The 57,671-nt window shown below is 63.5% G+C and carries 45 protein-coding genes, 1 tRNA gene and 1 pseudogene (2 of these 47 only partly in view); 19 read left to right on the forward strand and 28 right to left on the reverse strand.

The annotated features are described in order from the left end of the window. A protein-coding gene (locus RTW82_RS15695) for a hypothetical protein (protein ID WP_316925654.1) crosses the window boundary here: on the reverse strand, positions 1 to 38 show its beginning. Its footprint begins 259 nt before the window's first position; only the first 38 of its 297 coding nucleotides appear in the window; the start codon lies at positions 36 to 38; the stop codon falls past the left edge of the window. A 94-nt stretch (positions 39 to 132) separates the two neighbouring features. Between RTW82_RS15695 and RTW82_RS15700 the strand changes: the two are divergent. Further along, positions 133 to 312, forward strand: a pseudogene (locus RTW82_RS15700) (transposase); the annotation flags it as partial. Here RTW82_RS15700 and RTW82_RS15705 read toward each other — a convergent pair. From RTW82_RS15705 to RTW82_RS15725, 5 genes are all read right to left on the reverse strand, one after another. Next, positions 284 to 880: an imm11 family protein gene (locus RTW82_RS15705; protein ID WP_316925655.1), complete on the reverse strand. Its 597-nt coding sequence runs from the start codon at positions 878 to 880 to the stop codon at positions 284 to 286. The pseudogene RTW82_RS15700 and the gene RTW82_RS15705 overlap by 29 nt on opposite strands. A 668-nt stretch (positions 881 to 1,548) precedes the next feature. After that, positions 1,549 to 1,704 (reverse strand): hypothetical protein, encoded by a 156-nt coding sequence (locus RTW82_RS15710; protein ID WP_316925656.1) that lies wholly within the window; start codon positions 1,702 to 1,704, stop codon positions 1,549 to 1,551. A gap of 54 nt (positions 1,705 to 1,758) precedes the next feature. Next, positions 1,759 to 1,959, reverse strand: a complete 201-nt coding sequence (locus RTW82_RS15715) for a hypothetical protein (RefSeq protein WP_316925657.1) — start codon at positions 1,957 to 1,959, stop codon at positions 1,759 to 1,761. Positions 1,960 to 2,267: 308 nt separating this feature from the next. Next, complete coding sequence (locus RTW82_RS15720) at positions 2,268 to 2,630, reverse strand: hypothetical protein (protein ID WP_316925658.1); 363 nt, start codon at positions 2,628 to 2,630, stop codon at positions 2,268 to 2,270. After that, positions 2,630 to 2,962 (reverse strand): hypothetical protein, encoded by a 333-nt coding sequence (locus RTW82_RS15725; protein WP_316925659.1) that lies wholly within the window; start codon positions 2,960 to 2,962, stop codon positions 2,630 to 2,632. Before RTW82_RS15725 ends, RTW82_RS15720 begins: the two co-directional genes overlap by 1 nt. Positions 2,963 to 3,362: 400 nt before the next feature. Here RTW82_RS15725 and RTW82_RS32215 point away from each other — a divergent pair, with 400 nt between their 5' ends. Beyond that, positions 3,363 to 3,440, forward strand: a complete 78-nt coding sequence (locus RTW82_RS32215) for a hypothetical protein (RefSeq protein WP_410478810.1) — start codon at positions 3,363 to 3,365, stop codon at positions 3,438 to 3,440. 550 nt (positions 3,441 to 3,990) lie between these two features. Here RTW82_RS32215 and RTW82_RS15730 read toward each other — a convergent pair. The 5 genes from RTW82_RS15730 to thiI form a co-directional block, all read right to left on the reverse strand. Then, complete coding sequence (locus tag RTW82_RS15730; RefSeq protein ID WP_316925660.1) at positions 3,991 to 4,446, reverse strand: hypothetical protein; 456 nt, start codon at positions 4,444 to 4,446, stop codon at positions 3,991 to 3,993. Continuing rightward, positions 4,447 to 19,179, reverse strand: coding sequence for a hemagglutinin repeat-containing protein (locus RTW82_RS15735; protein ID WP_316925661.1), 14,733 nt, complete (start codon positions 19,177 to 19,179; stop codon positions 4,447 to 4,449). A gap of 26 nt (positions 19,180 to 19,205) precedes the next feature. Then, entirely contained in the window at positions 19,206 to 20,855 is a 1,650-nt protein-coding gene (locus tag RTW82_RS15740; RefSeq protein WP_316925700.1) for a ShlB/FhaC/HecB family hemolysin secretion/activation protein, read from the reverse strand. 269 nt (positions 20,856 to 21,124) lie between these two features. Continuing rightward, entirely contained in the window at positions 21,125 to 22,942 is a 1,818-nt protein-coding gene (typA, locus tag RTW82_RS15745) for a translational GTPase TypA (protein WP_021222131.1), read from the reverse strand. A gap of 129 nt (positions 22,943 to 23,071) precedes the next feature. Beyond that, entirely contained in the window at positions 23,072 to 24,526 is a 1,455-nt protein-coding gene (gene thiI / locus RTW82_RS15750) for a tRNA uracil 4-sulfurtransferase ThiI (protein ID WP_184489731.1), read from the reverse strand. 332 nt (positions 24,527 to 24,858) lie between these two features. On the opposite strand from thiI, the gene glnA reads away from it, so the two are divergent. The 5 genes from glnA to ntrC all read left to right on the forward strand — a co-directional run bounded on the left by glnA (position 24,859) and on the right by ntrC (position 30,370). Then, positions 24,859 to 26,265: a glutamate--ammonia ligase gene (gene glnA / locus RTW82_RS15755; RefSeq protein WP_316925662.1), complete on the forward strand. Its 1,407-nt coding sequence runs from the start codon at positions 24,859 to 24,861 to the stop codon at positions 26,263 to 26,265. A 212-nt stretch (positions 26,266 to 26,477) separates the two neighbouring features. Next, on the forward strand, positions 26,478 to 27,038 hold the full coding sequence (locus RTW82_RS15760; RefSeq protein ID WP_316925663.1) for a DUF4124 domain-containing protein: 561 nt from the start codon (positions 26,478 to 26,480) through the stop codon (positions 27,036 to 27,038). 3 nt (positions 27,039 to 27,041) lie between these two features. Beyond that, entirely contained in the window at positions 27,042 to 27,662 is a 621-nt protein-coding gene (locus tag RTW82_RS15765) for a DUF4124 domain-containing protein (protein ID WP_316925664.1), read from the forward strand. Between the two features lie 189 nt (positions 27,663 to 27,851). Beyond that, complete coding sequence (gene glnL / locus RTW82_RS15770) at positions 27,852 to 28,937, forward strand: nitrogen regulation protein NR(II) (protein WP_021222136.1); 1,086 nt, start codon at positions 27,852 to 27,854, stop codon at positions 28,935 to 28,937. Next, the gene (gene ntrC / locus RTW82_RS15775) at positions 28,934 to 30,370 is read left to right on the forward strand and encodes a nitrogen regulation protein NR(I) (protein ID WP_263400953.1); all 1,437 of its coding nucleotides are present in this window, start codon (positions 28,934 to 28,936) and stop codon (positions 30,368 to 30,370) included. The genes glnL and ntrC overlap by 4 nt, the downstream gene beginning before the upstream one ends. Positions 30,371 to 31,217: 847 nt before the next feature. Here the strand turns inward: ntrC and RTW82_RS15780 are convergent. Continuing rightward, positions 31,218 to 31,658, reverse strand: a complete 441-nt coding sequence (locus RTW82_RS15780) for a hypothetical protein (RefSeq protein ID WP_031287447.1) — start codon at positions 31,656 to 31,658, stop codon at positions 31,218 to 31,220. On the opposite strand from RTW82_RS15780, the gene RTW82_RS15785 reads away from it, so the two are divergent. Beyond that, the gene (locus RTW82_RS15785; protein WP_263400955.1) at positions 31,657 to 32,118 is read left to right on the forward strand and encodes a tRNA (cytidine(34)-2'-O)-methyltransferase; all 462 of its coding nucleotides are present in this window, start codon (positions 31,657 to 31,659) and stop codon (positions 32,116 to 32,118) included. The genes RTW82_RS15780 and RTW82_RS15785 overlap by 2 nt on opposite strands. Positions 32,119 to 32,177: 59 nt before the next feature. Here the strand turns inward: RTW82_RS15785 and secB are convergent, their stop codons facing one another. Genes secB through RTW82_RS15800 form a run of 3 tightly spaced genes read right to left on the reverse strand, consistent with a single transcriptional unit; the run spans position 32,178 to position 33,369 of the window. Continuing rightward, the gene (gene secB / locus RTW82_RS15790) at positions 32,178 to 32,663 is read right to left on the reverse strand and encodes a protein-export chaperone SecB (protein ID WP_021218677.1); all 486 of its coding nucleotides are present in this window, start codon (positions 32,661 to 32,663) and stop codon (positions 32,178 to 32,180) included. Between the two features lie 35 nt (positions 32,664 to 32,698). Further along, positions 32,699 to 32,953 carry a glutaredoxin 3 gene (grxC, locus tag RTW82_RS15795; RefSeq protein ID WP_316925665.1) on the reverse strand — a complete coding sequence of 85 codons (255 nt, stop codon included), beginning with the start codon at positions 32,951 to 32,953 and terminating at the stop codon, positions 32,699 to 32,701. Between the two features lie 2 nt (positions 32,954 to 32,955). Continuing rightward, a complete protein-coding gene (locus RTW82_RS15800; RefSeq protein WP_021218675.1) occupies positions 32,956 to 33,369 on the reverse strand; it encodes a rhodanese-like domain-containing protein in 414 nt (137 codons plus the stop codon). A gap of 144 nt (positions 33,370 to 33,513) precedes the next feature. On the opposite strand from RTW82_RS15800, the gene gpmI reads away from it, so the two are divergent. The 5 genes from gpmI (at position 33,514) to RTW82_RS15825 (ending at position 40,376) form a co-directional block, all read left to right on the forward strand. Then, positions 33,514 to 35,049 carry a 2,3-bisphosphoglycerate-independent phosphoglycerate mutase gene (gene gpmI / locus RTW82_RS15805; protein WP_316925666.1) on the forward strand — a complete coding sequence of 512 codons (1,536 nt, stop codon included), beginning with the start codon at positions 33,514 to 33,516 and terminating at the stop codon, positions 35,047 to 35,049. Between the two features lie 128 nt (positions 35,050 to 35,177). After that, on the forward strand, positions 35,178 to 36,437 hold the full coding sequence (locus RTW82_RS15810; RefSeq protein ID WP_316925667.1) for a murein hydrolase activator EnvC: 1,260 nt from the start codon (positions 35,178 to 35,180) through the stop codon (positions 36,435 to 36,437). A 31-nt stretch (positions 36,438 to 36,468) separates the two neighbouring features. Continuing rightward, positions 36,469 to 37,797 carry a S41 family peptidase gene (locus tag RTW82_RS15815; RefSeq protein WP_021218672.1) on the forward strand — a complete coding sequence of 443 codons (1,329 nt, stop codon included), beginning with the start codon at positions 36,469 to 36,471 and terminating at the stop codon, positions 37,795 to 37,797. A 304-nt stretch (positions 37,798 to 38,101) separates the two neighbouring features. Then, positions 38,102 to 38,788 (forward strand): divergent polysaccharide deacetylase family protein, encoded by a 687-nt coding sequence (locus tag RTW82_RS15820; protein WP_316925701.1) that lies wholly within the window; start codon positions 38,102 to 38,104, stop codon positions 38,786 to 38,788. A gap of 97 nt (positions 38,789 to 38,885) precedes the next feature. Further along, the gene (locus RTW82_RS15825; protein WP_316925668.1) at positions 38,886 to 40,376 is read left to right on the forward strand and encodes a hypothetical protein; all 1,491 of its coding nucleotides are present in this window, start codon (positions 38,886 to 38,888) and stop codon (positions 40,374 to 40,376) included. A gap of 633 nt (positions 40,377 to 41,009) precedes the next feature. Here RTW82_RS15825 and RTW82_RS15830 read toward each other — a convergent pair. The 8 genes from RTW82_RS15830 to RTW82_RS15865 all read right to left on the reverse strand — a co-directional run bounded on the left by RTW82_RS15830 (position 41,010) and on the right by RTW82_RS15865 (position 47,792). Next, complete coding sequence (locus tag RTW82_RS15830; RefSeq protein WP_031287441.1) at positions 41,010 to 41,765, reverse strand: substrate-binding periplasmic protein; 756 nt, start codon at positions 41,763 to 41,765, stop codon at positions 41,010 to 41,012. Positions 41,766 to 41,898: 133 nt separating this feature from the next. Beyond that, the gene (locus RTW82_RS15835) at positions 41,899 to 42,654 is read right to left on the reverse strand and encodes a substrate-binding periplasmic protein (protein WP_021218668.1); all 756 of its coding nucleotides are present in this window, start codon (positions 42,652 to 42,654) and stop codon (positions 41,899 to 41,901) included. A 137-nt stretch (positions 42,655 to 42,791) separates the two neighbouring features. Further along, on the reverse strand, positions 42,792 to 43,562 hold the full coding sequence (hisF, locus tag RTW82_RS15840) for an imidazole glycerol phosphate synthase subunit HisF (protein WP_316925669.1): 771 nt from the start codon (positions 43,560 to 43,562) through the stop codon (positions 42,792 to 42,794). 83 nt (positions 43,563 to 43,645) lie between these two features. Continuing rightward, positions 43,646 to 44,392 (reverse strand): 1-(5-phosphoribosyl)-5-[(5-phosphoribosylamino)methylideneamino]imidazole-4-carboxamide isomerase, encoded by a 747-nt coding sequence (gene hisA / locus RTW82_RS15845; protein WP_021218666.1) that lies wholly within the window; start codon positions 44,390 to 44,392, stop codon positions 43,646 to 43,648. Between the two features lie 96 nt (positions 44,393 to 44,488). Beyond that, the gene (locus tag RTW82_RS15850; RefSeq protein WP_316925670.1) at positions 44,489 to 44,749 is read right to left on the reverse strand and encodes a DUF2164 domain-containing protein; all 261 of its coding nucleotides are present in this window, start codon (positions 44,747 to 44,749) and stop codon (positions 44,489 to 44,491) included. A gap of 3 nt (positions 44,750 to 44,752) precedes the next feature. Further along, positions 44,753 to 45,391 (reverse strand): imidazole glycerol phosphate synthase subunit HisH, encoded by a 639-nt coding sequence (hisH, locus tag RTW82_RS15855; protein ID WP_316925671.1) that lies wholly within the window; start codon positions 45,389 to 45,391, stop codon positions 44,753 to 44,755. Beyond that, positions 45,391 to 45,984, reverse strand: coding sequence for an imidazoleglycerol-phosphate dehydratase HisB (gene hisB, locus RTW82_RS15860; RefSeq protein WP_021218663.1), 594 nt, complete (start codon positions 45,982 to 45,984; stop codon positions 45,391 to 45,393). The genes hisH and hisB overlap by 1 nt, the downstream gene beginning before the upstream one ends. Positions 45,985 to 46,133: 149 nt before the next feature. After that, entirely contained in the window at positions 46,134 to 47,792 is a 1,659-nt protein-coding gene (locus RTW82_RS15865) for an OFA family MFS transporter (protein WP_021218662.1), read from the reverse strand. A gap of 160 nt (positions 47,793 to 47,952) precedes the next feature. Here RTW82_RS15865 and RTW82_RS15870 point away from each other — a divergent pair, with 160 nt between their 5' ends. Beyond that, entirely contained in the window at positions 47,953 to 48,351 is a 399-nt protein-coding gene (locus tag RTW82_RS15870) for an acetyl-CoA sensor PanZ family protein (RefSeq protein ID WP_316925672.1), read from the forward strand. 3 nt (positions 48,352 to 48,354) lie between these two features. Here the strand turns inward: RTW82_RS15870 and RTW82_RS15875 are convergent, their stop codons facing one another. Beyond that, on the reverse strand, positions 48,355 to 49,572 hold the full coding sequence (locus RTW82_RS15875) for a sterol desaturase family protein (RefSeq protein WP_316925673.1): 1,218 nt from the start codon (positions 49,570 to 49,572) through the stop codon (positions 48,355 to 48,357). Positions 49,573 to 49,792: 220 nt separating this feature from the next. On the opposite strand from RTW82_RS15875, the gene RTW82_RS15880 reads away from it, so the two are divergent. The 5 genes from RTW82_RS15880 to RTW82_RS15900 all read left to right on the forward strand — a co-directional run bounded on the left by RTW82_RS15880 (position 49,793) and on the right by RTW82_RS15900 (position 53,803). Continuing rightward, entirely contained in the window at positions 49,793 to 52,018 is a 2,226-nt protein-coding gene (locus RTW82_RS15880) for an AsmA family protein (protein ID WP_316925674.1), read from the forward strand. Further along, a complete protein-coding gene (mutY, locus tag RTW82_RS15885; protein WP_316925675.1) occupies positions 52,015 to 53,082 on the forward strand; it encodes an A/G-specific adenine glycosylase in 1,068 nt (355 codons plus the stop codon). Before RTW82_RS15880 ends, mutY begins: the two co-directional genes overlap by 4 nt. Beyond that, positions 53,079 to 53,351, forward strand: coding sequence for an oxidative damage protection protein (locus RTW82_RS15890; protein ID WP_021218657.1), 273 nt, complete (start codon positions 53,079 to 53,081; stop codon positions 53,349 to 53,351). Before mutY ends, RTW82_RS15890 begins: the two co-directional genes overlap by 4 nt. Before the next feature lie 77 nt (positions 53,352 to 53,428). After that, positions 53,429 to 53,504: transfer RNA gene (locus RTW82_RS15895), tRNA-Phe, on the forward strand. A gap of 170 nt (positions 53,505 to 53,674) precedes the next feature. Next, complete coding sequence (locus RTW82_RS15900) at positions 53,675 to 53,803, forward strand: hypothetical protein (RefSeq protein WP_271659306.1); 129 nt, start codon at positions 53,675 to 53,677, stop codon at positions 53,801 to 53,803. Positions 53,804 to 53,809: 6 nt separating this feature from the next. On the opposite strand, the gene RTW82_RS15905 is transcribed toward RTW82_RS15900, so the two are convergent. The 4 genes in view from RTW82_RS15905 to RTW82_RS15920 are tightly spaced (at most 1 nt apart) and all read right to left on the reverse strand, a layout consistent with a single transcriptional unit that may run on beyond the window. Beyond that, entirely contained in the window at positions 53,810 to 54,994 is a 1,185-nt protein-coding gene (locus RTW82_RS15905; RefSeq protein WP_316925676.1) for a hybrid sensor histidine kinase/response regulator, read from the reverse strand. Then, the gene (locus tag RTW82_RS15910) at positions 54,984 to 55,568 is read right to left on the reverse strand and encodes a chemotaxis protein CheB (RefSeq protein WP_316925677.1); all 585 of its coding nucleotides are present in this window, start codon (positions 55,566 to 55,568) and stop codon (positions 54,984 to 54,986) included. The genes RTW82_RS15905 and RTW82_RS15910 overlap by 11 nt, the downstream gene beginning before the upstream one ends. Continuing rightward, the gene (locus RTW82_RS15915) at positions 55,565 to 56,383 is read right to left on the reverse strand and encodes a CheR family methyltransferase (protein ID WP_021218653.1); all 819 of its coding nucleotides are present in this window, start codon (positions 56,381 to 56,383) and stop codon (positions 55,565 to 55,567) included. The genes RTW82_RS15910 and RTW82_RS15915 overlap by 4 nt, the downstream gene beginning before the upstream one ends. Position 56,384: 1 nt before the next feature. Next, positions 56,385 to 57,671, reverse strand: partial view of a response regulator gene (locus RTW82_RS15920; protein WP_316925678.1) — the 3' end only. 2,202 nt of this gene lie beyond the right edge of the window; only the last 1,287 of its 3,489 coding nucleotides appear in the window; its start codon lies beyond the right edge, outside the window — the gene reads right to left on this strand; its stop codon occupies positions 56,385 to 56,387.

Below are 57,671 nucleotides of genomic sequence, written 5' to 3' on the forward strand. Positions count from 1 at the left end.
TTTTTTCCATTCGGCAAGGTTGGGGGATTTTGTTGCACCTAGTAGCCGCTGTTGGCAAGCGTCGTCGCACTCTCATTCTCACGGGTCAGCGAGCGTATTGTTGCCGCATCGTCAGCCAGATTTATTGGCTGTCGGCAGCGCAACATCATCGAGCGGATGTTCGGCTGGCTAAAGGAGAACCGAAGAGTCGGCACCCGTTACGACAAGCTTGCCAAGAGTTTTACCGCAATAGTCACCCTGATTTGTACGCAGCGATGCTTACGCCAGCATTTTCGTACAGAACCTAGGCAACAGTTACTCGATCACCGCTGACCGATTCAAAAGCGGCCCCAGTCACACCTGCGCCTTCAAAGCGGAGCTTTATCTCCTCGCTGACTATTAGCGCACCCAAGTATTTTTTCAACCTAAAAACATGATGCGATCCAATTCTTGCTGGATCAACAACCAGATTAAAGAAAGAGCGATAATCGCCTGCCATATCCGGCCTCACAGGGTCATTAAAATCGTATTTACTGAAATCAGATCGCTCTTCATCAACGCAATCAATTTGCGTTTCAACAATCATCAGGAAGTAATCCTGAACAACATGCTTCCCTTCTATCTCAACTGGCTCAAAAACGACATTTCGGTATGGCTCATCGATCTCTGGCATTCCAGACAACGCACCGCAAGCCTTCGCGCTCAACACGGGAACACTAGCGTAGCCAGCAAGAGTGTAGTCAACCTCATCACCATCAAATCGAACATCAAGGGTATATCTGCCAGGCTCCATAAAATTCACTGGCGGGTTACTAAAATGCCAATTATTCACATGCCTAACATCACCAAAAAACCATTTATCAAGAATTTCATTATCCTGCCTGAGCAAATAATATTTCACGCCATTACCCCACAACTCATTAATTAACCAGACTTCCTAATTGAGGGCCGCACCAACAGGTGGGCACATTCAAAACATAATTTCCAAACTTTCTGAACCACCAACCTAAATAACCGCGCCACCCCAAGGAGTCGATCATCAAACGCTCTTAAGCAGCTAAATTATACTCTGACCAGGCGGAACACTTATTGGATACATATCATCCCAATCAATTAAAAAACACCAGTCGAGCCATAAAACAATGTTTTCCCTTTCAAGTAACGCGAGAGCAGTTTCTCAGCAACTGGAAGAGAAAATTAAAACAGAACACCTGACGACTAACGAAGAAAATTTAGCGCAAATCCGGTGTTATCGCCATACAAATAGCCTCACCAAACCTCATGCATCTCCGCTCTGTAATTTTTCAATTCGCTCAACAAGCAGCGGGGCACTGATGATTCCTTCTGTTGGATACATTAACTCCTCAGGGAGCAGACATCTCTCCAATCGAACCGCATCACCTCTACTCCACAACCAGATAGAACCTCCTAGGCCTCCATTTCTAGAGCGGAGTGTGGGGAATACCTGCAAGCTCTCGGGAACTGGAGTGTTTACAACCACGGATAGCAGACCTTGATTAACAGCACTCTGAACCACAAAAAACGCCGAAAACTGAACTGGGCCACTAACTACAGCTGAAAAATCTTCTGGCGGCGCGTCGTAAAACCCGGAAACACTCGAATCAAATAACCAAATTCGGGATGTTTGTGCGTCACTTGCACATATGCAACCCCTTGCGATGTCAGAACCTGCAATACATCACCCAACTTTACTTTCTTTGCCATTTAAAATCCTTCATACCCTGCTTTCTTCAAAAGCTCAGCACCTCGAATAAGAGCCTACTCATACTTGGTCGGGTCCTTAATCTTGGAGATAGAGTTAATTTTATTAATGAGCATTTCACCATCTTTTCCGAGACCATGAAAGTCAATCAGCGTTTGCTCAACCGCACGAGCATCCGTACTTGACAGCCCTTCAAGCCCCATAATTTTCGTAATCACAATCCCTTTCTCGCGCAGGTGCGCCTGACCTCGCTTCACTATGTCGTCGGTAATACCTACAATAGCGGGTCACTCCATCAACTACGCAGCTGTAGACGCAAGTCTTGCCGCCAATCGAAACGGCTTTGCCTGTTTATTTTGCCCCAACAGCCCCCCATCAAGGCATCACAACAACACCAAGCCAGCGCAAACGTAGGGCGGGTTATCCGAAGATGTAGCCCGCCGAGCGATGGTTAAACTCACACAAAAGCCACGTTCCGCCACATCGATCACACCCGGCGCATGTCGAAAGCAAAGTCCGCGCGGGTCAAATTACCCACCCTACAGGGCTTTCACAATCGATTGAGTCATGAAGCAGGGCTATATATATCCAGCTCATTATCAACCTCATGCGCAACAACAACTCCAAGATTATCCGCCAGCAACCTCGCAACGACTTTCACGACAGGCAAAACAATATCATCGCACACAACAAGTTTCGTTAGCTTATCTTTGTAAATCGAGATCATATATTCGTAATTATCTTCATAGCCATAAGTATTTGACTCTAGCTTCACGCTTAAACCAAACACAGACAATGAACTGTACTCACCGTTTAACGAATTAGCACTACTACCCTCTAAATTGAATGGCATTCCAAGTGCATGAAAAACTAGATCTGCCACCTCACTGTCTTCGCTATTCGCATTAAAAAATAATACTTCTATCATCAAAATCTCACCATATCTGCATCTGTAAATGTCCCTAGCTTAAATCCACCAGGCGTAATTTCACGACCAAGAATTTTCGACCACTTATCCGACCACGCTTTCAATGCCGGATACCTTTTAAATAGTTTATTCGGATGAATAAAGCCCGAAATATTTTCACTACTACTAATCGCAATATCTTTAGAAAGATCTATAAAAACATCTATATCACTAGGCTTCATGCCATCTTGTGCATCAAACCTGAACGACCCGCACTTACTTGATGGGTTGGTTATTGAGCTTCCCCTGACACCAATACTTTGGCACTCCAATCCAGACTCTTTAAGAGCCAATGCAAGCTCATTTCCAACCTACGCAAACTGTTTATTATCAGTAAACCCACGAGGCCATTAGGCAAATCAAACTTATTTGGAACAACTTTCGTTCCCCCCGTCGTAGCGGTACCTGCTACCTCTTTTGTGCCATCGCCCACCGCACCAGAGGCTACGTTGGAAGCATTCAGCTTCCCATCCACTACCTTAGCGACACGCTCCAGAGCCTTGCCACCCACACGCTCCAGCACGAGATCAGTTGCTGCTGACACTACAAACTCACCAATGCTGCCAGCCAGACTCTCATCACCAGAGTGCGTTCCCGGCCTGAATGAATCGATGACCTTCTGGCCCTCAATGGAGGTGTAGCCGTTGCTTAAGCGATCTAGACCATCCCTAGCTCCGATTATGAAGGCGCTGGTTGCAACAGGCGGGATTTGCGGTCAGTCAGAAGATTAAAATCAAGGCCAGAAAGTATAGGCTAGTGATTACTGCATAGTAATTATTATTTGCCTCTCTAAGAGACACATAATCTTAACAAACAAGACGATTTAATATATTCTTAGCTTTCCCCTAAACACGACTCAAATAAAAATCTGAATTTCCTGCCAGCAAATCCTCATCCTCCGTATATGCATTAACATCTCCAAAAACTCATCAAAAATCAAAAACAGAACAATCATCCGGCAGTCGCTCTTCGTTTTTAAATTTTTTAATATATAAAATCTGAAACTCAAGCGCCCCCACCGCTTAAGTAGCTCTGTATTAGAACCTTGTATTCAACACATGGATCAATCACTAACCACCCACTAATTTTCCACTTTAATAACATGCAGGAGCTATTGGAAATTCAGCCTCCATACAGACAAAAATTGTCAGACGGATCAAGAACAACACTCAAACCCATTTCAGAATCAACAAAATACGCTACTGGACTCATATAGACTGAAGACATTCCGAACATTTAACATCAATACAATTATCACGAAAGCGGAATTCACGCCAAGATTTACAGCGAAACCAATCACTGCACCATTAACTCACGTCAATTACAAAATAAAGCGCTTTAGTCCGTCGCAAAACTCATGAACCGCGACCACTTCAACAACAGTCTCAAATCCGAAATATGTATTCGAGGAAGACCTATTAGCCTTTCCACAATTAAATAATATATTTATAGAAAAATATCCATCAAAAAAATCAGTCACCTCACCATCCAACCCCTTTATTTGTATATCACCTTCCAAAGGCAAAAAAGATAACGACTCAATAAACTTCCCAGCCACTAGACTTCGCAAATGAACGTCAAAATAGGAAATCAACCCCTCTATATCTTTACGATACAGCCTGCATGCAAAGCTACCAGGCAATAAACCAGAAAACCTTTCAGCTAAGGCACAGGTTATATTGTAGTCAAATACTCCTTCACTCTTATACACCCCGACAGGTGAGAAAATTAAATCCCCAGCCTCTGTCTTAAGTGAAACATCTGAAAAAATATTCATTTAAAAAGGCAACTCCTCCCAGCCTTGGTTATGCGCCATATTTTTTACTTCTTGCTTTGTAAAGTTACGCATACCAGTGACAACCCCTTTCTCACCTTCCACAACGAGATTATATCTTGCCTTACTACCAACGCCAGTTTTCTGTACAAACACGATCGCGCCGTCTCGCTGCGTGATCGCATGTGTTGCGTTATCAATTATATTGTCAACTTGCCGGAGGTCTTTAAAACCATGACGACTTAAGCTTTCAAAGGCGTGAATAGTCAAAGGCCTACCGCCAGGAGTAGCCGAGCTATTAAAGGCAGAACTAAGATCTCTAGAAACCTCACCACTGTAATGCTGCCAGTCTGGATGATAAGGATTAGCCTTCATTTCATCCGAAATTTTAGTTATTAAACCTCCCCCTGTTGGGCTAGCCCCCAGCATAGGCTCTGCCGGTTTCGCCGAACTCTTCGCCAAAATAGTTTCAACGGCTGCTGCGGAGAACTTATGGCCAGTCTGCCTTTCGACCTCCATCAACGCGCGTATTTCAGCAGCTTGTTCGAAGGTCAGCTTGGCGCCTGCGCCCACCACGAGCCCTGTCGGTAGCGCATCCCCAACAGCCAACTCTCCAAGCCAGATGCTGGCTTCCGTTACGCAGAGCGCAGGGTTGCTGGCACAGACTGCGGCTCCCGCCCGGGCGGCAGTTAACACCGCCGCGGTAGCCGCACCACCAACAGCCGCAGCAGTCAGCGCCCCCGATACTTTCAAGCCTCCTTCAGCGGTTTGTTGAGCAATCCCGGCTTTGCAGTCCGTATCACAGTCGTCGGGCTTGCTTAACCAGAAACCGATATCACCAGGGCTCATGAGGTTGTTCTCAACCGCATTACGCCCGCTCTGCGCACCCGCCACCGCATTGGCGACATCTCCGCCTACAGCCGCCACCGTTAGCCCCGCTGCCAGCGTCGAAAGCGCGGAAACCGTCTGCTTCTGTTCTTCGCTCAGGTCTTTTACAGGTGTACCGCTGTACAGCTTCTTGGCAATCAGCTCTGCCATCAGCTCACCACTGACTGCACCGGCGGCTCCGGCAGCGGCTGAGTTGCCCTGGGCCTTGGCCACCACGGCCGCCAACACGGCATGGGCCATGAGTCGGGCGTTGTCGTTATTGCCTGTGGCCTGCTTGATGGTCTGCGCGACGTAAGGTGCGGCGGCTCCCGCAACGGCGGCGCTGATGTTGCCTCCGGCCAGCCCTTGCAAGGCTGCCGTTACGGCCTGGGCGGCGCGCTGATAGTCGCCGCCCGTCCCGTAAAGGGCCATGACGTCCTTGTAGGCCTGGCTGTTGACCAGGGCCGTCTGGTACGCATCACGCTCGTCTGCGCTGGCACCTGCGCCCGGCTGGCGGATGCCCTGGCGCTCCAGGGCCTCCTTGCCTTCACGCGTGGCCTTGATCTGCCCTTCGGTACGAACGATGTCCATGACCTGGCTGCCAATCTCGGCGATGGCCTGGACTTCCCGCAGGCGGCGCTGCTCCTTCTCTTTGTCGAAGATCGGGCTCAGGGCCTGGTGGGCGTGTTCGACATCACGGTTGAGGCTAGCGACATCCTGCTGCTGGTTCTCTGCGTCACGGATGTCGATCTGGCCTTCCGAGACGGCTGCGCGGGTGCTGCTGCTGTCCTCGCCGCTGCGGCTCAGCCCGCTGACAAGACCGCTGGCCATGTTGCCAAGGAACTGCTGCCCGGCCGTGCCGCTGCTGCTGATCCCGGCACTTTGCTGCTGACTGCTGAACTCCGCTTTGTTGCGAATATCACTCCAACCCAGGGTGCCCGTGCTCAAGCGGTTCTTGTCGGCATCGGCGGTGCTGCCGATGACGGCACCGTCCAGTTGGATGTGCTGACCAACGTCGATCTGGTAACCACCCTCGCCCGCGAACAGGCCTGTCTGCTCCTGGACGCTGTCATAGCGTGACTTCAGCTTGCTCTGGCTGACGCTGACATAGCCGCTCCCCGTCATGCTCCCGAAGGTGAAGCTGCCGCCTGCACTGACGTTCTGCTGCTTGGCGTCGAAGCGGTCACTGTCCTGTTGGCTTTGCAAGATCAGATCGCGACCGATGTCGGCCACTATTCGCTCACCACTGACCTGGGCGCCCTGCAGGGTGGCGTCACGCCCGCTGCTGAGCTTGACCTGGTTTCCCGCGTCCAGCTTGACGTCTTCCCAAGTGGTGCCGCTGCCCTTCTCCATACCGAGGCCCGTGTTGGCGTTGGCGAAGATGCTCAGGCCAATGCCGCTATCGCTGACCCCGAGGCTGATGCCGACGTTGCCACCACCGCTCTTGTTCGAGCCGGTGAGCTTCTGGGTATTCGCGGCGGCATCGAGGTGGATGTCCTGAGCAGCATCGAGCGTCAGGTCTCGCCCTGCCTTGAGGCCGCTGCCGACCACGGTCAGGTCACCGCCCTGGCCCTCCGCGCCCCGGGCCTGGATGCTCAGATCCCGCCCGGCGTTGACATTGCTGCCCTGGCTGACCTGTTGTTCCAGCACTTGCTTGGAACTGGACTTCTGAGTGCCCAGCGACACGCTGATACCAACGAACTCGCCGGCGTTGTCGGCAGTCATGCCGCCTTGCTCAGCCGCCTGCCACGCCTGGTAACCGCTCAAGCCGGCCTTGACGCCCTGCAAGGCAGCCATGCGGCTATCGCCAGACTGCTCGGAATCACGTGCAGCCTGAGCGGTTTCATAGGCGGTATTGACGGCGGCCCCCACAGCACCTGAAAGGGCCAGGGTCAATCCGCTTTTCTTGCTCTCCTGACGCTGCTCGCTACGGTTGTTGTTCTCGGCAGCACTGATCGTCACTTCCTGCCCGCTCAGGCGGATGTCACGACCCGCGACGACGTCCGAGCCCGTTACATCCAAGGCCCTGCCCGCCTGGACACTGACGTCACCCTGAATGCTACCAACGGTGCTGGCCCGGGTGGTTTCGACGCCACTTTGCTGGCTGCCCTTGAGGCTTGAGGAGCCCAGCGTGATGCCGATACCACCGCTGCTCATCAGGCCGGATTTTTTCTTTTGCTCGTAGCGTTCCTGATAGTGGCTTTCGGTCACGCCACGGACATCGATATCGCGGCCGGCCTGCAGGGATGTGTGCTCCGTCGACACCACATCACTGCCGTGAACACGCATGTCGTTCTGGGCACGCAGGTCCACGGTGTTGGCACTGATCAGGCTGCCCTGGGCCTCGCTGGTTGCATCGACGCTGTAGCGCGTCTTGGTGGAGCTGGAGAAAGCGCCACTCTTTTTCTTTCGTGAATAGTGAGATGCATAGTCGCTGTCTTCAGCCGCCAGCAAGCTCAGGTCATTACCCGCATAGAGATAGGCTTCGTTGCTCGCCTCAAGGCGGCTGGCTGTCAGGCTCAGGTCGTTGCCAGCAGTCAGCTTGAGGTCACCTCCCGAAACGATCTCGCTCCCCTGCTGCCGGACGCTGTCGCGCTCGATATCCAGTTGCTTGCGCTTGCGTTTGGAGTGGTACTCGTAGTGGCTCTCATTGGCCGCCGAAGTGATGTCGAGGTCGCGCCCTGCCGCCAGTGCAATATCGCCACCGGCTTCGACACGGCTGGCGATCACTGCCAGGTCTCGGCCCGCCTCGACCTTGAGTTTGCCCCCCACGTGCAGGTCGCTGCCGTGCTGGGTAACCGTGGTCTCGCTCCAGCGGGATTTCTTGCCTTGGCCTTGGGCACTGTCGATTTCAGTGGCTGAGCCTATGAGCAGGTCACGGCCCGCCGTCAGACCGGCACTCCCTCCAGCACTGATGACACTGCCGATATTGGCCAGGTCGCGCCCGGCGGTGAGACTCAGGTCGTTGGCTGCCTCGATGCGAGCCGCGCTGTCCATCACGGTGTCTTGCCGTGCGGATGTGCCATGGGTCGTCAGGGTGCCCTGGCTCCGCTCGTTGATGATGTCGCCCGCGACGGCGATGACGCTGATATCGCGCCCCGCGATGATGCCGCCCTGGGCATTGCGGATGCTGTCGGTCGCCAGCAGGTCGAGGCGGCTCCCGGCTTCAACCAGACCACTGTTGACGATATTGCCGGCGCTGGCGCTGAGGTTGTTGCCGGCGCGCAGGGTGCCCTGGTTGACGAGTTCGCCACCGGAGATGAGCGCCACGTCCTGTCCGTAGATCAGCGCACCATTTGGCGCAAGGCGCCCCTTGGCCTGGGCCAGGTAAAGCACCGGCACCAGCACCCTCTCGCCGTTCACTTCATGCTCTTCGAGCCAGACGATGTCGTGTGTCAGCGCCGCAACCTGGGCGGCGCTCAGGCTGACACCCAGACTGAGGTTGAGGGACTGCTTGCTGGCGATGGCGTTGTCCATCAGGTAGCGGAACATCGCTTCATCACTGCCCAGGCCAGCGAGGTAGCGCTGGCCGGTGCGGGCAGTGATGGCTTCACGAACCAGACGCTGTTCGTAGAGGCCGTCTCCCAGTCGCTTCTGAGTTCGGTCGGGTTCATAGCCAAGCAGGCCGAGCAGGTAGTCGGAGCTGAGGAACTGCCGGAGCTGGGTCAGTTCCGGATTGGTTTCGATCAGGTACCGATAGGGTTGGGGTGCGATGCCCGTAGCCGGCAGTTCCTGGACACGCGCGACGCTTTGGGTTCCAACGGGCGTCTGGGGCTGCACCTGAGTCGGCTGGGCTGCCGGGAGCTCGCCCATGACAGGGGGGCGCTGCGCCGGCAGCAGGCCTTCGCCAAGGTCGACACCGGGCGGGTCAATCCGGTCCGGCTGCACGTGTGGGACCATCGCGGGGACGCGGGCTAGCGCATCGCTTTGAGTCCGGCCTGGCCGTGTCTGGTCGATCGCGAGACCGTCACTGCCGACCTGGGCGGCATTTTCGCCAGCGGCCCCGGAAGACAGGTGCTGCCTCAGGTTCAGCTCACGGCTACCTGTCTCCGAGGAGCCGTCAAGCTGCACATCGAACCTACCGCCACTGACCTGGAGGTGTTGCTGGCGCTGGGCGACGCTGATGCTGGCGCTTCCCACGGTCCAGCTTTGCTGTCCTTGCTGCGCGACGACCTTAGCATCGGTTGAAGCAGTGGAACTCAGCCGGAACAGGCCATTCTGCCCATTAGGGATGCTGAAGCCGGGCAGCGCGAGCGGATTGACCTGCTTTTGCGCGAGATCAGGCGGGAGTTGCGCATTGATCAGCACGACGTTACCGGCCGCGCTAGCGGCTACGGAGGTATCGGAAACCTTGCTGGCACCACCGGCGTAGGCGACGTTACTGCGGCTGACGCCATTGCCCAGGCTGGTGGACGCCTTGATGGTGACATTGCCGCCGGCCTGAATGATGGCGCTGGCGGCCACACCGGTATTGAGGCTGGTTTCGGACGAGCTTGCCAGGATGTAGCTGTAGAAGCGGTCGGGTATCTTGTGATCGAAACTGGGGTTGAAGTGCGGGTTCGGAGTACTGGTTACCTGCTCATGCGTACGAAGAATGTATGTTTGTGGCTCACGCCCCCCGGTGGTCCTTGTATATCGATGAACATACCGCGCGTTGTACTTGTTGTAGTCCGCGAGTGCCCCATTGATGAACCCGTAGAACACATGTGAGGGTTCGGTGTCATCGGTTTTGCGGAACGTACGGGAACGAATGATGCTCTCGGTCGCAGCTCCAGCGTTATTGAAAAGAGCGGTGTCGATATAAACGTCACCGGAGGCCGAGACAAGGCTGTGCTGGTTATCGAAGCTATCGGAAGAAACCGTGAGGTTTCTGCCAGCCGAGATACTTGAGGCTGCGGAGTCCGATGTGACCGCGCGCTCAATCTCTTCATTCACGAAATAGTCGAGATCAAAGTGCCTGCCTTTGCAGTTGTAGCAATGGAAGGTGATGGAGCCGGCAATCAGCCGCTCTGAAATCGAGAACACATCCTTACGATTAAGGATGCTCGTTACCGCCAATTTCATATCGCGAGCGCTTTCCAGCGTCGCCGATATGTTCTCCAGCACCGCACTGCGCGCGCCTGAGTCGTTGGCCGCGATGCTCAAGGAGCCCAGGCTGTAGATATCGGCAAAGCGGTTCTTCAGGCTGGTGACATGCAGCGTCATGTCGTCGCCGCTGAATAGCAGGCCGCGCTCGTTCAACAGGGCCGATGTCGTCAGCCGCAGCACCTCACCGCTGCCGAGGGTGCCGTGGTTGTCCAGTTGACCGGCATCGAGCCTCAGGCCGCCGGAGGAGGTCAGTACGCCGTGGTTGGCAAGCAGCTTTCCGACCTTGACGTTGGCACTGCCCCCGCTGGTGATGCGGCCGGTCGTGGGCAAGGTCAATTGTCCCGCTGCCAGGTCAAGGGTACCCAGGCTGGTGACGCGGCCGGAACCGCTATAGGTGCCGCTGAGACTGAGTACCAGCCCGCCATCGCTGGCAATCAGCCCATCGTTGCGCCAATCACTACCGGAGCCGGTGAGGGCCTGGCTCGCCAGCAGTTGGCCAGTGGCGGTCTGCTGGAAGTTACCGACATTGACCGTCAGACGCCCAGCCTGGATGACGGCACTGTTGGTCCAGCTATCGGCATTGAGGGTCAGGCCGCCTTGGGTGACGATGCGACCGCCAGCGTTGCCCACGTTCGGCAGGGATATATTGAAGACACCATCGCCGACGTGTAGCAGGCTGCCGCCTTCATTCAGCAGGCTGCCGGCAGCGAGGCCGAAGTCGAGGTTGGCGCTCTCCAATTGGCCGTTGCGGTTGTCCAGCAGCCCCCCTACCGCCAGTTGCATAGCCCCTGTATTGCCGAGGGCACGCAGTTGGCCACCACGGTTGTCCAGGCTTCCCGCGCGCAGGCTCAGAGTACTGTCGCTTTCGAGGATGCCGGCCTGGTTGTCCAGGGCACCGGCCAGGCTGAAGTCGATCCGCTGGCCAGCGATCTGGCCCCAGTTGGTCAGGCTGTCGCCTTCGACCCTGAGCAGCCCGGCGGCAAAGAGGCCGCCCTGACGGTTATCCAAATGACCGACCGCCAATTGCGCATCGCCAGCCAGAGCCGATAGGTGCCCGCCCTGGTTGAAGAGGCTGCTGGCGGCCAGGGCCAGGCTGCGGCCCTGGATAATGCCGGCCTTGCCTGACGTGCCGGCCCTGTCGGCGTTGCTGCCGTTGTTCAACCAGCCGCCCAGGCGGGCGCTCACCCAGCCCTGCAGGCTGGCGAGGGTACCGGCGCGGTTGTCCAGGGTGTCGGCGGTGATGTCCAGGTTGCCGGCCAGGCTGAGCAGACGCCCGCCCTGGTTGCTCAGTTCGCCCGTCACAATGCCCAGGTCACCCTGCGCCTGGAGGCTGCCGTAGGTGTTGGTGAGGCCGGCGGACTCGATGCGTACGCCAGCCTCCCGGCTGTGGATCAGGCCATCCTTGTCGTTCTGTACGGCACCGCTGGTGCTCAGGAGCAGGGCGCCATTCGCGGCCAGGGTTCCACGGCTGCTGTTGTCCAGACTGCCGCCCAGCAGGGTCAGCAGGCTCCGGCTGACAATCTGGCCGCCTTGGTTATCGACGCGACTCGCGCCCTGGAGGAGGAGCGCTCCGGTGCTGGCCAAGGTGCCCTCGGCATTGCCGAAGGAGCCGAGCAGGTGGAGAGTCACCCGATCACCACCGGTCAGGCTGCCGCGCTGGTTGTCGATGCTGTATGCAGTGAGGTCGAGCCGCCCTTGGGCATGTAGGCTGCCCGCGGCATTGTTCAGTTGCGCAGTGCGCAGTTCGAGCCCTGCGCCGCTATCGATAGAGCCACCGGCACGGTTGTCGATCGATTCGGCGATCTCAAGGCGTTGCCCAACCCCGCTGGATAGGATGCCCCGGTCGCTGTTGTCGAGTTTCGTAGCCTTGAGGCTTAGCCGTCCCTGGCTGACCAGGGCGCCTTCCACGCTGTTGTGCAGGGTGCCGGCCAAGATGACAGAAAGGTCGCCATCCCGACTGGACAGGGTGCCTTGATGGCGATTGTCCAGACTCTGGCCACGGACACTGAGCCCCTGCCAGCCGGAAAGCAGGCCGCCCTGGTTGATGAGCGTCGTTCCCGCCAGGCCCAGCTGCCCACGGGTGATCAGCTTGCCAGCAGTATTGTCGAGGTGACGCAGATCGAGCGCGAAGCTTTGGTGGCTGCTGATTTCGCCGCCCTGGTTGGCAAGGTCGCGTAGGCGCTCGAAGCTAAGGGGGCCGCGCGCAAGAATCAAGCCGCGCTGGTTGTCCAGGTCGCCACCGTCGAGGTCCAGGCGTAACCCGCGACTGCCGATCAGACGCCCCTGGTGCTGGATCAACTGGCTGAGCCCAAGGTCCATGTCGCCCTGGGCAGATACTTCGCCGTCATGGCTCGAGTCGAGTGTGGAGGCCCGCAGGACCAGGCCGCCCTGGCTGTTGATAAGACCGCCATCGCGGTTGTCGATGTCCTGCCCATGCAGTTCGAGTGAGCTCCCGGCCAGCAGGCTCCCGCCTCGGTTGTCCAGATCCGAGGTTTCGACGCTGAGCTCCCGGGCCGCGCTGATCAGCCCGTGCTCGCCGTTGGCCAGCGCCTCGCCGACATGGAGCCGCGTGTCACTGCGGCTGGTCAGGGTGCCACCGGTGTTGTCCAGGCGGGAGGTGCGCAGGTCGACGCGCGAGCCGGCGATCAGTCCCTTGAGGTTGGCCAAGGCCCGCTCGATGCGAAGCGTCAGGGCCATGGCACTGAGCAGCTTGCCATCGTGGTTGTCGAAGCGGCGCGCCGCCAGGATGAAGGCCTGCTGGCTGGAAATCTCTCCCCCCTGGTTACTGACATCGCCAAGGTTCTTCAGCAGCAGTTGCCCCGGGGCGTTGATGAGACCTTCGCGGTTATCGAGGTCGCCACCGTTGAGGTCAAGGCTGAGCCGAGCGTTGCTGAACAGTTGGCCGCCTTGCTGCTCCAGGCGCGTGACGCTGGCCTCCAGCGCCTCGCCACTGCCGATACGACCCGCGTTGTTGATAAGGGGGCCAGCGTCGAGTTGCAGAGTGCTGGCGCTGGTCAGGCGGCCCTGGCTGTTGTCGAGGTTGCCGGTGGCCACCTGGACGGGACCTTTGGCGGACAGGACGCCCCGGCGGTTCTCAAGATGGGCACCGGTCAGCGACAAGGCGGCGTCGCTGATGAGTTGGCCCTCATCGTTGTTCAGACCCGCCTGACTGCTGATAACGAGGGCACCTCCACTGGAGAGGCTGCCTGCGTGGTTGTCGAGATAACCGACGTCGAGGTCCAGCCGACCTTCGGCACTGATCAGACCCTGGCCGTTGGCCAGGGTATCGTCGACGCTGATCGCTACCGCCCGCTGGCTGACCAGGCGACCGCCCTGGTTGTCCAGTCGGGAGCCGCGAAGGCCAATTCCATCGGTTCCGGCGATGAGGCCCCGTGCCTGGTTGATCAGATGCTGGACGACCAGATCGAGCCGGGAGCCGGAGAGCAGGCGCCCGCCTTCGCTGTTGTCGAGCGCTCGGGCAACGAGGATAACGCCACCCTGACTGGATATCTCACCCACCCGGTTGTCGATCTCGTCGACCTCCAGGCTCAGCCCTTGAGTAGCCCCAATCAACCCGTCGGCGCGGTTGTCGAGGCGCTGGCCGGACAGCACCAGCGTCCCAAGGGCGACCAGTTGGCCACCCCGCTGGTCGAGGGTTCCGATCTTCGCCCGGACGTCCGCCTGGCTGGCAACTTCACCTGCGCGGTTGTCCAGTGTGGCGGCGGCGAGGGCCAGATTGCCTCTCGCCAGGATGCTGCCGCCCTGGTTATCGAGGTGGCCGGCGGTATCCAGTGCGAGTCGATCTCGACTGCTGATCAGGCCACTTCGACTGTCGAGCCGGCCGGCTCGCAGCTCCAGGCCGTTGGCCAGGATGGAGCCCCTGACGTTGTCCAGGGCCTGGGTGATGCGCAGGACCAGTGACTGCTGGCTGAGCAGCTTGCCAGCTTCGTTGTCCAGGCGCTCAGCGGCCAGAGTGAAGTGCTGCTGGCTCGAGATTTCACCACCACGGTTGCTGACCTGCCCCAGGTTTTGCAGAAGCAATTGACCGGGGCTGTTGATCAGGCCGCCCTGGTCGTTGTTCAGCAGCCCGTGCTGCAGGTCGAGGCGTAGGTCGCCATCGCTGAACAGCTCGCCACCGTCGTGCTGGTCCAGGCCGGAAACCCTGGCAATGAGCGGGCCGCCGCTGGCGATTCGCCCCTGGCTGCTATTGTCGACCTGCCCCGCCTCCAGTTCCAGAGTACCGGCGGCTGCCAACCGTCCACCCTGGCTATTGCCGAAGGTGCCCGTGGTGAGCCACGCATCCCCTCGAGCGCTGATATCACCGGCCAGCCCGTTGTCCAGGCTTGCGCTCGAGAGTTGAAGGGAGCCATCACTGACGATGAGGCCGCTCTGGTTATCCAGCCGGTCGGCACTGGAGACGGCAAGGCGGCCGCCACTTGAAAGGGTGCCCTCCTGGTTGTCAATGCGATTGGCGCTGACGTCCAGGCCTAGGTCGCCGCTGATCACACCCTGTTGATTGGACAGGACGCCGTCCAGTTCGCCCTCAGCGGTGGCGAGGGTGACGAGGAGCGCCCCCGCACTGGAAAGCGTGCCACCCCTGTTGTCCAACTGCTGGCTTTCGAGAGTGGTCGCGTGACGACCGAAGATCAGGCCCTTGGCCTGGTTGATCACGCGGTCCACGGCGAGGAGCAGGCGCTTGCCGGAAAGCACCTTGCCACTGCCGTTATCCAGCCGCTGGCTGGACAGGCTCACGCCAGCCTGGCTGGAAAGTTCGCCGCCCCGGTTGTCGATATCCTTGATCTCGAGCATCAATCCCGCTGTGCTGCCCACCAGGCCACCCTGGCGGTTGTCCAGGGACTGGGCGACGAGGCCCAGCCGCCCCTGCGCGACCAGTGCCCCTCCCTGCTGCGCCAGCGTGCCGACAGCAGCATGCAGATCGCCCTGGCTGGCGATGCGCCCCCTGGCATTCCGTACCTCTTCCGCCTCAAGGGACAAGACGCCGGCCGAGATGATGCGACCGCCCTGGTTGTCGAGGTGCTGCCCCTGGTAGGCAAGATCCGCCTTGCTGGTTATCTGGCCCTGGTGGCTGTTGTCCAACCGCTCCAGCCTGAACACCAGCGGGCCATCGGCGGCCAGGGTGCCGCCACGGTTGTCCAGGCGCTTGCCATCCAACGCGACCCGCTGACCGCTGACCGTTCCACCACGGTTGTCCAGCGCATCGCCAACGCTCAACGCAAGGCCGCCTTCACCGAGGATCTCGCCGTTCTGGTTGTCGAGGTTGCCGGCCCGCAGCCGGACGAGGCCGCCGCCGGAGATTTCACCCTCACGGTTGTGAGCCTGGCCGCTCACGGCCAGTGACAGTTCGCCGCGGCTGGAGAGCAGGCCCGCGCGGTTGTCCAGGGCTGCGCTTTGCACGTCGAGGGTGCTGGCGGCGATCTGCCCCTTGAGGTTCTGCAGGGCACGCTCGATTCGCAACGACAGCGCATGGGCGCCGAGCAGCTTGCCACCGGAATTGTCGAGGCTGCGCGCAACCAGGGTGAAGGCGGTGTGGCTGGAAATTTCGCCGCCCCGGTTGCTGACATCGACCAGGTTCTTCAGCAGCAACTGACCCGGGGCGTGGATCAGACCAGAGCTGTTCTGCAGGTAGCCGCCGTTGAGGTCCAGGCTGAGTTCGCGACCACTGTAGAGCTGGCCGCCGCCGGCCTGGTCGAGGCCACTTATGCTGGCGACGAGCGCGCCGCTGCTGAAAATGCGCCCACCGGCGGTGTTGTTCACATGCTGGGCGCCGAGGTCGAGCTGACCCTTGCTGGTGATCCGGCCACCGCCCTGATTGTCGAGCGAACCTGTCGAAAGGCCGAGCGTACCCTGGGCCCCTATCTGCCCCGCCTGACTGTTATCCAGGCCGCCCGTCGTCAAGCGCAGGTGCTTGTCGACAAGCAATTGGCCGCCGCGATTGTCGAAAGCGCCACTGCTGCTGATCGACGCATCGGCTGCACTGGCCAGGACACCGCCTTGGTTGACTACTGCGGATGCCCGGAGCAGAAGTCGACCATCCGTCATCAGCACGCCCCGGGAATTGTCGAACCTGCCGGCGTGCTCACCAGCGGTGCGGTCGTTCATGAGAAGCGACAGGCCCTGCCGCGCGTAGAGGCGCCCGGCCGTGTTGACGAGTTGCCTGGCTTCCAGGCGCGTGCTGCCCAGGCTCGACAGGAGCCCCTTCAGGCTGTTGTCGAGTCGGTCGAAGAACAGATGCAGATCATCCCCGACCACCACCTGACCACCCTCACGGTTGTCCAGGGAAGTGCCGGACAGGCTCGCCTTGCCGCGGCTGGACAGGGTCCCGCCACGGTTGTCGAGCTGTGCAGCCACAATGGACATGGCCTGGTTCGATGTCGCCCGACCACCCTGGGCGTTGTCGAGGCCGCTCGTGCTCAAGCCGAGCCCACCCACGCTGGCGATACGCCCTTCCCTGTTGTCCACTGCCCCCGTGCTGTCGATCGCGACATGGGTATCGCCAAGAACAGCGCCCTTGCGGTTGTTCAATGAACCCACCTGCAGTCGGCCATCTGTGGCCAGAATCTCGCCACGCTGGTTGTCCAGCTCACCAGCAACCCAGAGCTCGAGTCCGTCCTGGGCATCGAGAGTGCCGCTCTGGTTGTTCAGATGTGCCGCAGACAGTTCAAGCGTCCTGGCGGCGATCCGGCCCCGGAGGCTGGCCAGCACCTGGCCGACCCGCAGCGTCAGCGACTGCTCGCTGAGCAGTTTGCCGTCCGTGTTGTCCAGGCTACGAGCAACCAGCTCGAAAGACTGGACGCTGGCGATCTCGCCCCCCTGGTTGCCGACCTCCCCCAGGTTGCGCAACAGGAGGTGCCCTGGCGAGCGGATCAGGCCACCGCTGTTCTGCAGATGGCCACCGTTCAAGTCGAGACTGAGATCGCCACCGCTGTAGAGCTGGCCGCCGCCTCGCTGGTCGAGACGGCCAACGCTGGCATCGAGCACGCCATCGCTGGCGAGGCGACCGGCGTTGCGGTTATCGACATGCCCCGCCGTCAGGCCGAGGGAGGCGCGGGCAGTCAACTGGCCGCCCTGTCGATTGCTCAGGGTTCCGGCAGCGACCTTGGCGTTACCCTCGGCACGTATCTGGCCGGCGGCACTGTTATCGAGCGTTCCGGCCACCCGCATCTCAAGGCCACCTTGACTGGCGAGCTGCCCCCGCAGGCTGTTATCCAGGGTCTCCGCCTTGAGTCGCAGTTGCTGCCCGGCGCCCAGCGTGCCTCCCTGGTTCTGCAACGCGCCGTCGACCGACACATCGAGCACCTGCTTCGCCAGAACCTTGCCCGCCTGGTTGTCCACGGCCCCGGCCCGAAGATCGACACGCGTTCCGCCGGAAAGCTCACCCGAGCGGTTGTCCAGTCGCCCGAGCCGAGCATCCAGCCGGCCATCGCTGGCCATCAGACCGGACTGACGGTTATCGAGTGTCCTTGCCTTGACTGCCAACTCGCCCTGGGACAGCACACGGCCACGGCGGTTATCGAGGCGGTCGGCGGAAACCCGGGCGTTGCCCTGCGCACTGAGGGTCCCGCCCTGGTTATCCAAGGCCTCGATTACATGAAGCTCCAGGTTGCGGTCCGCCACCAGGCTGCCGCTGTTGCGCACTTCCCGTGCCCGCACCTCGACATCACCCTGGCCGTTACGTCGGCTGTCCGGGCTGACACCCGCCTCGACAACGCCCTCGTTGAGGAGACGGCCGCCGCTGCTCAGGCGTACATCGTGATTGGCCGCCAGACTCTGGCGCAGGCTCATGTCGCCTTGCGTCTCTAGCAGCGCACGCCCTCCGGCATAAACAGCGCCCTGGATTTCTGCGACCTCGGCCCTGATCTGCAGGTCACCAGCGGCGGAAGCCTGGGAGAGGGTCAACTTGCCGTTGGCGTCGATCTGGATGTCGCCGGCGCTGGCGGCCATGTCGCCGGCCAGTTTGACGCCGACGCCCTGTTCGGTGCCGACGAGGCGGATGGCGCCGGCGTACATGCCGCCCAGGGCGCTGCTGTCGATGGCCAGTTGGGGTTTGTCGGTGCCGTCGTCGGCCTTGGCGGTGGCGGCGAGGGTGGCGGCGTCGACGTCGTTGCGGCCGGTGACCATTGCCAGTTGCCGGGCGTGCAGTTCGGCGTTGATCTGGGCGCTGCGGGTGATCAGTTCGAACTGGTCGACGTTGCTGGCGTTGAGCCCCTGCCCTTCGATGCGGATCTGTCCGCCGTCGACGTCGTAGCGCTTGAAGGTGCCGTTCTCGACCACGGGGGCGCCGGTGCTGAGGGTGGCGCGGGGGGTGTTGATGAAGCCGCAGCCGTCGCAGGTGATGCCGTGGGGGTTGGCGACGATGACGTGGGCGCCCTGCCCGGCCACTTCGGTGTAGCCCTTGAGCTGGCTGGGGTTGGTGCCGGTGACTTCGTTGAGGATGACGCCGGCGGCGCGCCCGTTGAGGTTGGCGTTGCCGAGGATGTAGCCCCCCAACTGGGTCGACTGAGTCTTGCCTGTGGCGTTGTTGAGGATCAGCCCCTGCTGGCCGACGTTGTAGTCGCTGAATGTGTTGTGCGACAGGCCGTTGCCGTTGGGCGTGGCGATGTTGACCACGGGTACGCCGTTGGCGGCGGCGCCGAGGCTGGTGTTGCCGCCGGCGGCGGCGTCCACGGCCAGGTCGGCGGCGGTGCTGACGATGGGGTTGAGGAACATGACGCCGATGAGCACGGTGGCGATGTTCTGGAAGAAGGGGCTGCGAACGTCCATGAGGTGGGGCTCCGGGTGACGCGGAATCAGTAGAACAGGTCGATGCGGGCGTAGATCGGGTGCTCCTGGCGTACGATGACGTCAGGGCGCTCCAGGGACCGTGCGAAGGTGAGCGAGACGGCCAGGTTCGGGCCGCGGCCGCTGAATTCGAAGGCGTTGCCGGTCAGGCGGCCATGGGCGCGGGCGTTGTTGCGGTCGCCCTGGATCTGCCCCAGGTCGTAGGCGAAGGCGAGGCCGTACTGGCGCACGAAGGGCTGCAACGGTGCCCAGCCCACCGGGCGGGTCCAGCGCAGCTGGTTGCGCCAGTAGCCGCCGCTGTTGCCGGACAGGGATTGCTCCTTGAAGCCGCGCACCGAACTGAGGCCGCCGATGCTGATGCGCTGGGCGCTATTGAGTTCGTCTTCGCTGCACTGGTAGTTGATGAGGCTGTCGACACTGAGGTTTTCCCCGAGCAACTGGAAAGGCTGCAGGTAGCTGGCGGTGAGGCTGTACTTGTCGTGGCGGGCATTGGTGCCGCTCTTGCCGTCGATGCGGCTGTTCTTGGCGTCCAGGGCGCCGATGCCCTGCTGCCAGCCGAGGTCGAGGTTGACGAAGGCGCTGCCGAGCCGGCTGCCGTGGTTGAAGCCCAGCTGGGTTTCGGTGATGCGCGGGCTGGAGCTGCCCAGCAGGGTGTTTTCGATGTAGTTGCGGGTTTCCAGGTGGGCGAGGCCGAGGCTCAGGCCGGTCTTGCTGACGCTGTCGCGGTGCAGGACGCGGTCGGCGCGCAGTTGGTGGGTCTTGCTTTCGCCGTCGGAGACGAAGGGGAATCCGCTGTTCTCGTTGCGGGTGCGGTAGTAGCTCTGGCTGTAGGCGTAGCTGAAGCTCCACCAGCCATACGGCAGGCTGTAGGAAAAGCTCTGGTTGGCGGAGTGGCGCCAGCGGTCGCTGACCGCATCACCACCGGCGCGCAGGCTGAGCTGGTCGGCCAGGCCCAGGGGGCTGTCCCATTCCAGGCTGGCGCCCCACTGCTGTTCGCCGGTGCTGCGCTGGCCGTCGTTGTGGCGGTTGAAACCGACCCGCCAGGGCTTGCCGCGCTCGCCCTTGAGCTGGACGCGGCTGCCGCCCACTTCGCTGCCGGGCACCAGTTCCAGTTCGGCGGGGCGCGAGGGCAGGCGGTTGATCTGCTCAACCAGTTGCTCCAGCTCCCGCAGGTTCAGCGGCTTGCCGGTATGCGCCGGGGAGGCCAGGGCCAGTTCGCGGTCGCTGGCGATCGCCGAGCCTTCCACGCCCTCCAGGCGCCCTTCGACGACGATGACGTCCAGTTCGCCGTCGGCCAGGTCCTGCTGCGGCAGGTAGGCGCGGGAGGTGACGTAGCCGCGGTCGATGTAGTGCTGAGTGATGGCCTTGAGCAGGTCGTTGAGGCGCCCGCTGTCGAGGCACTGCTGTTCGAAGGGCTTGAGCAGTTCGCGCTGGCGCACCTCGCTGATCAGGTGCACGCCCTGCAGACGGATGCGCTGGATGTCGAAGCACGGGCCCTGTGCCTGGGGCGGGCTGGGCGCCACCGGCTCGGCACGGTCGGGCAGTTGCTGCAGCTCCTGCAGGCGCTTGCGCTGCTCTTCCAGCAGCCGTTCCTGGCGGTCACGGATCAGGTCCCGATCGCCTGGAAGCGGCTCGGCAGCCTGCAGTGCCAGGGGCATCGAAAGTAGCGGTGAAAACAGCGCGAGAAAGGTCGAAAGACGCACGGCGAGCAGTCCTTGCAAGGGCCTGGCGAAACAGGCGCCTATGAGAGCAACTCGACAAAGACCGGCCTATCGGCCCTGGCCTGATGAGGCCCTGGGAAACTTCTCAAGCGAAGGAACGATGCTGTGGCTCACTTGTAGGCCCACCGGGCAGGGGCAGCCGAACACCCAATAAAAAGCCCCCGCCGGATCACTCCGACGGGGGCTCTTCAGTTACTGATCGAAGATCAGACCTTGGCGCGCTCGTAGCGCTTGCGGTCGTTCTCGTTCAGCATTTTCTTGCGCAGGCGGATGGACTTCGGAGTCACTTCCACCAGCTCGTCGTCGGCGATGAATTCCAACGCCTGCTCCAGGGTGAAGCGGATCGGCGGAACCAGGGCGATGACTTCGTCTTTGCCCGATGCGCGCATGTTGTCGAGCTTCTTGCCCTTGGTGGGGTTGATCACCAGGTCGTTGTCACGGCTGTTGATGCCGGCCAGCTGGCCTTCGTAGATCTCGTCGCCTGGGCCGAGGAACAGCTTGCCGCGGCTTTGCAGGGTTTCCAGCGAGTAGGTCAGGGCGGTGCCGGTGGCCATGGAGACCAGTACGCCGTTCTGACGGTTGCTGACTTCGCCGGCCTTGATCGGGCCGTAGTGGCTGAAGGTCGAGGTCAGGATGCCGGTACCCGAGGTCAGGGTCAGGAAGTTGTTACGGAAGCCGATCAGGCCACGCGCCGGGATGGTGTATTCCAGGCGTACACGGCCCTTGCCGTCGGGGATCATGTTGGTCAGATCGCCCTTGCGCAGGCCCATCTGCTCCATCACCGAGCCCTGGTGCTGCTCTTCGATGTCGATGGTGACGTTCTCGTAGGGCTCCTGCTTGTCGCCGTCCTTCTCGATGATGACCACTTCCGGACGGCCTACGGCCATCTCGAAGCCTTCGCGGCGCATGGTTTCGATCAGTACGGAGAGGTGCAGTTCACCGCGGCCGGAGACCTTGAACTTCTCGGCGGACTCGCCCGCTTCGACGCGCAGGGCAACGTTGTGCAGCAGTTCCTTCTCCAGACGGTCCTTGATGTTGCGGCTGGTGACGAACTTGCCTTCCTTACCGGCGAAGGGCGAGTCGTTGACCTGGAAGGTCATGCTCACGGTCGGCTGGTCGACGGTCAGGGGCGGACGGGCTTCGACGTTCTGCGGGTCGCACAGGGTGTCGGAGATGAACAGCTCTTCCATGCCGCTGACGCAGACGATGTCGCCGGCTTCGGCTTCAGCGACTTCGACGCGCTGCAGGCCGGAGTGGCCCATGATCTTCAGGACGCGGCCGTTGCGCTTGGTGCCATCGTCGCTGATGGCGACCACCGGGGTGTTGGACTTGATCTTGCCGCGGGCGATGCGGCCGATGCCGATCACGCCGAGGAAGCTGTTGTAGTCCAGCTGGGAGATCTGCATCTGGAACGGGCCGTCGACGTCGACGTCCGGAACCGGAACGTGGTCGATGATCGCCTGGAACAGCGCGTCCATGTTGTCGTCCATCTTCTCGTGGTCGAGGCCGGCGATGCCGTTCAGGGCGCTGGCGTAGACGATCGGGAAGTCGAGTTGCTCGTCGGTGGCACCGAGGTTGTCGAACAGGTCGAAGATCTGGTCGATGACCCAGTCAGGGCGCGCGCCCGGACGGTCGATCTTGTTGACCACGACGATCGGACGCAGGCCGGCCTTGAACGCCTTCTGGGTCACGAAGCGGGTCTGCGGCATGGGGCCGTCCTGGGCGTCGACCACCAGCAGCACGGAGTCGACCATCGACATCACGCGCTCGACCTCACCGCCGAAGTCGGCGTGGCCGGGGGTGTCGACGATGTTGATGTTGTAGCCGTTCCACTTGATGGCGGTGTTCTTCGCCAGAATGGTAATGCCGCGCTCTTTTTCCTGGTCGTTGGAGTCCATCACGCGCTCGCTTTCCGCTTCTTTGCGGTCGAGGGTGCCGGACAGCTTCAGGAGCTTGTCGACGAGGGTGGTTTTGCCATGGTCGACGTGGGCGATGATGGCGATGTTGCGTAGTTTTTCGATCACTTGTGCATCTCGATCAGAGGATTCGGTTCGCCGCTGAGTCTAGGCGGCCTGTATGAAAAACGTTCGATTCAGCCCGCCCGCTGGTCGGGGGGGCGGTGGCGGATGCTGCCGCCGTACAGCCCGGGCTGTTTAGGCCGGGCGATAAACGCGCACATTGGCATGCCCCTCGCTGAGCAGATGGTGAGCATGCAGGCGGCTCATGACGCCTTTATCGCAATAGAGGAGGTACTGGCGATTTTCGTCCAGTTCCTTGAAGCGGCTGTTGATCGCGTAGAACGGCATGGCCTGGACTTCGATGCCCGCCAGCTCCAGCGGTTCATCTTCCTGGGCGTCGGGGTGGCGGATGTCGATGACGATCTGCCCCGGCAGAGCCTCGCTCACCTCCTCCACCTTCAGGTCCTGGCCCAGCTCGTCGATCACCCGGTCGATGGGGATCAGGCGCGCGCGCTCGATGGCGCGCTCCAGCACGGCCATGTCGAACTGCGTCTCTTCGTACTCGATTCGGCTCTGCTTGGCGCGGGTGGTGGGGTTCACCGAGATCACGCCGCAGTATTCGGGCATGTGCTTGGCGAACTCGGCGGTGCCGATCCGGGTGGCGGTGTCGATGATGTCCTGCTTGTGGCTGGCGATCAGCGGGCGCAGCACCAGCATGTCGGTGGCCGAGTCGATCACCGAGAGGTTCGGCAGGGTCTGGCTGGACACCTGGGAAATGGCTTCGCCTGTGACCAGTGCCTCGATGCGCAGCTGCTCGGCCATGCGCGTGGAAACCCGCAGCATCATGCGCTTGAGGATCACGCCCATCTGGCTGTTGTCGACCTTGCCGAGGATCTCGGCCACCACTTCCTCGAAGGGCACGCTGATGAACAGCACGCGCTGGGAGCGGCCGAACTTTTCCCACAGGTAGTGGGCCACTTCCATCACGCCCAGCTCGTGGGCACGACCGCCAAGGTTGAAGAAGCAGAAGTGCGCCATCAGGCCGCGGCGCATCATCTGGTAGGCGGCGACGGTGGAATCGAAACCGCCGGACATCAGCACCAGGGTCTGCTCCAGCGAGCCCAGCGGGTAACCGCCCAGACCATCGTGCTGGTGGTGGATGACGAACAGACGCTGGTCGCGCACTTCGATGCGCACTTCCACTTCCGGGTTCTTCAGCGAGATGCCGGCGGCGTTGCACTCACGGCGCAGACGGCTGCCGACATGGCTCTCCAGCTCCATCGAGGTGAACGAGTGCTTGCCGGCACGCTTGCAGCGCACGGAGAAGATCTTCCCGGGAATCTGGTCGGCGTAATGCAGCTTGCACTTTTCCAGCACATCGTCGAAGTCGCCGAGCGGGTACTCGTTGACCTCCAGGAAGTGGGTGATGCCGGGCGTGCAGGTGAGGCGCTCGATCATCTCCGCAAGGAGCTTGGGATCGGTTTGCGTCGTGACCAGTTCCAGGTTGTCCCAGATGCCGCTCACCTCGACTTCCGGGTCGAGATCACGCAAGACCACGCGAATGTTCTTCGCGAGCTGGCGGATGAAATGCTTGCGCACCGGCCGGCTCTTGATGGTGATTTCGGGGAAGACCTTGATGATGAGTTTCATGAAAACAGCACTGGCTGGGACGCTGAAAAAAGAGGGGCGCGGATTATAGCGGAAATTGTTCAAGCTTTGACCAAAATCAATCACACCTCTTCGCGACGCACCAAACGGGTGCAATCTCGACGCACGGAGCACGGAATTGGTGCGCAAAACTGTACACAATCAATCGGCAGCCCCCGGCCCGCGTGAGTTCTAGGGCCTTTGCCCATTCCAGGGCACTGGCACGCAATTTGCTCCCTTGTGAGGCAGGTTGCCCTGGCGGACTATGCCGCCCCGGCTTCACCTTTTTATTGGGGGCTTGCACGACAGCCACCCCCGACCACCTGGAGGACACCATGTCGAAGTCGCTTCAACTGATTAAAGACCATGACGTGAAGTGGGTTGATCTGCGCTTCACCGATACCAAAGGCAAGCAGCACCACGTGACCATGCCGGCACGCGACGCGCTGGACGACGAGTTCTTCGAAGTCGGCAAGATGTTCGACGGCTCGTCCATCCATGGCTGGAAAGGCATCGAAGCCTCCGACATGATCCTGCTGCCGGTCGACAGCACCGCCGTGCTGGACCCCTTCACCGAAGAGCCGACCCTGATCCTGGTCTGCGACATCATCGAGCCGAGCACCATGCAAGGCTACGATCGCGACCCGCGCTCCATCGCCAAGCGCGCCGAGGAATACCTGAAGACCACCGGTATCGGTGACACCGTCTTCGTCGGCCCGGAACCCGAGTTCTTCATCTTCGACGAAGTGAAGTTCAAGTCCGACATCTCCGGCTCCATGTTCAAGATCATCTCCGAGCAAGGCTCGTGGATGACCGACCAGGACGTCGAAGGCGGCAATAAGGGCCACCGCCCGGCCGTCAAAGGCGGTTACTTCCCGGTTCCGCCGTGCGACCACGACCACGAAATCCGTACTGCCATGTGTAATGCCATGGAAGAAATGGGCCTGGTCATCGAAGTTCACCACCACGAAGTGGCGACTGCCGGTCAGAACGAAATCGGCGTGAAGTTCAACACCCTGGTCGCCAAGGCTGACGAAGTTCAGACCCTGAAGTACTGCGTGCACAACGTCGCCGACGCCTACGGCAAGACCGCGACCTTCATGCCGAAGCCCCTGTACGGCGACAACGGCTCGGGCATGCACGTGCACCTGTCGATCGGCAAGGACGGCAAGAACACCTTCGCAGGTGAAGGCTATGCCGGCCTGTCCGATACCGCCCTGTACTTCATCGGTGGCATCATCAAGCACGGTAAGGCCCTGAACGGCTTCACCAACCCGTCGACCAACTCGTACAAGCGTCTGGTTCCCGGTTTCGAAGCCCCGGTCATGCTGGCCTACTCCGCCCGCAACCGTTCCGCCTCGATCCGTATCCCGTACGTGTCCAGCCCGAAAGCACGCCGCATCGAAGCGCGCTTCCCGGACCCGGCTGCCAACCCCTACCTGGCCTTCGCCGCTCTGCTGATGGCCGGCCTGGACGGCATCCAGAACAAGATCCACCCCGGCGATGCGGCCGACAAGAACCTGTACGACCTGCCGCCGGAAGAGGCGAAAGAGATCCCGCAGGTTTGCGGCAGCCTGAAAGAGGCGCTGGAAGAGCTGGACAAGGGCCGTGCATTCCTGACCAAGGGCGGCGTGTTCACCGACGACTTCATCGATGCCTACATCGAGCTGAAGAGCGAAGAAGAAATCAAGGTGCGCACCTTCGTGCACCCGCTGGAATACGACCTGTACTACAGCGTCTGATCCAGCTGCCTGCATAGGCAACGTGCCGCGCAAGCGGCACGGACTGAGAGGCCTCCTTCGGGAGGCCTCTTTTTTTGTGGCATGGATTGCGTGCAGCAACGCCCTCGAACCGAGCGATTTTCCGGCTGCGCCGCACAGCCGCATCAGGCCGAACTTGCCAGCTTGGCGCGCGGGTGCAAGGCTTAGCGGCATCATCCAGAGGAGACCGGCCCATGCGCCTCCTGCTCGCCTGCCTGCTGCTGTCGCTGACGCTCCCCGCCACGGCGCAGATCTACAAGTACACCGACGCCAACGGCAATACCGTCTTCACCAACCAGCCGCCGGATGGCACCAAGACCGAAGAGGTCAGCCTGCCCACCACCAACACCGTGGAAGCGCAGAAGCCCGTGACGCCGGTCGCCACCCCGAAAGACCAGGCGGCGGAAGCGGCGTACAAGGAACTCCGCCTGACCGACGTCCCCAGCGCAGAAGCCCTGCGCGCCAACAACGGCACCTTCTCCGTCGGCGTGCAGCTGGTTCCGCGCCTGCGCCCGGGCCATCAGCTGCAGCTGCTGCTGGACGGCAAGCCCGCGGGCCAGAAGGTCAACGTGCCGCGCCTGCAGGTGGTCAACGCCGACCGTGGCGAGCACAGCCTCGCGGTCCAGGTACTGGCCGGTGACCAGGTCGTGCAACAGAGCGAAACCGTCACCTTCACCGTGCAGCGGGTCAACACCAGCAGCCCGGCGCTGCGCCCGCCCCCCCCTCCGAAACCCACTCCGAAGCCAGCCAACTGACCCATGCGCACGATCCTGCTCTGCCTGTTGTTCGCCAGCCTGCCGGCGATGGCCCAGGTCTACACCTATGTCGACGAGGAAGGTAACCGCGTCTTCACCGACCGGCCCAAGCCCGGCAATGCCGAGCGCATCGAACTGGCGCCCTCCAATGGCATGACCGCTCAGCCAACGGCCCCCGCCGTGCTGCCGCCGGCCGCCATTCCCCGCGAGCTGGGCTACCAGGTGCTGCGCATCCTGGTGCCCGAGCCGGACGCCACGCTGCGGGACATGGAAGGCAACCTCATCGTCACCGCCATGAGCGAGCCCGGCCTGCGCGATGGCCACAGCTATCGCCTGGTGCTGGACGGCAAGCCCCAGGGCGAGCCCGGCCGCAGCCCGGTATTCCCCATCACCAACCTGGATCGCGGCACCCACCAACTGGCGGTGGAGATAGTCGACGGCAAGGGCCGCGTAGTGGAACGCACGCCGAACCAGCCGGTGCACATCCTGCGTACGACCCTGGCGCAGAAGCGCCAGGCCCGCCCCTGCCAGAAGAAGGACTACGGCGTGCGCCCCGAATGCCCGCTCAAGGACAAGCCCAAGGAGCCGGACAAAGGCATCATCGGCATCCTCCCGTTCTTCTGATCCAGTGACGCACCGCAATGGTGCGTCACGCTGCACCGATTTCTATACTCTCCCCATTTTGGTTCGCCCGCGCACCGCCGCGCTGCGCTGAAAAGCAGCCGCAAGCGGCTGGTTGCCTATTTCAGCGCGTCTTTTCAGGGCTTGGTTTGCTTCTTGCATTTTCCTGCCCATCGCCGAGATGCCCGACCTATGACCATCAACGACGCCCTGCACCGACTGCTGCTCGACAACCTGACCACCGCGGTGATCCTGCTCAATGCCGACCTGCGGCTGGAGTACATGAACCCGGCGGCGGAAATGCTTCTGGCCGTCAGCGGCCAGCGCAGCCATGGCCAATTCATCAGCGAGCTGTTCACCGAATCCCCCGAGGCGCTGACCTCGCTACGCCAGGCGGTGGAAGAGGCGCACCCCTTCACCAAGCGCGAAGCCATGCTCACCTCCCTCGCCGGGCAGACCCTGACGGTGGACTACGCGGTGACGCCCATCCTCAACAAGGGCGCCACCCTGCTGCTGCTGGAAGTACACCCGCGCGACCGGCTGCTGCGCATCACCAAGGAAGAGGCGCAACTGTCCAAGCAGGAGACCACCAAGCTGCTGGTGCGCGGCCTCGCCCACGAGATCAAGAACCCCCTGGGCGGCATTCGCGGTGCCGCCCAACTGCTCTCCCGGGAACTGCCGGAAGAGCACCTGAAGGACTACACCAACGTCATCATCGAAGAGGCGGACCGCCTGCGGAACCTGGTGGACCGCATGCTCGGCTCCAACAAGCTGCCGTCCCTGGCGATGACCAACGTCCACGAAGTGCTGGAGCGCGTCTGCAGCCTGGTGGAAGCCGAAAGCCAGGGCGGCATCACGCTGGTGCGCGACTACGACCCGAGCATCCCGGATGTGCTCATCGACCGCGAGCAGATGATCCAGGCCGTGCTCAATATCGTGCGCAACGCCATGCAGGCCATCTCCGCCAACAACGACCTGCGCCTCGGGCGCATCACCCTGCGTTCGCGCACCCTGCGCCAGTTCACCATCGGCCACACCCGGCATCGCCTGGTGACAAAGGTGGAGATCATCGACAACGGCCCGGGCATCCCGCCCGAACTGCAGGAAACCATCTTCTATCCCATGGTCAGCGGGCGCCCCGACGGTACCGGGCTCGGGCTGGCCATCGCCCAGAACATCATCAGCCAGCACCAGGGCCTGATCGAGTGTGAGAGCCACCCCGGCCACACCGTCTTCTCGATCTTCCTGCCGCTGGAACAAGGAGCCACATCCTCATGACTCGTAGTGAAACCGTCTGGATCGTCGATGACGACCGCTCCATCCGCTGGGTCCTGGAAAAAGCTCTGCAACAGGAAGGCATGACCACCCAGAGCTTCGAAAGCGCCGACAGCGTGCTCACCCGCCTGGGTCGCCAGCAGCCCGACGTGATCATTTCCGACATCCGCATGCCCGGCTCCAGCGGCCTGGACCTGCTGGCACGCATCCGCGAGCTGCACCCGCGCCTGCCGGTGATCATCATGACCGCCCATTCCGACCTGGACAGCGCCGTGGCGTCCTACCAGGGCGGCGCGTTCGAATACCTGCCCAAGCCCTTCGACGTCGACGAGGCGGTATCACTGGTCAAGCGCGCCAACCAGCACGCCCAGGAACAGCAGAGCCTCGAAGCCCCGGTCAGCCAGCCGCCCACCCCCGAGATCATCGGCGAGGCGCCGGCGATGCAGGAGGTGTTCCGCGCCATCGGCCGCCTCAGCCACTCCAATATCACCGTGCTGATCAACGGCGAATCCGGTACCGGCAAGGAGCTGGTGGCCCATGCGCTGCATCGCCACAGCCCCCGCGCCAGCTCGCCCTTCATCGCCCTGAACATGGCGGCGATCCCCAAGGACCTGATGGAATCCGAGCTGTTCGGCCACGAGAAAGGCGCCTTCACCGGCGCGGCCAACCAGCGTCGCGGCCGCTTCGAGCAGGCCGATGGCGGCACCCTGTTCCTCGACGAGATCGGCGACATGCCCGCCGACACCCAGACCCGCCTGCTGCGCGTGCTGGCCGACGGCGAGTTCTACCGCGTGGGCGGCCACACCCCGGTGAAGGTGGACGTGCGCATCATCGCCGCCACCCACCAGAACCTGGAAAACCTGGTGCAGGCCGGCAAGTTCCGCGAGGACCTGTTCCACCGCCTCAACGTCATCCGCATTCATATCCCGCGCATGTCGGACCGCCGCGAAGACATCCCCGCGCTGGCCCGTCACTTCCTCGCCCGTGCGGCCCAGGAGCTGGCCGTAGAGCCCAAGCTGCTGAAGAACGAGACCGAGGATTACCTGAAGAACCTGCCCTGGCCGGGCAACGTGCGCCAGTTGGAGAACACCTGCCGCTGGATCACCGTCATGGCCTCGGGCCGTGAAGTGCATGTGGACGACCTGCCGCCGGAACTGCTGACCCAGCCCCAGGACGCCGCCCCGGTCACCAACTGGGAGCAGGCCCTGCGCCAGTGGGCCGACCAGGCCCTGGCCCGTGGCCAATCCAGCCTGCTGGACAGCGCCGTGCCGTCGTTCGAGCGGATCATGATCGAGACCGCCCTCAAGCACACCGCCGGCCGCCGTCGCGACGCCGCCGTGCTGCTGGGCTGGGGTCGCAACACCCTGACCCGCAAGATCAAGGAACTGGGCATGAAGGTGGACGGCGGCGACGAGGACGACGGCGACGACGCCTGATTCTCTCCGCCCCACCCCTACCCCCTTCCATACGCGGGCCTGCTGGCCCGCGTGACGCATCCGGCGGCCCCCGCCCTCCGCGTTGTAGGAGCGAGTCCGTTCGCGACGGATCGCTGGCCGATCCCCAAGCCCCTCGGAAAGGCCCACCGCGAATGGATTCGCTCCTGCTCCCTCCCTTGCCCTCCCCCGCTCCGAACTCCCCGTAGAGCAGCCATCCAGACGCCTGCGCGACCTGCACCAGGGCGGGCTGCAGTCGCTAAAAACGATCCTCGCTGGTGCCGCGCACCGCTTCGGCGCATCAAAAACGTGCTCAGAAAATGGCCAGGAATCCGCGAGAAACGGCCTGCAGGCGGTCATGTCGAGCAACAACGGAAAAGCGCACGAAACGCTACAGGCCAGGAATTACGGGACTTTCAGAGCTGAAGGTCGATGCGAAGCGAGCCTGAACAGGCATCACGAATAGAAACTGGCACACCCCCTGCATTGGTAGAGACAACCAGTTTCGGGGACCTTGGTACAGGCAGGCCGGGGATCCCTCTTTTATGCAAGACCCTTCGCTGCCAGCGTCACCGCGTCGAGCCAGGCTCCGCGAGCGGGCCGCGAAGGGGAAAGGTTTTGGGGGCCTTGGTACAGGCAGGCCGGGGAACCCCCTTTCTTACACCGCCACGCCGTAACGGCAGCCACAGGCCCGGACAGCGCAGCGACAACCCTTTTGGGGACCCAGGTACAGGCAGGCCGGGGATTCCCCTTTCTTCTCCCGCCACGGGCGCTGCGAAAGCGGCACCGGGCACGATGCGACGACCCGTTTCGGGGACCTTGGTACAGGCAGGCCGGGGAATCCCCTTTCTTATCCCTCCCGCAGGCTGATCTGCAGCCGCCACTTGCCATCCACCTCGGCACCGCTCCACTCCCCATGCAGGGGTCGGGTGGCCACGAAGTGCAGCAACAGCCCGTTCCGACTCATCTGCAATCGCCAGTTCAGCGCCTTGTCACCCAGCTGCAAGTGGCCTTGCTGCGGCTCGGCGCTGGCATCGAAGAGAAAGGCCAGTGCACCGTCCATATGTTCCGCGTGCTGGCGGGGTTCGTCGTTGAACCACAGCGCCAGGCCACCCGGCACTTCTTCCACCCGCTCCAGGTGGATCGGCCCTGGTGCGGTCAGGCGGCCGATCATCATGCCCACCAGCAGTCCGAAAATCGCCAATGAGCCCAAAAAGCGCGGCCACATGCGCCGCCTCGGGTCCTCATCGGGAGTAGAATGCCGCCGGTTTTGGCGCTGGGGGCCACGCATGTTTCACGTCATCCTTTTTCAACCGGAAATTCCGCCGAACACCGGCAACATTATCAGGCTGTGTGCCAACTCGGGCTGCCACCTGCACCTGATCGAACCCCTGGGTTTCGAGCTCGATGACAAGCGCCTGCGCCGTGCCGGGCTGGACTACCACGAGTACGCCACCCTGCAGCGCCACACCGACCTGGAAAGCTGCCTGGCGAGCCTGGGGCACCCCCGCGTGTTCGCCTTCACCACCAAGGGCACGCAGCTGTTCCATGAGGTCGCCTTCGAGAAGGGCGACGCCTTCCTCTTCGGCCCGGAAAGTCGCGGCCTGCCGGAGGAAGTGCGCAACGCCCTGCCGCCCGAGCAGCGCCTGCTCCTGCCCATGCGCCCCGGCTGCCGCAGCCTGAACCTGTCCAACACGGTGGCGGTGGCGGTCTACGAGGCCTGGCGCCAGCACGGTTTCAGCCTGGACTGAGGGCCATCGCCCGCCCACAAAAAAGCGCCCCGAGAGGCGCTTTTTTCATCCAGCGCGGATCAGGCGTTGGCCGGGGCTTCGCCGGCGGCCTGCAGGCGCGCCATTTCCTGCGCGTACAGGGCGTCGAAGTTCACCGGAGCCAGCATCAGTGCCGGGAAGGAGCCACGTACGACGAGGCTGTCCAGGGTTTCGCGGGCGTAGGGGAACAGGATGTTCGGGCAGAAGGCACCCAGGGTGTGGCTCATGGAAGCCGCATCCAGACCCTTGATCAGGAAGATGCCGGCCTGCTGCACTTCAGCGATGAAGGCGGTCTCTTCGCCGTTCTTCACGGTCACGGAGAGGGTCAGCACCACTTCGTGGAAATCACCGTCCAGCGACTTCTGGCGGGTGTTCAGGTCCAGCGCCACGCTCGGGGTCCACTCCTGACGGAAGATCTCGGGGCTCTTGGGGGCCTCGAACGACAGGTCACGCACATAGATACGCTGCAGCGAGAATTGCGGGTTCTGGGCTTCCTGGGAAGCGCCGTTGCTTGCTTGTTCAGTCATGGCAGAGCCTTCTTGTTCGTACGTTTCTAGTGGGGTCACGCCTTGAGCAGAGCATCCAGCTTGCCCGCCCGCTCAAGGGCATAAAGGTCGTCACAGCCGCCCACATGGGTCGAACCGATCCATATCTGCGGCACCGAGGTACGCCCCGCCTTGCGGGTCATCTCGGCGCGGACGTCGGGCTTGCCATCGACACGGATCTCTTCGTACTGGACGCCCTTGTTGCCGAGCAATTGCTTGGCCCGGACACAGTAAGGGCACCAATCGCTGGAATAGATGACGACGGCAGCCATATTCACTTCACCAACGGCAGGTTTTCGCCGCGCCAGCTGCCGATGCCGCCAGACAGCTTGAGGGCGGTGAAGCCGGCTTTTTGCAGGTCACGGCAGACAGTGCCAGCGTGCTGGCCCATGGTGTCGACCACTATGATGGTCTTGTCCTTATGCTTATCCAGCTCCGCAAGGCGAGCAGCCAGCTTTTCGTAGGGGATGTTCAGCGAGTCGACGATACGACCGGCGGCGAAATCCTTGTTGCTGCGCACGTCGAGGACGATGCCCTGGCCACCGTTGACCAGCGCGGTGAGCTCGCGGGTGCTGATGCTGCGGCCACCACGACGCAGTTCGTGGGCGATCAGCAGCACCAGCAGGACGACGAAGGATGCGCTCAGCACATAGTGGTTAGTGGCAAATTCAATCAGGTGGGCGAACATCGACGGGTCCCGGGACGGTAAAATGCCGGCCAGTATACACAGCACCACAGGTCCACCAAACCCCGCACGGCGGTGACGTACAAGGAACTTGTACGTAAAATGCCGCTCCCTTTTTGATCTTCTTGTGCCATGCGAGTCGGACTTATGACAGCCACGCCCAAACCCCTGGTTCTGATCATCCTGGACGGCTTCGGTCACAGCGACAGTCCCGAATACAACGCCATCTACGCCGCCACCAAACCGGTGTACGACCGCCTGCTGGCCACCCAGCCCCACGGCCTGATCTCCGGCAGCGGCATGGACGTGGGCCTGCCCGACGGGCAGATGGGCAACTCCGAGGTGGGCCACATGAACCTCGGCGCCGGCCGCGTGGTGTACCAGGACTTCACCCGCGTCACCAAGGCCATCCGCGATGGCGAGTTCTTCACCAACCCGGTGATCGTCGAAGCCGTGGACAAGGCCGTCGCCGCCGGCAAGGCCGTGCACTTCATGGGCCTGCTCTCAGACGGCGGCGTGCACAGCCACCAGGACCACCTGGTCGCCATGGCCGAACTGGCCGCCCAGCGCGGTGCCGAGAAGATCTACCTGCACGCCTTCCTCGACGGCCGCGACACCCCGCCGAAGAGCGCCGAGCCGTCCATCAAGCTGCTCGACGACGCCTTCGCCCGCCTCGGCAAGGGCCGCATCGCCAGCCTGATCGGCCGCTACTTCGCCATGGACCGCGACAACCGCTGGGACCGCGTCGAAGCCGCCTACAACCTCATCACCGAAGGCCGGTCCGAGTTCACCGCCGCCAGCGCCGCCGAAGGCCTGGCCGCCGCCTACGAGCGCGGCGAGAGCGACGAATTCGTCAAGGCCACCCGTATCGGCGACGCCGCCACGGTGGAAGATGGCGACGCGGTGATCTTCATGAACTTCCGCGCCGACCGCGCCCGCGAGCTGTCCCGCGCCTTCGTCGAGCCCGGCTTCAAGGAGTTCCCGCGCCAGCGCGAGATCGCCCTGGCCGGCTACGTGATGCTCACCCAGTACGCCGCCAGCATCCCCGCGCCCAGCGCCTACAAGCCCGAATCGCTGAACAACGTGCTGGGCGAATACCTGGCCGCCAACGGCAAGACCCAACTGCGCATCGCCGAGACCGAGAAGTACGCCCACGTGACCTTCTTCTTCTCCGGCGGTCGCGAAGAGCCCTTCGAAGGCGAGGAGCGCATCCTCATCCCGTCGCCCAAGGTCGCCACCTACGACCTGCAGCCCGAGATGAGCGCCCCCGAGGTGACCGACCGCATCGTCGACGCCATCGAAAACCTGCGCTACGACGTGATCATCGTGAACTACGCCAACGGCGACATGGTCGGCCACACCGGCGTGTTCGAGGCCGCGGTCAAGGCCGTCGAGTGCCTGGACACCTGCCTCGGCCGCATCACCACGGCCCTCGACAAGGTCGGCGGTGAAGCGCTGATCACCGCCGACCACGGCAACGTCGAGCAGATGGAAGACGAAATGACCGGCCAGGCGCACACCGCGCACACCTGTGAGCCGGTGCCCTTCATCTATTACGGCAAGCGCCAGGTGAACCTGCGCGAAGGCGGCGTGCTCGCCGACGTGGCGCCGACCCTGCTGACCCTGATGGGCCTGCCGGTGCCGGCCGAGATGACCGGCAAGACCATCGTCGAGCTGAAATGAGCCGCGCGCCGACCACCGGCGCAGCGGTTTCGTGTCGAACGCCCCAAAGCTCAGGCTTCGGGGCGTTTTTTTTGCCGAGCGCGACGGGCATACTAGGCCGGTCCTCCTCCCTGGTGCCGCACCTCCCCATGTTTCGCGTCCTCGCCCTCTTCCTCCTTGCCTGCCTGCTCACCCCGGCCATCGCCGACGAGCGCGCGCAAACCCAGCAGCAGCTGGATCAGGCCGCCAAGGACGTCGCCGAGCTGAAGAAGCTCCTGCAGCAGCTGCAGCAGGAAAAGACCGGCGTGCAGCAGGACCTGAAGAAGACCGAGTCCGACATGGGCCAACTGGAGAAACAGGTCAAGGACCTGCAGCAGGAGCTCGACAAGGGCGAAGACGAGGTCAAGCGCCTGGACCAGGAGAAAAAAAAACTTCAGGGCGCGCGTCTTGAACAGCAACGGCTGATCGGCATCCAGGCCCGCGCGGCCTACCAGAGCGGCCAGCAGGAATACCTCAAGCTGCTGCTCAACCAGCAACACCCCGAGAAATTCGCCCGCACCCTCACCTACTACGACTACCTCAGCAAGGCGCGCCTGGAACAGCTCGACGCCTTCAACGAGACCCTGCGCCAACTGGCCAACGTCGAGCGCGACATGGCCACCCAGCAGGCCGCGCTCATCGAGCAGAAAAGCGCCCTGGACGGCCGTCGCGAGCAGCTCGCCGGCCTGCGCAAGGAGCGCCAGCTGGCCCTGGCCAAGCTGAACAAGGACGTGACCGACCGCGACCAGAAGCTCAAGGCGCGCCAGCAGGAGCAGGCCGACCTCGGCAAGGTGCTCAAGACCATCGAGGAAACCCTTGCCCGCCAGGCCCGCGAAGCCGAGGAAGCGCACAAGCGCGAGCTGGCCGAACGGCAGCGCCAGGAAGACGAGCTCAAGCGCTCCCCGGCCGCCACCAAATCCATCTCCGGGCCCCTGGTTTCAAGCACCGGGGGCAACTACGGCGGCCCTTTCGCCAGCGCCCGGGGCAAGCTGCCCTGGCCGGTCGACGGCCGTCTCGTTGCAAGATTTGGAACTCCTCGCGGCGAAGACGCACGAACTAAGTGGGATGGCGTGCTCATCGGCGCCAGCGCAGGCAGCCAGGTGCGTGCCGTACATGGGGGGCGCGTGGTATTCGCCGACTGGTTGCGCGGAGCCGGGTTGCTGGTCATCCTCGACCACGGCAACGGTTTCCTCAGCCTGTACGGACACAACCAGAGCCTGTTGAAAAATGCCGGCGACATCGTCAAGGCGGGGGAATCCATCGCCACCGTCGGCACCAGTGGCGGGCAGGACACGCCCGCGTTGTATTTCGCCATTCGCCAGCAGGGCCGCCCCAGCGACCCCGCGCAATGGTGCCGAGCGCAAGGATAAGCGCCACTTCATCCAGTAGGAGTTGATTCGCATGCCGCATCTGTCCCGCCTTACCTCCCTGGCCATGGCCCTGGCACTGATCGGTGGCGCCTCGTTCGCCAACGCCGCCCAGGAGCCGCCGGCAACGGCACCCGCCCAGGCGCCGATGGCGAACGGCAAGGCACCGCTGCCCCTGGACGAGCTGCGCACCTTCGCCGAGGTGCTGGACCGGATCAAATCCGCCTACGTCGAGCCGGTGGACGACAAGACCCTGCTGGAGAACGCCATCAAGGGCATGCTCAGCAACCTCGACCCGCACTCCGCCTACCTGGAGCCCGAGGCCTTCCAGGAACTGCAGGAAAGCACCAGCGGCGAGTTCGGCGGCCTGGGCATCGAGGTGGGCACCGAGGACGGCTTCATCAAGGTGGTCTCGCCCATCGACGACACCCCCGCATCCAAGGCCGGCATCCAGCCGGGCGACCTGATCGTCAAGATCGACGGCCAGCCCACCAAGGGCCTGTCGATGATGGAAGCCGTGGATAAGATGCGCGGCAAGGCCGGCAGCCCCATCGTCCTGACCCTGGTACGCGAGGGCGGCCAGCCCTTCGACGTCGAGCTCAAGCGCGCCGTGATCAAGGTCAAGAGCGTGAAGAGCCAGCTGCTGGACAAGAACTACGGCTACATCCGCATCACCCAGTTCCAGGTCAACACCGGCGAGGAAGTGGGCAAGGCGCTGGCCAAGCTGCGCAAGGAAAACAGCGACAAGAAGCTCGCCGGCTTGGTCCTCGACCTGCGCAACAACCCCGGCGGCGTGCTGCAGTCCGCGGTGGAAGTGGCTGACCACTTCCTCACCAAGGGCCTGATCGTCTACACCAAGGGCCGTATCGCCAACTCCGAGCTGCGCTTCTCCGCCGACCCGGCCGACGCCAGCGAAGGCGTACCGCTGGTGGTGCTGATCAACGGCGGCAGCGCCTCGGCGGCCGAGATCGTCGCCGGCGCCCTGCAGGACCACAAGCGTGGCGTGCTGATGGGCACCGACAGCTTCGGCAAGGGCTCGGTACAGACCGTGCTGCCGCTGAACAACGACCGCGCCCTGAAGCTCACCACCGCGCTGTATTTCACCCCCAACGGCCGCTCCATCCAGGCCCAGGGCATCGTCCCGGACGTGGAAGTGGCCCGCGCCAAGGTCACCCGCGAGCAGGACAGCGAGAACTTCAAGGAAGCCGACCTCGCCGGCCACCTCGGCAACGGCAACGGTGGCGCGGACAAACCCAGCTCCGGCAAGGCCAAGTCCGCCCAGGCCCGCCCGCAGGACGACGACTACCAGCTGAGCCAGGCGCTGAACCTGCTCAAGGGCCTGAACGTCACCCGCGGGGATTGAGGTGAGCCGGGGAGCCTGGCTGCTGGCGCTGCTGCTTGGCGCGTCGGCGATCCAGGCCCGCGAACCCCTCCCGCCCCTGCCCCGGCTGCCCCTCTTGGCGCCGGAGCAGGTGGCGCCCGCCCAGCCGCAACCCATCCAGCCCGGCCCAATCAGGCTCGGCCCCGAGCAACCGACCAGCGCCACGCCTAGCGTCACCCCTGCCCCGGTGGCAGTCCCGGTACCCCCGCCCGCCAAGGCCGACAAGCCCGCAAAGACCGTTCCCCCTGCCCCGGCAACCCCGCTCGATAGCCGCCAGCACCCTCGCCTGAGCCTGGTGATCGACGACCTCGGCCAGACGCCCGAGCGCGACCGCCGCGTGCTCGCCCTACCCGGCCCGGTGGCCCTGTCGATCATCCCCGACGCGCCCCACGCCACCCAGTTGGCCAATACCGCCCACGCCGCCGGCAAGACGGTGATGCTGCACCTGCCCATGGACCCGGCCGGCGGCCCCTTCGCCTGGCACCCGGGCATGCCGGTGGACGAACTGCAGCGCCGCCTCGACGCCGCCTTGCGCGTGGTGCCCCACGCCCAGGGCCTGAACAACCACATGGGCAGCCGCATGACCGCCCAGCCCCAGGCCATGGCCTGGCTGATGCACCGCCTGCAGGGCGACCACCGCTTCTTCATCGACAGTCGCACCAGCGCCGCCACCGTGGCCGCCGCCGAAGCGCAGAAGATCGGCCTGGCCAGCCTCTCGCGGGACATCTTCCTCGACGACGACATGCACCCCGATGCCGTCGCCGCCCAGTTCGCGGCAGCCCTGAAGCTCGCTCGCAAGCAGGGCTCGGCGGTGATGATCGGCCACCCGCACCCTGTCACCCTGGCGCTGCTCGAACGCGAGCTGCCGCGCCTGAAGGCACAGGGGTTCGAACTGATCGGGGTGCAACAGATGATCGCCCTGCGCAGCAACCGCGCCATGGCCGCCCACGGCAAGGCCGGGGTCTATCGCTGAGCCGGCGTGCGCCAGCGCATGTTCCCCGGCATCGCGGCTGGGCAAACGTGCGGCGAGTCTTTAGGCTTCAGCGCCTCTCCTGCAAGGATGCCGTTCCATGTCCCGTCGCGTCTCCCTGATCAAGGCCTTCCTCCTCCTGGCGTTCGTCATCGCCGCGGTGGTGCCCACGGGCTATATCTGGATCATCGTCAGCGCCAAGCTGGAACTCGGCGGTGCCAGCCCGGGCGAAGAGGTCGTGGGCACCACCAGCCGCGTCGAGCAGCGGGCCCGCCAGCAATACTGCACCGGCGTGCTGGCGACACCGAAGAACACCTGGCTGGTCGGCCGAATGGACCGCGCGGAAAAGGCCGAGGACCAGCCCGGCATCGACCTCGACGCACTGATCCGCGGCGGCGCTGCTGGACCGGACGACGAGGAGCCCTCAGGCTTCGGTGGCCTCTTCGGCGGCGGCCTCTCCAGCGATCCGCAGACCACCTACCTGTCGCGGCTCGACGCCAACGGTGAGTTCGTCCAGGTCGCCCGCCTCGGCGAAACCGCCTGCCTGATGGCGACGCCCGATGGCGATGCCCTTTACCTGCTCACCGGCGTCAACCGCCCCGATGATTGGCAGCAGGCGGACATCCGGCAGACGGTGGTCCTGCGCAGCGACGACCAGGGCGCCAGCTGGGCACCCCTGGACCAGGGCCTGCTGGCGGAGGCCAACGACCTGGCCTGGGCGCTCGACCCCTATTTCTTCGACAACCGGCAGGTCTGGGCCTGGGCCAGCCTGCCGCAGAGCGGCAGCGCCTACGGCGCGCCCGAGAACCTGCGCGGCGGCCTCTACTACTCGCCCGACCAGGGCGCGACCCGCGAGGCGATCGTCGCCAGCGACGATCTGCTGGTCAGCCTCGACACCATTCGCAGTCGCGCACCTGAAGGCGTCAACTGGGGCGACTACAACGGCGAGTACGGCCGCATCACCAGCCACATCCGACAGTTCGACGACCAGCACGCGGCGATCTGGGTCTCGCAGTCCTTTCTCTACGGCGAGCCAGACGGCAAATACCTGACCACCCCAATGTTCGTCACCAGCAAGGCCCGCCTGGTACGGGAAGGCGGCCAGTGGCGGATGGGCCCGCTGGAACGGGAGTTCGGCCTGCACCTGGACGAGGTCGTGAGCAACGACGAGAAGCGCGTGATCGCAGTGATCGAGCGCGAAGGGGACGCGGCCACCCGGGTCGCCGAACTGGACCGGCAGACCCTCGCCTGGCAAGCCCGGGGCAGCCTGCCCAGCCCGTTCTGGCCGCTGCCCTCCAGCACCGGTCTGCGCGGGTTCAGCATCGGCAAGGGGGTGCTGCTGGCCAATACCGGCAGCAGCTACAGCGTCCCCCTGTGGCTCTACCCCAAGGCCAACGGCGAGCCGGCGACCATTTCCTCCGATGCGGTGTTCTATTCACGTGACTGGGGGCGGAGCTGGAGCCGCCTCGCCATCGAGGGCTACCTCGGCGTGCAGGGACTGGACCCACGCACCGACCAGGTGTTCTGGGCCGAAGGCGACTGGTACGACGTCAATCCGGACCCGCGCATCCACAGCTACCGCCTGGACTGACGCGCACGACGGAATCCACGGTTCTGGCTGTGCTAGCTGCTGTGGTTTTAAAGCAAGCGCTCAAGCATGGTCCTTTCCGTGCGCCCAAGGGTTTCTGCCACATCCGCCGCATGGGTTTCGCTTCGCTCTACGCCATCCTACGAAAGTCCGTGCGCACCACGTGGTAATGCGCTGGGCGAAGAAGGTTGGAGCAGCCGCCAAACGCCCCTTTCAGGAGGCCGAGCGAATCGTCGTGGAGGGGGTTGAGCGACATGGATGTCGCGAGAGCCGCGATGGGCCAGGGATGGCCCTTCGCGGCGTGCCCCTGGAACGATGATGGAGCGAGGGAAGTCTGGCGAAGCCAGACCCGTATGGAGGGGCAAGCCCTTTTGGTTTCTTTTGGGGCGACTGCCAAAAGAGACTCGCCCGGGGGGGCGAAACCAAAAGCATCAGCAAAGCTCGGCAATCAGCTGGACTCAATTCTTCTAGCAACACTTAACGCAGGCATAGCCAAATCCGCCGGTCGGCCTGTGTCGGAACGTTCATTTCGGGGGAAGGCGGCCCGCGCAGATAGCGAGGCCGGGACGTAGCACTCGGCGCACCAGAACGGTGCAAGCGCTACCCACCCTGCGGGGTGGGTAGCGGCAGGCGGGATTACAGGTAGTTCTTGGTCACTTCTTCGACGAAGCCTTCGGCGCGCATCTGGTCGAGGGCCTTTTGCAGACGCTCGATCACTTCGTCCGGGGTGTCCTTGTTGAAGGCCAGGTACAGCTCGGCATCGTTGAAGCGCAGCACGGTCTGCAGGCCGGTGACACCTTCCTGCTTGGCCAGGTAGCGGCCGACCGGGTCGGTGGCGGCCCAGAGGTCGATCTGGCCCTTGATCAGCTTCTTCACGTTTTCCTGGTCACGCAGGGCGTTCTGCGGAGACAGGCCCTGGCTTTCCAGGTACTGGCTGACGGCGTCGTTCTTGTAGGCACCGATGCGGTATTGGCCGGCGCTCTTCAGGTCCTTGAGGCTGATGTTGTTGCCCGGCGCGGCGAGCAGCACCCAGCCGGTCTTGGCCACGGGGCCGACCCACTTGAAGAGCGGCTGGCGCTCGGGGGTGAAGGTGGTGGAGAACAGGCCGTAGTTGGGCTTGTCCAGGGTCAGGCGGTAGAGCCGGTCCCAGGGGAAGCGCAGGGTGAGGGTGTACTGGATGCCCGCACGCTTGAACATCTCGCGGACGATATCGGTGCTGATGCCGTCGATGCCGTCGTCGCGGGCGAAGTTCTTATCGTCCACCGCCATGTTGAAGGGCGGGAAGTTCTCGGTCAGCAGCACGACCTTGTAGTCGGCCGGGAGCTCGGCGCGGGCCCCGAAGGCCAGGAACATCAGGCCCAGGGTCAGGGCGCTTCTCATCAGTTTATGCATTGTCATCCGCTCGCTTGAATTTGTGGTTATGGCTAGCGACTTCCCTGCATGGGCAAGCAAGCCCACGGACGTACGGCACCACTCGTCCTGCCTTCCAATGGCAAGCGACCGGCTCTTGGCCGGTCGCTGGGTGTCACAGGTAGCTGTTGAGGATCTGGTCGACCACGCCCTCGGCGCGCATCTTGTCCAGTGCGTCCTGCAGACGCTTGACCACCTCGTCAGGGGTCTCCTTGTTCAGCGCCAGGAACAGCTCGGCCTTGTTGAAGCGCAGCACGGTCTTCAGGCCGGAAACGCCTTCCTGCTTGGCCAGGTAGCGGCCGGCGGGGTCACCGGTGGCCCAGAGGTCGATCTGGCCTTTCTCCAGCTTCTTGGCGTTTTCCTGGTCGCGCAGGGAGGTAGACGCCTCGATGCCCTTCTCGGCCAGGGCCTGGGAGATGGCGTCGCCCTTGTAGGCGCCGACCTTGTACTGCTTGGCCTGCTCCAGGCTGGAGAGGCTGATGGTGCTGTCGCCACGGGCGAGCAGGACCCAGTCATCCGGACCGATGGGGCCGACCCACTTGAAGGACTGTTCACGCTCGGGCAGGCGGGCGGTGACGAAGATGCCGTAGTCGGGCTTCTCCATCGCCAGCTTGTAGATGCGATCCCAGGGGAAGCGCAGGGTCAGGTTGTACTTGATGCCCGCGCGCTTGAACATTTCCTTGACCACGTCCACGGCGATGCCGTCGACGTTGTCTTCCTGAGCGAAGTTCTTTCCATTGATCGCCATGTTGTAGGGCGGGAAATTCTCCGTCAGCAGCACCACCGAGTAATTCTCATCCACGTCGGCGCGGGCGAATCCGGCCAGCACCATGAGAGTGCCCGCCAAAGCGAGCAGGAGGCGTTTCGACATATACAACTACCTTGTAAGGAGGGATGGGAAAAACCGCTGAGTCGGTCCCCGTGGGTACAGGGTAACGACGTCAGCCGCCCAGGCTGCGAACCGGATCACGGTTGCAGCCGAAGCTCAATTAAAGGCAAGAATCGTGCTCAGCGCACGACAATGCCGCGACTGGCGAGATAGGCCTTGGCTTCCGGGACGGTGAACTCGCCGAAATGGAAGATGCTCGCCGCCAGCACCGCGTCGGCCTTGCCGTCGAGAATGCCGGCCGCCAGGTGCTCCAGATTGCCCACGCCACCGGAGGCGATCACCGGAATGCCCACGGTTTCGCTGATGGCACGGGTGACGCCGAGGTCATAGCCGCTCTTCACGCCGTCCTGGTCCATGCTGGTGAGCAGAATCTCGCCAGCGCCCAGGTCTTCCATCTTCTTCGACCAGGCCACGGCATCCAGGCCGGTGGGCTTGCGCCCGCCGTGGGTGAAAATTTCCCAGCGCGGCGTTTCCCCAGGCGCGGAAACCTTCTTCGCGTCGATGGCGACCACGATGCACTGGGAGCCGAAACGCGCGGCGGCTTCGCCGACGAACTCCGGATTGAACACCGCGGCGGTGTTGATCGAAACCTTGTCCGCACCGGCATTGAGCAGGTTGCGAATGTCCTGCACGGTGCGCACGCCACCGCCCACGGTCAGCGGGATGAACACCTGGCTGGCCATGCGCTCCACCGTGTGCAGGGTGGTGTCACGGCCATCGACGCTGGCGGTGATGTCGAGGAAGGTGATCTCGTCCGCGCCCTGCTCGTCGTAGCGGCGGGCGATCTCCACCGGGTCACCGGCGTCGCGAATGTTCTCGAACTTCACGCCCTTCACCACGCGGCCGTTGTCCACGTCGAGGCAGGGGATGATGCGTTTAGCCAGGGCCATGCTTTTTCTCCGAAAAACAGCTGCAGGCTGCAAGCGGCAAGCTTCAAGAGCAAGCCAGGACCAGCAGCGCCGTTACGTGTCGCTTATGGCTTGCCGCTTGCCACTGCATCGCAGAAGGCCTGGGCCTCGGCGACGTCCAGGGTGCCTTCATAAATGGCACGGCCGGTGATGGCACCGATGATGCCGGGGGCCTTGGCCGCCAGCAGCTTCTCGATGTCACCCAAGTTGTGGATGCCGCCGGAGGCGATCACCGGAATGCGGCTGGCGGCGGCCAGGGCCGCGGTGGCCTCGACGTTGCAGCCCTGCATCATCCCGTCCTTGGCGATGTCGGTGTAGACGATGGCGGAGACGCCGTCGGCTTCGAAGCGACGGGCCAGATCCACGGCCTGCACGGTGCTGACTTCAGCCCAGCCGTCGGTGGCGACGAAACCGTCCTTGGCGTCCAGGCCGACGATGACCTTGCCCGGGAAGGCCTTGCACGCCTCGGTGACGAACTCCGGCTGCTTCACCGCCTTGGTGCCGATGATCACGTAGCTGACGCCGGCCTTGACGTAGTGCTCGATGGTTTCCAGGGAGCGGATGCCGCCACCGATCTGGATCGGCAGGCCCGGGTAGCGCTTGGCGATGGCGGTGACCACCTCGCCGTTCACCGGCTGGCCCTCGAAGGCACCGTTGAGGTCCACCAGGTGCAGGCGGCGGCAACCGCCGTCCACCCACTTGGCGGCCATGCTCACCGGGTCGTCAGAGAACACCGTGGAATCTTCCATGCGGCCCTGGCGCAGGCGCACGCAGGCGCCGTCCTTCAGATCGATAGCGGGGATAATCAACATGTCTTTTTTCCTAACGTCAAAAAGAGCGACAAGTTGCGAGCCTCAAGCTGCAAGCAGGCGCATTCGTGTCTCTTGCAGCTTGGCTGCCTGTCGCTTTCAGCTACCTTTTTCGAGCGCCCACAAATCGCTCTCGATGCTTTCGAACCTGTCTTTCAGGTGCGCCTGCACATCGAAGATCGCCTTGTTGTAGAAACTCGGGGCGAATTCCCGGGCGAAGAAATCCAGCACTTCCTCGGCCTCGAAGGAGCCCAGCTCCAGCTCGAAGCGTTCCGCCATGAACTGCTTGATCGCCAGCACGGCGTCCCGCGTCTGGGCGGCATCGAGTTGCAGCACGGGGGCCTTCTTGGCGCGGCTCATGGCTTACCAGCGCCCGTCCCAGGCGGCGAAGTTCTGCAGCAGCTGCAGGCCATTGGTATGGCTCTTCTCCGGGTGGAACTGCACGGCGAAGCGCGAGCCCTCGGCCAGCGCGGCGGCGAAATCCTTGCCGTAGTGGCCGCGACCGGCGACCTGGCGCGGGTTGCCCGCCTCGATGTAGTAGCTGTGCACGAAGTAGAAGCGGCCCTGGTCGGGGATGTTGTGCCAGAGCGGGTGGTCGAGGGTGCGAGCCACCTCGTTCCAGCCCATGTGCGGCACCTTCAGCAGCTCACCGTCTTCCACCATGCCCTTGCCGAAGAAACGCACCTTGCCGGGGAACAGGCCGATGCAGTCGACACCGCCGTTCTCCTCGCTGTGCTCCAGCAGCGCCTGCATGCCGACGCAGATGCCGAGGAACGGGCGGTCCTTGCTCACCTCACGCACCAGCTCGTCGAAGCCCAGGCGGCGGATCTCGGCCATGCAGTCACGAATGGCGCCGACACCGGGGAAGACCACGCGGTCGGCCTCACGGATGACGTCGGCGTCGCTGGTGACCATTACCCGGCCGGCGCCGACGTGTTCCAGCGCCTTGGCGACCGAGTGCAGGTTGCCCATGCCGTAGTCGATGACAGCAACGGTCTGCATCAGAGCACGCCCTTGGTGGAGGGCATCTGGCCGGCCATGCGCGGGTCGAGCTCCACGGCCATGCGCAGCGCGCGGCCGAAGGCCTTGAACACGGTCTCGATCTGGTGGTGGGTGTTGTGGCCACGCAGGTTGTCGATGTGCATGGACACCAGGGCGTGGTTGACGAAGCCCTGGAAGAACTCCTGGAACAGGTCGACGTCGAAGCCGCCGACCGTTGCACGGGTGAAGGGCACGTGCATCTGCAGGCCGGGGCGGCCGGAGAAGTCGATCACCACGCGCGACAGCGCTTCGTCCAGCGGCACATAGGAGTGGCCGTAGCGGACGATGCCTTTCTTGTCGCCGATGGCCTGGGTGAAGGCCTGGCCGAGGGTGATACCGACGTCTTCGACGGTGTGGTGGTCGTCGATATGCAGATCACCCTTGCACTCGATGTCCAGGTCGATCAGCCCATGGCGGGCGATCTGGTCGAGCATGTGCTCGAGGAAGGGCACGCCGATATCGAAGCGCGCCTTGCCAGTGCCATCCAGGTTGATCGAGACCTTGATCTGGGTCTCCAGGGTGTTGCGTTCGACGGATGCCTTACGTTCGGCCATCACCAGCTCCGCAAAATCATTGGGCAAAAGGGGCGACATTATAGGCCGAGAATGCGACGGGCTTGAAGCCGAACGGCGGGAGGACTACAGGGGGCCGAAACGCACGGGGCCGACATGAAGTCGGCCCCGGCGATTCACAGGTGTGGCACTCAGCTGAACAGCGCGGCTGTCTTCTGCAGGGTGATCCACACGCCCCAGGCCAGCGGCAGGCCCACGGCCAGCCAGGCCGCGATGACCAGCGGCTTGCTGGACGGGTCGGCCGACCATTCCAGGTCCGCGGCTTCCTTGGCGGCGTCATGGCCGATGGCACGCTCGGCGGCCAGTTCGGCGTCGGTCATGAAGTACTTCGGATCCACCGGGCGCACCAGCATGTTGCAGATGAAGCCCAGCACCAGCAGGCCGGCGAGGATGTACAGGGTGATGTCGTACGCCGCAGCGCGTTCGACGCCGATGCTCAGCTGGTACTCGCGGATGTAGTTCACCAGTACCGGGCCGAGGATGCCGGCGAAGGCCCAGGCGGTCAGCAGGCGACCGTGGATGGCACCGACCATCTGGGTGCCGAACAGGTCCGCCAGGTAGGCCGGCACGGTGGCGAAGCCGCCGCCGTACATGGACAGGATCAGGCAGAAGCAGAACACGAAGAACGCGACGCTGCCCAGGTGGCCGGTCCAGGGCACCAGTGCGTAGAGCACGAAGCCGAGGGCGAAGAATACGAAGTAGGTCGCCTTGCGGCCGATCAGGTCGGAGAAGGACGCCCAGAAGAAGCGGCCACCGATGTTGAACAGGCTCAGCAGGCCGGTGAAGCCCGCCGCGATGGCGGCGATCTGCGCCAGTTGCGCGGCATCCAGCTGGTTGAAGCTCAGGTGGTTGCCGATCAGCTTGCCGGCGAAGACTTCCTGCAGCAGCGGGGACGCCATGCCGATGATGCCGATGCCGGCGGACACGTTGAGGCAGAGCACGGCCCAGACCAGCCAGAACTGCGGGGTCTTCCACGCGGTGTTCACATGGACGTGGCCCTTGGTGATCATCGCGTTGTTGGCTTTCTTCACCGGCGCGGTCCAGCCCTTGGGCTTCCAGCCGGTCGGCGGCACGCGGTAGGCCAGGGCGCCACCGACCATGAAGACGAAGTAGATCGCCGCCATGACCACGAAGCTCTGCCAGACGCCGACGCTATCGGCGGAGGCGAAGTGGCTCATCAGTTCGGCAGCCAGGGGCGCGCCGACCATGGCGCCACCGCCAAAGCCCATGATCGCCATGCCGGTAGCCATGCCGCGCTTGTCCGGGAACCACTTGATCAGGGTCGAGACCGGCGAGATGTAGCCGAGGCCGAGCCCGATACCGCCGATCACGCCCAGGCCCACCCACATCAGCCAGATCTGGTGGATGTAGACGCCGAAGGCGGAAATCAGCAGGCCACCGCACCAGCAGAAGGCCGAAACCAGGCCCGCCTTGCGCGGCCCCGCGTGCTCCAGCCAGCCACCCCAGATGGCGGCCGAGCAGCCGAGGAAGATGAAGAACAGGGTGTAGATCCAGCCGAGCATCGAGATCTGCCAGTCGCAATCGCTGGCGAAGACCTGGGCGAAGAAGCCCAGCTCGGGGGCGCAGGCGACCGGCGCGGTGACGCCGATGGCCTTGGACAGGGGCAGCCAGAACACGGAGAAACCGTAGGCCATGCCGATGCACAGGTGGATGGCGAGGGCCGCCGGCGGAACCAGCCAGCGGTTGAAGCCCTGTCGGGCCACCGTCCGTTCCTTCGACAGGAACGCCGGCCGGGCGGCCTTGCCGTCCAGACTCAAGGTACTGCTCATTGATTATTTATCCTTTATAGGTGCACGCAGGTGGGCGGCCCGTACAAAACTGGTTGCTCCCCAAGCACGGGCCACACGCAAAACCGCAAGTCCCACGAGACTGCGGCATTGCGTCGCGTATTATCCCGCCGTCACCGCCCGCGCCTCAATAAGGACACGCATGCCCGTCATCGTCGAAACACCCGACCGAATCAGCGACCAGGACAGGAATGACCTCGCCCGCATCTACGCCGACGCCCCCGATTGGCTGTTCGCACCTTTTGCCGGGACTGAGGACCTGGTCACATCCGCGCTCGCAGAAGGCAGCCTGGTGACCGGCCGCTTCAACGATCGCCTGCTGGGCGCAGCCCTGCTGCAGCGGGGCGAAGGCCACTGGCAGCTGTCCCACCTTTGCGTGCGCACCATCACCCGCCAGCGCGGCGTAGCCCGGCGCCTGCTCGACGAAGCCCAGCGCATGGCCCGCGAAGCCGGCTGCGAACTGCGCCTGGCCGCCCCCGCCGGGCACCTGGAAAGCCAGGCCCTGGCCGCCCGCACCCACCTGCCGCTCGTCAGTTTCTGAGCCTCAGGCCGTCGCGGCGCCCTGCGCCGTGCGGCCCAGCAGCATCAGCCAGGCCAGGCTGCCCAGGCACAATCCCGCCAGCACCAGCCCCAGCCACCAGAGCCCCGGCGCCAGCCAGGCGCCCCAGCCCAGCGCCAGGCCGGCCATCGCTACCAGGCGCAGCGCCTCGACGCGCCAAAGGCTGCCGCGCCCTTCGAACAGCAGCCCCAGGCTCAGGCAGCCGGAAAGGATCGCCACCACCAGCAGCCACGGCTCCCACACCGCCGCGCGACGTACGCAGGCGAGAAACCCCAGCGCCAGCAGGTTGATCAACAGGAACTGCACGAAGGCATAGGCCACCAGTTGCCGGGGGTAGGCGCTCTCGAAACGCTCGTCGGTCATCTTCGGCCAGGGCCGCTCGCGCACATCCGCCGGGCGCCAGCCGGTGGGCATCCACCACAGGCGCAGCTTGTCCCACCAGGAACGGGTCGCCCGGGCGTCGTCCCAGAGCAGCCGCCACCAGCTGAACTGCAGGCGGATCGGGTCGAAGGTGCGCACCGGCGTGGTCACCCCGTAGATCACCGGCTCGCGCTCCTCGGTGAAGGTGCCGAAGAGCTTGTCCCAGATGATGAACACGCCACCGTGGTTGCGATCGATGTAGCAATCGTTCTGGCCGTGATGCACGCGGTGCAGCGAAGGCGTCACCAACACCTTCTCCAGCCAGCCGAGCTGGCCCACATGCTGGCTGTGGATCCAGAACTGGTAGGTCAGTTGCACGCCCAGCAGCACCAGGAACAGCGGCAGGGGCAGGCCGAGCAGCGCCAGGGGCAGGTAGAAGGGCCAGTCGAAGGCGGTCTGGAAGGCGCCCTTGCGCAGCGCGGTGGACAGGTTGAAGTCCTCGCTGGAGTGATGCGGCTGGTGCGCCCCCCACAGCAGGTTGTAGCGGTGCAGGGTGCGATGGGCCCAGTAGAAGCAGAAATCCACCGCGATGAAGCCGCCCAGCCAGACCCAGGGCGACGCTGCGTCCAGCTCCAGCAGCCGCCCGTGCTCGTAGAGCCAGGCGTAGGGCAGCACCAGCAGCAGGCGCAGCGGCCCTTCCAGCAGCACTCGCAATACCGCGGTGTTGATGCTGGTGGCAGCGTCCGCCAGGCGATAGGTGGAGCGGCCGGAATGCCGCTCGTAGGCGAGCTCCAGCAGCATCAGCAGGATGTAGAGCGGGAAGGCCAGCACCGCCACGTTCATGGGCACCTCGTCATTGTCATTGTCGTACCTGTGCCGGCCAGACTAGATCAGCGCCCCACCGCCCTTCCCGACCGCTCGCGCCAAATGCCGGTGCAGCGCGCGCCAGGTTCGCTGGGGCAGGCGGTGAACCGCCGGGCGATTTCATCATCCAAACAGCTGACCTCGCTGGCGCTATACTCGGCGCCCTCACTCCACATGCACCCACCACAAGGACTCGTCCATGAAATCCATCGGCAAAATCCTGGGCCTCTTCCTCCTCGGACTGTTGCTGATCATCGTGGCGCTGGGCTTCGCCCTGACCCACCTGTTCGATCCTAACGACTACAAGGACGAGATCCGCCAGATCGCCCGCGACAAGGCCAACCTGGAACTCGACCTCAAAGGCGACATCGGCTGGAGCCTGTTCCCCTGGCTGGGCCTGGAGCTGCACGACACCACCCTGGCCAGCGCCGCCACCCCCGACAAACCCTTCGCCGACCTGCAGATGCTCGGCCTCTCCGTGCGCGTGCTGCCGCTGCTGCGCAAGGAAGTGCAGATGAGCGACATCCGCGTCGAAGGCCTCAACCTCACCCTCGTACGGGACGAAAAGGGCCACGGTAACTGGGAAGACATCGGCCGCCCGGCACAGACCGCCCAAGCCGCGCCTGCCGACGCCGCCAAGCCCGGCACCCCGGCAGAAACCCCGGCGCAGCAGCCCGACAACGCCCCGGCACGCCCGATCAAGCTGGATATCGACAGCCTCACGGTGAACAACGCCCGCGTCGACTACACCGACGCCAAGACCGGCAAGCAATACAGCGCCGAAAGCATCGAGCTGACCACCGGCGCCATCCGTGAAGCCGCCAGCATCCCCTTCAAGCTCACCGCCTTCTTCGGCAGCAACCAGCCGCTGATGCGCGCCAAGACCGAACTGGCCGCCAGCCTGCGCTTCGACCGTGCCCTCAAGCGCTACCAGCTCGAAGACGCCAAGCTCAGCGGCGAAGCCTCGGGCGAGCCGCTCAAGGGCAAGACCCTCACCTTCAACGCCCAGGGCCAGCTGCTGGCCGACCTCGCCGCCAACGTCGCCGAGTGGAACGGCCTGAAGCTCTCCGCCAACCAGCTGCGCGCCCTGGGTGAACTCAAGGTGCATGACCTGGACAAGACCCCGCGCCTGGAAGGCGGCCTGTCCATCGCCCAGCTCGACCTGCGCGAGTTCCTCACCGGGCTCGGCGTGGAACTGCCTGCCATGCAGGACGCCGGCACCCTGAAGAAATTCGAGATGGCCGCCAAGCTGGCCGGCACGCCCACCAGCCTCGCCCTGGAGCAGCTCAACCTGAAGCTGGACGACAGCACCTTCAGCGGTCGCCTGGCCATCGCCGACCTCGACAAGCAGGCCCTGCGCGTGCAGCTCAAGGGCGACAAGCTCGACCTCGACCGCTACCTGCCGCCGAAGAAGAAGGACAAGGACACCAGTGCCCGCCAGGCCGAAGTGCAAGGCGCCGTCGCCGCTGCCGGCCAGGCCGGCACCACGCCGCTGCCCGACAAGCCCAGCCAGCACGCCTGGAGCGAAGAGCCGGTACTGCCCCTGGAGCCCCTGCGCAAACTCGACCTGGAAGCCGACCTCGTCTTCGGCCAACTGACCTTCGACAAGCTGCCCCTGGGCGATGCCCGTCTCAAGGCCCGCGGCAAAGGCGGCCTGATCGAGCTGGAGCAGATGCGCGGCGCCCTCTACGGCGGTGATTTCGAAGCCAAGGCCAGCCTCGACGTGCGTCCCCCGGTACCGCTGCTGGCCGCGCAGAAGCGCATCAACCACATCCCGGTGGAGAAGATCCTCACCGCCCTGGAGCAGAAGCCACCGGTACGAGGCGCCCTGGACCTGAGCGCCGACATCACCACCAGCGGCAACAGCCAGAAAGCCTGGGTCGACGGCCTCAACGGCACCGCCAGCTTCGTCCTCAACGACGGCGCGCTGCTCGACGCCAACCTCGAACAGCAACTGTGTCAGGGCATCGCCACCCTCAACCGCAAGGCCCTCACCACCACCTACAGCGGCAAGGAAACCCCCTTCGAGCAGTTGCAGGGCAGCCTGGTGTTCAACCGTGGCGTCGCCAGCAACCCCGACCTCAAGGCACGCATTCCCGGCCTCAGCCTGAACGGCAACGGTGATGTGGACCTGCGCGTGCTCGGCCTCGACTACCGCGTCGGCATCACCATCGAAGGCGACAAGGGCGAAATGCCCGACCCGGCCTGCCAGGTGAACAAGCGCTATATCGGCATCGAATGGCCGCTGCACTGCCGTGGCCCGCTGGAGATCGGCGCCAAGGCCTGCCGCCTGGACAAGGACGGCATGGGCAAGATCGCCGCCAAGCTGGCCGGCGACAAGATCAGCGAGAAGCTCGAGGAGAAGCTGGGCGACAAGGTCAGCCCGGAACTCAAGGACGCGCTCAAGGGGCTGTTCAAGCGATGAGCCCCGAGCAGTTCTCCAGCGCCGTCCTCGACTGGTACGACCGCCACGGCCGCCACGACCTGCCCTGGCAGCTGGGCATCACCCCTTACCGCGTCTGGGTCTCCGAAATCATGCTGCAGCAGACCCAGGTCAGCACCGTGCTCGGCTACTTCGACCGCTTCATGGCCGCCCTGCCCACCGTGCGCGACCTGGCCGAAGCCCCCGAGGACGAAGTGCTGCACCTGTGGACCGGCCTGGGCTACTACACCCGCGCACGCAACCTGCAGAAGACCGCGAAGATCGTCATGGAGCAGCACGGCGGCGAGTTCCCCCGCGATGTCGAACAGCTCGCCGAGCTGCCCGGCATCGGCCGCTCCACCGCCGGGGCCATCGCCAGCCTGTCCATGGGCCTGCGCGCGCCTATCCTCGACGGCAACGTCAAGCGCGTGCTGGCCCGCTACGTCGCCCAGGAGGGCTACCCGGGCGAGCCCAAGGTGGCCAAGCAGCTGTGGGCGGTGGCCGAGCGCTTCCTGCCCCGGGAGCGGGTGAACAACTACACCCAGGCGATGATGGACCTGGGCGCCACCCTCTGTACCCGCAGCAAGCCCAGCTGCCTGCTGTGCCCGCTGCAGAGCGGCTGCCAGGCGCACCTGCTGGGGCTGGAGATCCGCTACCCGATCCCCAAGCCGCGCAAGGAGCTGCCGCAGAAGCGCACCCTGATGCCCATCCTGGCCAACCGCGAAGGCGCCATCCTCCTCTACCGCCGCCCCTCCACCGGGCTCTGGGGCGGGCTCTGGAGCCTGCCGGAGCTGGACGACCTGGCCGCTCTCGACCCCATCGCCAGCCAGCACGCCCTGCGCCTGGGCGAGCGCGAGGCGCTGCCGGAGCTGACCCACACCTTCAGCCACTTCCAGCTGGCCATCGAGCCCTGGCTGGTGCACGTGGAACGCGACCAAGGCGTCGTGGCCGATGCCGACTGGCTCTGGTATAACCTCGCCACCCCGCCGCGCCTGGGCCTCGCCGCCCCGGTGAAGAAGCTGCTCAAGCGCGCGGCCGATGTATTGAATGCAGGAGAAAAGCCATGACCCGCACCGTCAAGTGCCGCAAGTACAACGAAGAACTGCCCGGCCTCGACCGCCCGCCCTACCCCGGCGCCAAGGGCGAAGACATCTTCAACAACGTCTCGAAGAAAGCCTGGGACGAATGGCAGAAGCACCAGACCCTGCTGATCAACGAACGTCGCCTGAACATGATGAACGCCGAAGACCGCAAGTTCCTCCAGGCCGAGATGGACAAGTTCTTCTCCGGCGAGGAATACGCCCAGGCGGACGGTTATGTACCCCCGAGCGCGTAAGCGCCCGTAAAGGCTGAAAAATTTTTTCGAAACACGCTTGACGACCCCCTCTGAAATCCGTTTAATAGCGCCCCGTTGCCCAGGTAGCTCAGTTGGTAGAGCAGGGGATTGAAAATCCCCGTGTCGGCGGTTCGATTCCGTCCCTGGGCACCACCTTCAAGCTTTCAGGTGGTGCTGGCATCAGCTGGAAGCAAACAGAAAACCCGCCTAGTGCGGGTTTTTTGTTGCCTGCGATTCAGCATCGGCAGACGCCAATCCGAGTTTCTGTTTGAACGCCCTCACGCCGGTCAGGCTCGAAACAGCATGACCCGAGGAGGTGCGACATGACTGGAAAAGACGACCTGCCGGTGGACAGCGACCCGCAGCGCCCCGGCCGCGATCCCGAACCCGTGGACCCGGATCGCGATGACGGCGAGCAGCCCCGCGACCCAGACGAGTCGCAGGTGGAGTGAAAGGCGTCAGCCCAGGGGCAGCACCAGGCTGAAGGTGGCGCCTTCGCCCTTCTCGCTAGTGACGTCGATGCGCCCGCCGTGGGCGGTGACGATCTGTTCGGAGATGTACAGGCCGAGCCCGAGGCCGGCGATCTTCTCCGAGCCGCTGACCCGCTCGAACTGCTGGAAGATGCGCCGCTGATCGGCAGGCGAGATGCCGACGCCATTGTCGCTGACCTCCACCCGCGCCTCGTTGCCCTCGCTCTGCACACGCACCCGTATCGGCTTGCCCGGCCCATAGCGCAGGGCATTGCTCAGCAGGTTGCTGACCACCTGCTCGATGCGGAAGGCATCCCACACACCGTGCAGCTCGCCGTCGATCTCCAGGCTCAGCTCGCAGCCGACGCCCTGCAGCTGCTGCTCGAAGTTTTCGGTGACATTGCGCACCAGGCGCCCGAGCTCGGTGCGCTCGGGGCGGATCGACAGCTTGCCGGTGCGGATGCGGGACACATCGAGCATGTCCTCGATCAGGCGGATGAGGCTTCTGATCTGCCGCTCGTCGCGGTCGAACATGGCCTTGAGCTTGTCCTCGCTGAACACCGCGGCATTGCCCTTGGCCATGTACATCTGGCGCAGCTGGGTATCGAGGATCAGCCCGTTGAGCGGCGTGCGCAGCTCGTGGGAGACGATGGACATGAAGTCGTCACGCATCTGCACCGCGCGCTGCAGCTCGGCCTGGGTGGCGCGCAGCTCGGCGAGCAAGGCGTCCTGCTCGCGGCGGCCCTGCTCCAGGGCATCCAGCTGGCAGGCCATCAGCTTGCGCTGGCGGTGCAGCTCGACGAACACCGCCACCTTGCTGCGCACGGCGTGGTGGTCCAGGGGCTTGTAGAGGAAATCCACCGCGCCGCTCTCATAGCCCTTGAAGGCGTAGTTGAGCTCGCGCCCGGCGGCACTGACGAAGACGATGGGGATGTGCTTGGTCTTTTCCGTGCCGCGCATCAGCTCGGCCAGTTCGAAACCGTTCATGCCGGGCATCTGCACATCGAGAATGGCCAGGGCGAACTCGTGCTCCAGCAGCAGCGCCAGCGCCTCGTCGGCCGAGCTGGCCTGGTACACCTGGCGTCCCTCGCCCTTGATCAACGCCTCCAGCGCCAGGAGGTTCTCCGGCAGGTCGTCGACGATCAGCAGCTTGCTCGTTTGGCTAGTCGGCATGGGCGGGGTCCAGTTGGGCCAGGAGTGCGCGAATGCCGCGCAACGGAAGAATATGGTCGGGCACGTGGCTCGCCAGGGCGGCCTCGGGCATGGTCGGCACTTGCGCTTCGAGCGGGTCCTGGACGACGGTCAGGCCACCGCCCTGCTTGATCGCCGCCAGGCCCGCCGCGCCGTCCTGGTTGGCGCCGGTGAGCAATACGCCCACCAGGCGTTCCTGGAAGCAGTCGGCGGCCGACTCGAACAGCACGTCGATGGACGGCCGCGAGTAGTGCAGCGGCTCTTCGCGGCTGAAGGACAGGCTGCGGTCGCGCTCGATGGAGAGGTGGTAGCCGGGCGCGGCGAAATACAGCGTGCCGGGGCGCAGGCTTTCCTTGTCCTCGGCTTCCTTCACCCGCAGCGCCAGGCGCCGGGAGAAAAGATCGGCCAGCAGGCTGTCACGAGACTCCGGCAGGTGCAGCACGCAGACCAGCGGCAGCGCGTAGTCGGCGGGCAGGCCGCTGAACACCGTCAGCAGCGCTTCCACGCCACCGGCGGATGCCCCGACCACCACTGCGTCCCACTGCTGCGTGCTCATAGTTTGCGAAACACCCTTTCCTGGCGGTTGAGCGCCTCGAAGCGGTTGGCGTAGGCGGAGAAGTCCAGGCTCTCCTTGCTGCCCAGGCCGAGGAAGCCGCGGTGGCACAGGGACTCGTGGAAGAGCCCGAGGGCGCGGTCCTGCAACTGCTTGTTGAAATAGATCAGGACGTTGCGACAGGAGATCAGCTGGGTCTCGGAGAACACCGCATCGGTCGCCAGGCTGTGGTCGGCGAAGGTGACGTTCTCCCGGAGGGCCTTGTCGAACAACGCGCCGTCGTACGCCGCAGTGTAGTAGTCCGACAGCGACCCCCGCCCCCCGGCCTTGCGATAGTTCTCGCTGTACTGGCGCATGTCGTCGAGGGAGTAGATGCCGCGCCGGGCCTTTTCCAGGGACTGCGGGTTGATGTCGGTGGCGTAGATCAGCGTGCGCTCCAGCAGCCCTTCCTCATGCAGGAGGATGGCCATCGAGTGCACTTCCTCACCGGTGCTGCAGCCGGCTATCCATACCTTGATCGAGGGGTAGGTGCGCAGGATGGGCACCACTTCCTGGCGCAGAGCGAGGAAGTAGCTGGGGTCGCGGAACATCTCGCTGACCGGGATGGTGAGGTACTGCAGCAGCTCGTGGAACGCCTGGGGGTCGTGGATGATGCGCTCCTGCAGGGCCGAGATGGTGGCGCACTCGAACTGGTTCAGGGCGTAGAGCACCCGGCGCTTGAGGGAGGAGCCCGAGTAGTCACGGAAGTCGTAGCTGTACTTCAGGTAGATCGCCTCGATCAGCAGGCGCAGCTCGATTTCCTGGGTGCGTTCGGGCATCTCAGATGCGCTCCAGCTTCGGCAGCCAGACGCGGATCAGCGAGAACAACCGATCCAGGTCGATGGGTTTGGCCAGGTAATCGTTGGCGCCCGCGCGCATGCACAGGTCCTGGTCGTCCTTCATCGCCTTGGCGGTCACCGCGATGATCGGCAGCTTGGCCCAGCGCGCTTCCTCGCGGATCAGGCGGGTGGCTTCGTAGCCGTCCATCTCCGGCATCATCACGTCCATCAGCACCAGGTCGATCTCCGGCACCGCATTGAGCTTGTCGATGGCCTCGCGGCCGTTGCGGGCGATCTCCACCCGCGCGCCCTTCTGCTCCAGGGCGCTGGTGAGGGCGAAGATGTTGCGCACGTCGTCGTCCACCAGGAGGATGCGCCGCTCCTCGAACACCTTGTCGCGGCTGCGGGCGGTCTTGAGCATCTTCTGCCGCTCGCTGGAGAGCTCCGATTCGACCTTGTGCAGGAACAGCGTGACCTCGTCCAGCAAGCGCTCGGGGGAGCGCGCGCCCTTGATGATGATGGAGCGCGAGTATTTCATCAGCTCGGCTTCCTCGTCGCGGGTCAGGTTGCGCCCGGTGTAGACGATGACCGGCGGGAAGGAGCAGATGTCCTCGCTGCCCATGCGCTTGAGCAGGTCGTTGCCCTGCATGTCGGGCAGCTTGAGGTCGATGATCATGCAGTCGAACAGGGTGGAGCGCAGCAGCTCCAGCGCCTGCTCGCCGAACTCGACGGCGGTGATTTCGATGTCGTCGTCGCCGATCAGGCGGGCGATGCTGTCGCGCTGCAGGGCATCGTCCTCCACCAGCAGCACGCGCTTGACCTTCTGGGTGAGCTTGGCCTCCAGCTTGCCGAACACATCCTTGAGCTGGTCGCGGGTGGTGGGCTTGACCGCATAGCCGATGGCGCCCAGGTGCATGGCGGCCTCGCTGAGGTCCTCCACCGAGATGACGTGCACGGGGATGTGGCGGGTGTGCGGGTTGCCCTTGAGGCGTTGCAGCACCGAGAGCCCGGATTCGTCCGGCAGGCGCATGTCCAGGAGGATGGCGTCGGGCGAATGGCCGTCGGCCAGCTGGTAACCCTCGTCGGCACCATGGGCCACCAGGCAGCGGTAGCCGAGCTCGTGGGCCAGGTCATAGAGGATCTGCGCGAACTTGGGCTCGTCCTCGATCACCAGCACGCAGCGCCCGCCCAGGTCGGCCTGGCCACGGTCATCCGGGAAGCTGGGAATGGGTTCGGCACGCGGTGCATCCGGAGTCGGCGGCGGCGCCACGCGCTGTACGGGGCGGCT

Source organism: Pseudomonas sp. zfem005 (assembly GCF_032621735.1).
Taxonomy (GTDB): Bacteria; Pseudomonadota; Gammaproteobacteria; order Pseudomonadales; family Pseudomonadaceae; genus Metapseudomonas; species Metapseudomonas solani.

Bases quoted from the DNA above. Each gene is read 5' to 3' on its own strand.
- RTW82_RS15785 (WP_263400955.1), top strand. From the start codon at position 31,657: ATGTTTCACGTCATCCTTTTTCAACCGGAAATTCCGCCGAACACCGGC.
- RTW82_RS15760 (WP_316925663.1), top strand. From the start codon at position 26,478: ATGCGCCTCCTGCTCGCCTGCCTGCTGCTGTCGCTGACGCTCCCCGCC.
- RTW82_RS15865 (WP_021218662.1), bottom strand. From the start codon at position 47,792: ATGAGCAGTACCTTGAGTCTGGACGGCAAGGCCGCCCGGCCGGCGTTC.
- RTW82_RS15835 (WP_021218668.1), bottom strand. From the start codon at position 42,654: ATGTCGAAACGCCTCCTGCTCGCTTTGGCGGGCACTCTCATGGTGCTG.
- thiI (WP_184489731.1), bottom strand. From the start codon at position 24,526: ATGAAACTCATCATCAAGGTCTTCCCCGAAATCACCATCAAGAGCCGG.
- RTW82_RS15830 (WP_031287441.1), bottom strand. From the start codon at position 41,765: ATGCATAAACTGATGAGAAGCGCCCTGACCCTGGGCCTGATGTTCCTG.
- RTW82_RS15765 (WP_316925664.1), top strand. From the start codon at position 27,042: ATGCGCACGATCCTGCTCTGCCTGTTGTTCGCCAGCCTGCCGGCGATG.
- gpmI (WP_316925666.1), top strand. From the start codon at position 33,514: ATGACAGCCACGCCCAAACCCCTGGTTCTGATCATCCTGGACGGCTTC.
- RTW82_RS15875 (WP_316925673.1), bottom strand. From the start codon at position 49,572: ATGAACGTGGCGGTGCTGGCCTTCCCGCTCTACATCCTGCTGATGCTG.
- RTW82_RS15910 (WP_316925677.1), bottom strand. From the start codon at position 55,568: ATGAGCACGCAGCAGTGGGACGCAGTGGTGGTCGGGGCATCCGCCGGT.
- RTW82_RS15825 (WP_316925668.1), top strand. From the start codon at position 38,886: ATGTCCCGTCGCGTCTCCCTGATCAAGGCCTTCCTCCTCCTGGCGTTC.
- RTW82_RS15850 (WP_316925670.1), bottom strand. From the start codon at position 44,749: ATGAGCCGCGCCAAGAAGGCCCCCGTGCTGCAACTCGATGCCGCCCAG.
- RTW82_RS15720 (WP_316925658.1), bottom strand. From the start codon at position 2,630: ATGATAGAAGTATTATTTTTTAATGCGAATAGCGAAGACAGTGAGGTG.
- RTW82_RS15730 (WP_316925660.1), bottom strand. From the start codon at position 4,446: ATGAATATTTTTTCAGATGTTTCACTTAAGACAGAGGCTGGGGATTTA.
- RTW82_RS15815 (WP_021218672.1), top strand. From the start codon at position 36,469: ATGCCGCATCTGTCCCGCCTTACCTCCCTGGCCATGGCCCTGGCACTG.
- glnL (WP_021222136.1), top strand. From the start codon at position 27,852: ATGACCATCAACGACGCCCTGCACCGACTGCTGCTCGACAACCTGACC.
- mutY (WP_316925675.1), top strand. From the start codon at position 52,015: ATGAGCCCCGAGCAGTTCTCCAGCGCCGTCCTCGACTGGTACGACCGC.
- grxC (WP_316925665.1), bottom strand. From the start codon at position 32,953: ATGGCTGCCGTCGTCATCTATTCCAGCGATTGGTGCCCTTACTGTGTC.
- RTW82_RS15800 (WP_021218675.1), bottom strand. From the start codon at position 33,369: ATGTTCGCCCACCTGATTGAATTTGCCACTAACCACTATGTGCTGAGC.
- hisA (WP_021218666.1), bottom strand. From the start codon at position 44,392: ATGTTGATTATCCCCGCTATCGATCTGAAGGACGGCGCCTGCGTGCGC.
- secB (WP_021218677.1), bottom strand. From the start codon at position 32,663: ATGACTGAACAAGCAAGCAACGGCGCTTCCCAGGAAGCCCAGAACCCG.
- hisF (WP_316925669.1), bottom strand. From the start codon at position 43,562: ATGGCCCTGGCTAAACGCATCATCCCCTGCCTCGACGTGGACAACGGC.
- RTW82_RS15890 (WP_021218657.1), top strand. From the start codon at position 53,079: ATGACCCGCACCGTCAAGTGCCGCAAGTACAACGAAGAACTGCCCGGC.
- hisH (WP_316925671.1), bottom strand. From the start codon at position 45,391: ATGCAGACCGTTGCTGTCATCGACTACGGCATGGGCAACCTGCACTCG.
- glnA (WP_316925662.1), top strand. From the start codon at position 24,859: ATGTCGAAGTCGCTTCAACTGATTAAAGACCATGACGTGAAGTGGGTT.
- RTW82_RS15740 (WP_316925700.1), bottom strand. From the start codon at position 20,855: ATGCCCCTGGCACTGCAGGCTGCCGAGCCGCTTCCAGGCGATCGGGAC.
- RTW82_RS15780 (WP_031287447.1), bottom strand. From the start codon at position 31,658: ATGCGTGGCCCCCAGCGCCAAAACCGGCGGCATTCTACTCCCGATGAG.
- RTW82_RS15870 (WP_316925672.1), top strand. From the start codon at position 47,953: ATGCCCGTCATCGTCGAAACACCCGACCGAATCAGCGACCAGGACAGG.
- ntrC (WP_263400953.1), top strand. From the start codon at position 28,934: ATGACTCGTAGTGAAACCGTCTGGATCGTCGATGACGACCGCTCCATC.
- RTW82_RS15810 (WP_316925667.1), top strand. From the start codon at position 35,178: ATGTTTCGCGTCCTCGCCCTCTTCCTCCTTGCCTGCCTGCTCACCCCG.
- RTW82_RS15710 (WP_316925656.1), bottom strand. From the start codon at position 1,704: ATGGCAAAGAAAGTAAAGTTGGGTGATGTATTGCAGGTTCTGACATCG.
- RTW82_RS15735 (WP_316925661.1), bottom strand. From the start codon at position 19,179: ATGGACGTTCGCAGCCCCTTCTTCCAGAACATCGCCACCGTGCTCATC.
- RTW82_RS15880 (WP_316925674.1), top strand. From the start codon at position 49,793: ATGAAATCCATCGGCAAAATCCTGGGCCTCTTCCTCCTCGGACTGTTG.
- RTW82_RS15915 (WP_021218653.1), bottom strand. From the start codon at position 56,383: ATGCCCGAACGCACCCAGGAAATCGAGCTGCGCCTGCTGATCGAGGCG.
- RTW82_RS15900 (WP_271659306.1), top strand. From the start codon at position 53,675: ATGACTGGAAAAGACGACCTGCCGGTGGACAGCGACCCGCAGCGCCCC.
- hisB (WP_021218663.1), bottom strand. From the start codon at position 45,984: ATGGCCGAACGTAAGGCATCCGTCGAACGCAACACCCTGGAGACCCAG.
- RTW82_RS15905 (WP_316925676.1), bottom strand. From the start codon at position 54,994: ATGCCGACTAGCCAAACGAGCAAGCTGCTGATCGTCGACGACCTGCCG.